The sequence below is a fragment of the Williamsia sp. D3 genome (assembly GCF_000506245.1).
GTDB lineage: Bacteria > Actinomycetota > Actinomycetes > Mycobacteriales > Mycobacteriaceae > Williamsia > Williamsia muralis.
In genome coordinates, this window is record NZ_AYTE01000018.1 from 230,686 (window position 1) to 288,025 (window position 57,340).

A 57,340-nucleotide genomic window follows, 5' to 3' on the forward strand; every position below is an offset into this window, starting at 1 on the left:
CCCGCTCCGATGATCAAGACATCTATGTGATCTGACAGGGTCATCGGTCCTCTTCGGTCGTGCCGGCGGCGATCGCGCAGGTCACCGTGTCTTTTGAGGGACGGTCGCGTTCTCGCTGTTTCCTTTGCGAAGCAGTTTCCTCGTTCACGAAGCTGTGCAACTATGAGCGTCACGGTCAAAACGAGGACAGGCTCTCCATCACATGCAACGCACCACGCATCGTACGTACTACTTCTTCGCATTGGCCATGATCCTGCTGGTCGGTGTCGGGTCGACCCAGTGGGCGCAGGCCGGGTCCGCAGAAGCGGCCGGGCCGAACAGGGTGGAGGCGACGGCGGACGGTCTCGAGCTCGATGGATCGCCATGGTGGCCGAGCGGTTTCAACGCCTACCAGCTCGCGACCGATTGGTCGGTGAACCAGGGTTGCGGCGCGATGGTCGACCTCGACTCCTACTTCTCGTCGCTCGAGCCCAACTCCCTCACGCGCTTCAACGCTTTCCAGCGTCTGGCGGTCAACAAGTTCACGGGCGAGCTCGACTTCGGGCCGATGGACGCAGTGTTCGCCGCGGCCGAAGCCCATGACCAGATGCTCGTGCCGGTCTTCACCGGTGGCGACGGTGCCTGCGAAGACGTGTTGTTCAAGGGTCGGAGCTGGTACACGTCCGGCTGGAAGACCCTGGTCCCAGCAGGGGCGCCCCTACGGTTCGATCAATGGGTGACCACAGCGGTCAACCGGTGGAAGTCGTCGCCTGCGCTGGCCGGTTGGGAACTGGTCGGCGAACCCGAGACGAGTCTGTGCGGCGATTCTGCGTGTAGTTGGCAGAACCGGACGTGCCCGTCCGACTCGGGTCAGATCCTGCGGAACTTCTTCGACCAAGCCGGCGCCAAGGTTCGGGCAGCGGATCCGTCCACCCCGATCTGGGCGGGCCTGCTCGGTGGCGGGCAATGTGGGTCGGCCGGCGGTGACTATCAGCTGCTGGGGGCTTCACCCCACGTCGACGTGCTCGAGTACCACGACTACGGCGCTGACGGCGTGCCGCTGCCCGGCGACGTGTGGAATGGCCTCGCCACCCACATCGTGCAGGCCCAGGCGGTCGGGAAGCCACTGGTGGTCGCCGAGATCGGGCAGAACGCCGGGTCGTGCGGCACCCGTGAGGATCGGGTGGACGACTTCGAGACCAAAATCGACGGCCAACGCGCCGCTGGTACTGCGGGAGCGCTGTTCTGGGCCTTCGTGCCAGATCCGCGCGAGCAGCAATGCACGTTCGACATCGGGCCAGATGACCCCGCTTTCGACCTGGTCGCCGAACTCAACACGGTCGGACCCTGACCATGTGGCACGCATAACGCGCTACCGTGCGTCGATGAATGAACGACTGCAGGCCGAACGGGTCATCCCGGCTCACGTTGACGACATCTTCGCGGTGCTCACCGACCCGCAAGGTCATGTTGCGATCGACGCGTCCGGGATGCTGATGAGTGCAACCGGTGAGCGTGTGACGGCGTCAGGGGACACGTTTGTCGTCCACATGGACCGCGAAGCCTTGGGGGATGTACCTATGGGGGAGTACGACGTCTCGGTCATCATCGAGACGTTCGAGCCCGGTCGGCAGATCTCCTGGACCATCAAGGGCCGGCTGCGACCGCAGATCGGGCATATCTACGGATATGAGTTGCACCCTGATGGCGAGAGTGGCACGCGGGTTGTGTCGTTCTACGACTGGTCGAACATCCACCCCGACTGGCGCGCCAAGGGCATCTTCCCGGTGATCTCCGCCACGGCGTTGCGCAGTACGCTCGGCATTCTCGACAGGACTGTGCGCCGCGGATACCCGCTGGCCTCGCCGAAATAGCACTTGTCGTTCTAGGGGTTCCGGCCACGCCGCCCGGCCGCGTCCCAGCCATGGAGTGCGGATTCTGCGTGCCGGGAATAGTTGATTGCCGCATGTAACTTATATAAGTTGTGTAGTGCAATCAATTATATGAGGGAGAAGTCGTCGTGTCGGTGTCGTCAGGAACAGCGAGCCAATTGATCGAGGAGCTGTACCTGATGGGTCGCGCTTTTCGCGGCGCTGTCGCGTCCACGGACGAAGGGCCGACATTGCCAGGTGGTCTCGGTGTGCTCATGGCCCTGGAGGCACGAGGGCAGTGTCGCCAGAACGAGTTGGCGTCGGATCTGTGCATCAGTCAGTCCGCGTTGAGTCGGCACGTGGCCGAGTTGGTCGCCGAGGGATACGTCGCTCGCCGTCCGGACCCCGGTGACGGGCGGGCCACGCAGTTGCTGACGACGAGTGCGGGTCGCGAGCTCCTCGGTCGAACGAGGGCTGCGCGTGCCGAGTCGTTACAGACCGCACTCGACGACTGGGACGAAGCGGACGCGCAAGCGGCCGGCAGCGCCTTTCGCAAACTCAGAGGTTCATTGACCAGACACGCGCACCGGGCCGATCGGCCGGCGCAGAAAACGATTACAGGGAAAGACGGGAAGTAGATGTCAAGTTCAACCGAGGCGGTGGCGAAGCACGATCCATACGCGATGTCCCACCGCGAAATCCTCGAGGCGATGATCGGGCTGCTCGCAGCGTTGTTCACCGCTTTGCTGAGCACAACGATCGTCGCCACCGCCCTGCCGACGATCATCGGCGATCTGAAGGGGTCGCAGACGGCCTACGCCTGGGTGATCACCACCGCCCTGCTCGCCAACGCGGCGTCGACGCCGATCTGGGGCAAGCTGGCCGACATCTTCAGCAAGAAGATGCTTGTCCAGAGCGCGATCATCATCTTCGTGGTCGGGTCGATCATCGCCGGCTTGGCGCACAATGTGCCGATTCTCCTCGCGGCCCGCGTTGTCCAGGGAATCGGAATGGGTGGTCTTACCGCGTTGGTCGTCGCAATCATCGGCAGCATCGTGTCTCCCCGTGAGCGCGGCCGGTACTCCGGATACATGGGCGCCACCATGGCCGTCTCGATGTCCGGCGGGCCCATCCTGGGCGGCGTCATCGTCGACAGCCCACTCGGCTGGCGCTGGTGCTTCTTCGTCTGCGTGCCACTGGCAGTGATCGCCCTGTTCCTGCTGCAGAAGACCCTCCGGATCAAGACCGAGCGCGCCGAGAACATCTCCATCGACTGGCTGGGGGCCACCTTGCTGACCGCAGGCGTTTCCGTGCTGTTGATCTGGGTCTCCTTCGCGGGCAAAGCCGGGTACTACGACTGGATCTCCCGAGAGTCCGCGATGTATGTCGGTGGCGGACTGCTTCTGCTGGTGGCCACCGTGCTGGTGGAATCGCGTGTCAAAGCGCCGATCATCCCGCTCAAGATCGTGACCGAGCGCACCACCGGACTCGCCATCATCGCGTCCATCGCAGTGGGACTGGGGATGTTCGGTTCGACGACGTTCCTCGGCCAGTACTTCCAGACCGCGCGCGGTTTCTCGCCGACCATCGCCGGCATGCTCTCGATTCCGCTTGTCATCGGAATGCTGATCGCGTCGGTGGGATCGGGTCAACTGATCAGCCGGTTCGGCAAGTGGAAGGTGTTCATGGTGACCGGTTCGGCCCTGCTCATCGTCGGCTTCGCTCTGCTGGGGACGATCGACCACGCGACCAACCTCTGGTGGGTGAGCATCTTCACCCTGATCGTCGGGCTCGGCACGGGCATGCTGATGCAGAACCTCGTGCTGGTGGTCCAGAACACGGTCAGCGTTCACGACATCGGGGCTGCCTCGAGCAATGTGGCGTTCTTCCGGACCTTCGGCGGCGCAATCGGCGTCTCGGTCCTCGGGTCGGTACTGGCCACTCGCGTAGCGGACCTCTCGTCGGGCGGCCTTGCTCGGCTCGGGATCACAGGCGGCGCCTCCGGCGGCAACCTCGACCTCGACTCGCTGCCGGGCCCGGTCGAATCAATCGTCCGCGCCGCCTACGGTGACGCAACAGGGCGGATCTTCCTGATCGCAGCTGCGGCAGCGGTGGTTGCGCTGATCGCGGTGTCGTTCCTGCCCAACCGGCCGCTGCGCCGGACGATCGATCTCGACTCGACACCCGACGGGACCGAACCCGAAAAGTTCGGCGACTCCGAGTCGCCCGATCGGAACGACAACACCCGGGCCACCGTCAAGGTCTGATGCACCTACCCGGTCTGGGCCGAGGGACCCCGTGCACGATGCCGTGCGCGGGGTTCCGCCGTCTGATGGTGTCGAGCCGGGGACCCCTGGGTACCCGGAGAAGATGAGCGAGACACAACCACTGACCGTGGTGGTCACCGGAGCGACGGGAAATGTGGGCACGAGCGTCATCGAAGCCCTGGGTTCCCGGCCGGAGGTGACGTCCATCCGCGCCATCGCACGCCGCCCGACCGGTCTCCGTTACCCGAAAACCGAGTTCCTCGTTGCCGATACGGGACAGGACGATCTGCGGCCTCTTTTTCGTGGCGCAGACGTTGTCGTCCATCTCGCGTGGATCTTTCAACCCACCCATGACCCCGTGTCGACATGGGAGAACAACGTCGGCGGCGCGATCCGGGTGTTCGAGGCCGCCGCGGCCGAGGATGTGCCGGCTGTTGTGTACTCATCCTCGGTCGCCGCCTACTCGCCTGGCCCGAAGGACACCCCCGTCGACGAGAGCTGGCCGACCAACGGCTGGCCGGGTGCTGCCTATCCGCGGGAGAAGGCGTATCTCGAGCGGTGGCTGGACGGCTTCGAGCACAACAACCCCGAGATGCGGGTCGTGAGGATGCGGCCTGGTTTCATCTTCAAACGCGAGGCATCCACGGCCCAACGGCGTCTCTTCGTCGGGCCGTTCCTTCCGCGGCAGCTGGTCCGCAGCGCCTTGATCCCCGTGGTTCCGAGGACGCCGGGGCTGTCGTTCCAGGCGTTGCACAGCGCGGATGTGGGCGAGGCATTTGCCGAGGCGACCGTCCGGCCGGTCCGCGGGGCATTCAATCTCGCGACCGACGAGAAGGTGGACGCCAAGTACCTGGCGAAGATGCTCGGGGCGCGTTCGATCCCTGCGCCGGCGTCGTTGCTGCGTGCGGGGGTATGGGCAGCGTGGCACGCCCATGTCATCCCCGCCTCACCTGGCCTGTTCGACACCGTCTTACGAATTCCCCTGATGGACATCACTCGCGCACGACGAGAGCTCGGCTGGTCCCCGCGCTACACCGCGAAGGATGCGTTGGAGGAGTTCATCGAAGGAGTCCGGGAGGGTTCGGGTATGGATACCGAACCGTTGGCGCCGGACGGGCCTGCCCGGAGGATCGCGGAACTCTCGCAGGGGGTCGGCAGGCGCGATCGGTGACGGACGCAGTATGCGTCCGTGATCGGTGATCACAAGCGGGAGTGGACCCCCACCGCGTAGATTGGGCCTCTGTCAGGGGGCATCATCGTGGTGATGGATTGCGGCACGATGCCGCGCGTACTGCCGAACGGTATCGGCACGTCGATCGACGCCGACCGCTTCGAGTCCCTGGCTCTATCGCGACAGGAAATCCTTCAATGACTGCACTGAAATACGTGGATCTGCACGGCGACCATGTCGCATATCGGGACGAGGGGAGCGGTTCGGAGGTTCTCCTGCTGATCCACGGGATGGCGGGGAGTTCGGAGACGTGGAATGCGGTACTTCCGTCCCTTGCCGCGAGACACCGGGTCATCGCACCGGATCTGCCCGGTCATGGGCAATCGTCGAAACCGCGCGGCGACTACTCGCTGGGTGCGTTCGCCGCGTTCCTCCGTGACCTGCTGCGGGAATTGGGGATCGATCGGGTGACGGTGGTCGGGCAGTCGCTCGGCGGTGGGGTGGCCATGCAGTTCACCTATCAACATCCGGAGTATTGCGAGCGCCTGGTCTTGATCGGCAGCGGTGGACTGGGACCCGACGTGAACTGGACCCTGCGGGTGCTCTCGGCTCCTGGGGCCGAGTTCGTGCTCCCGGTGATTGCGCCGCAACCAGTTCTTCGGGCAGGCAACAAGATTCGCTCGTGGTTCGCGTCAGCCGGCGTGCACTCGCCGCGGGCGGACGAAACGTGGCGCGCATACTCTTCGCTCGGCGATCGCGAGACGCGGCAGGCGTTCTTGAGGACTCTGCGGTCGGTGGTGGACTATCGCGGTCAGGCGGTGAGCGCCCTGAACCGGTTGTACCTGAACTCCGCCCTGCCCACGCTCCTCATCTGGGGCGATACAGACAAGATCATCCCGGTGTCGCACGGCTACGCGGCCCACGAAGCGATTCCGGGCAGTCGACTCGAGGTTCTCAACGGCGTCGGTCACTACCCTCACGCAGAAAGCCCCGATCAGGTCGTCGCCATCCTCGAAGACTTCCTCGCCGTGCCGGAGGCTCGGACGCGCACGACCAGCTGATCACCAGCTCGGTTTGAGTCTGCCCGGTACCGCAATGACGTCCAGGGCTCGGGTCAGTGCCTTGAAGTCCCTGTCCGGCAGCTCATCTCGCCATACCTGAACGCATCGCTCCGCGGATTCGCGGGCTGCGACCATGCACTCGTGACCGCGTTGTGTCAGTGTCACCAGTTGAGCGCGACGGTCGTTCGGGTCCGGGTGTTTGTCGAGATAACCACGCTCGACCAGATAGACGATCAGTTGGGCCGCGGCCTGCTTTGTGATCTGCAACGCCGTGGCGAGATCGGCTGCTGTGGAGGCATTGTCGGACAACTCCGCGAACACGAACCCATGAACGGGTCGCACATCGGGGTAGCCCCGCTCCGCCAGTCCGGCCGAGATGTCATCCACCAGTTGTGCGGACACTCGCAGCACGGCCGTTGCAGTTGCCCAGTCGGAATCGGTCACAGTCGAAGTATGACCCAGTGCGTCGAGCATAGACAGACAAGACGCTTGTCTATATGGTCAAGTGACTTGTCTATCAATTCTCAGGAGGAGAGCATGCCGGTCATCCAACCCGACGACGCCGAGGTGTTCCCGGCACACGGGAGCACCTTCCACTCGTATGTCAGTTCGCGGCGAGGGAGCAAAGAGCTCTGCGCCTGGAGGCTGACGGTTCCCGCCGGCCAGATCGGAGTGGCGCACAGACCCAGTCGGGAAGAGGTCCTTCTCGTGCTCGACGGAGAACTGACGGTCGGTTTGGACGGCGTGCAGGAGCCGGCCGGCGCCGGCACGGTCATCGTGGTTCCGGCCGGGACCGAGGTGCGGATCGATGGTGGCACCACCGAATCGACAGCATGGGTGACCACCACGCCCGGTCTGCAGGCGACCACCGCCGACGGTGCGGTGATCACACCGCCCTGGGCTCAATGAGACGTCAAATACTTGATGGTCCTTCTGATCCTGGTCCGTCGGGCCTCCCGATTGATGGTTCTATGACGTGAACCCACTATCGCGGATAGTCTGTGGCGCAGTCGTCGGGCGATCGAGAGGCACCACCTGTCATGACGTTCGACGAACCATCACCAGCCCCCTGGCACCTCACACGTCGACGGCTGCTGCAGGGAACTCTGGTGGGCGGTCTGGCAGTTGCCGTCGCGGGTGGCACCGGGACAGCCTGGGCCGCCCCACGGTCGTCGGACTGGGCGGCGCTCGCGGCATCGATCAGTGGCCAGGTGACCCTGCCCGCGCAACGCGCCGCATTCACGCAGGCCAAACAGATCTTCAACACGCGTTACGACGGATCGACTCCGGTGGCCGTCGTGGCGCCGAAAACTGTCGCCGACGTTCAGCGGTGTATGGCTTTTGCCGTGAAGCACAGGCTGCGAGTGGCCACGCGCAGCGGCGGGCATTCGTACACCGGTGCGTCAGCAGCGAGTGGGTTGTTGGTGGTGGATCTGCGCAGGCTCGACGGAGGAATCGGCTATGACGGGGGAAGTGGCCTGGCCACCGTCACGCCGGCGAGCACGCTGTACGCCGTGGCCGGCGGTCTCGCCCAGCAAGGCCGGTCGATTCCCGTCGGAACATGCGCAACGGTCGGTGTCGCCGGCCTCACGCTCGGCGGAGGGCTCGGGGTCGACTCGCGGCTACACGGCCTCACCTGTGATTCCCTCGTGGCCGCGACGATGGTGTTGCCGAACGGGGAAGCCGTCACCGTTGCGCCAGGAGAGCGGGACGACCTCTACTGGGCGCTGCGCGGCGGAGGTGGCGGGAACTTCGGGATCGTCACGTCGCTGACCTTCCGGACCACACCATCGGTTGGCAAAGATGTTGTGGCAATGAACTTTCCACCCGCGTCGGCGGCCACGGTGATATCGGGGTGGCGGCGCTGGCTTTCGGTCGCCGAACCGTCGGCGTGGGCGAACGTCAACATCGGTTCCGATCGACGGGGTGGCGCCACCTGTTCGGTGTTGCTTGTCTGCGCAACCGGCGCGGGCCGCCGCATCGCGGCCGACATCTCGGCGGCCGTCGGGGTGGTGCCGAGTGGAAGCGACTACTCGACGCTTGATCCGATGGCGACGTTCCTGCGGCTGTCGGGTGGCGCGACCGCGCCGCGACATGGATTTGTCGCCGGGTCCGACATCCTCGCCCAGGTCACCGACCCCATCGCTGCAGCGATCGTCACCGCGGTGCGGAACCGTTCCAGGGCCGGCGGCCCCGGGCTGGTGATCATCGACCCGCTCGACGGTGCGATCAGCGGGATCGCTGCCGGTGCCACAGCCTTCCCGTGGCGTACACACGCGGCGAGCCTGCAGTGGTTCACCGACGTCGCCCCCGGTGCTTCATATCTGTCGCCGACGTCGTGGGTGAAAAGTGCACACAGCACGATCGGCGCGGCGTCGGCGGGTGCCTATGTCAACTACATCGAATCCGGGGTCACACCATCGCGCTACTTCGGTGCCAATCTGCCGCGGCTGCGCTCTGTCCGTACCAAATACGACCCCGCGCGCACGATGTACTCGGGCCTCGACATCTGACGAGTTGAGCAGAGTTCGCAAATCGGACTCGGACCTACACCGCTGCTTAATGGTGTGACCGGGCTGAGCTGGAGTTGATACCGTCGAACCTGTGACTGCCCCATGCTGACCCGCCTTCTGCGTACCTACATGGGCGCCTACCGTCGCGAACTCAGTGCGGTGGTGATCCTCCAATTCGTGGCCACCGCGGCAATGCTCTACCTGCCGACCCTCAATGCCGACATCATCGACAACGGTGTGGCGCAAGGCGATACCGGCTACATCCTGCGGGTGGGGGCGGTGATGGTGGTCGTCTCACTGATTCAGATCCTGGGATCGATCGTGTCGATGTACTTCGGTGCACGCGCGTCACTCGGTGCCGGCCGCGACATCCGGCACGACCTGCTGCACCGTGTGGACGGCTTCTCCGCGCGCGAGGTCGGCGCATTCGGGGCGCCGTCGTTGATCACGCGGACGACCAACGACGTTCAGCAGGTCCAGATGCTCGGCGTGATGGCCTGCACCATCTTGGTCACCGCCCCCATCATGTGTATCGGCGGCATCGTCCTCGGGATCGGGGTCGGGGGCCAACTCGCGTGGGTTCTCGTGGTTGCGGTCCCCATACTCGGGGTGACCATGGCGGTGATCATCTATCGGATGATGCCTGGTTTCCGTGCCATGCAGGAGCGCATCGACACGGTCAACCGCGTCCTGCGCGAGCAGATCACCGGGATCCGGGTGGTTCGCGCTTTCGTGCGGGAACCCCACGAACGCAGGCGATTCGCCGCCGCGAACGACGACCTGACCGATGCCGCACTGCGGGTCGGACGACTGATGGCACTGATGTTCCCGTCGGTGATGCTGATCAGCAACGTCACCATCGTCTTCATCATCTGGTTCGGCGGTCACCTCATCGAAGACGGCGACGTCCAGATCGGCGCACTCACCGCGATGATCGCCTACGTGATGCAGATCCTGATGGCGGTCATGATGGCCTCCTTCCTCGCGATGATGGCGCCGCGAGCATCGGTGTGTGCCGAGCGCATCTACGAGGTTCTCGACACCGAGACATCGGTGGTACCGCCCACCGACCCGAAGCCGCTGCGTACCTCGGCGGGCATCGTGGAGGTGCGCTCCGCGTGCTTCAGGTACCCAGGGGCAGACGAATCGGTGTTGCGCGACATCAGCTTCCGAACCGCGCCGGGCACCACCACCGCTGTGGTCGGGTCGACCGGCTCGGGTAAGACCACATTGGTGGCGCTGCTGCCTCGTCTGATCGACGTCACCGATGGTGCCGTGCTCATCGGGGGCACCGACATACGGGAGCTCGATCCCGCCGTCTTGCGCGAATCGATTGGCCTCGTTCCCCAGAAGCCCTATCTGTTCTCGGGAACGATCGCGTCCAACCTGCGGTACGGCAAGAAGGACGCGACCGAAGCCGAGATGTGGGAGGCGTTGACCGTTGCGCAGGCCGCAGACTTCGTGCGAGACATGCCGGATCAGCTCGAGACCAAGGTTGCGCAGGGCGGAACGACGGTCTCCGGGGGGCAGCGTCAGCGGCTGGCGATCGCGCGCGCCCTCATCCGGAAGCCGAGCATCTATCTGTTCGACGACTCGTTCTCGGCGTTGGACCTGAGCACGGACGCACGCCTGAGGGCAGCGCTCAAACCTGCCACCGGCGACGCCTGTGTCATCATCGTGGCCCAGCGCATCACCACCATCGCCGACGCAGACCAGATCGTGGTACTCGATCGCGGAACCGTCGCCGGCATCGGTACACACGAGCAACTGCTCGCCGACTGTCCCACGTACATCGAGATCGCAGAATCCCAGCTCTCCGTGGAGGGACGGAGATGACCCGCCCCGGTGGCGGAGGCGGACCGTCGATGGGTGCGATGCCCGCTGAGAAGGCGCGCGATTTCGGTCCTTCGGTGAAGCGGCTGATCGCGGTGCTGTCCGCCCATCGCATCGCGTTGTGGGCCGTGCTCTTCTGCGCTGTGGCGTCGGTGGTCCTCAATGCTGTGGGCCCGTTGTTGCTCGGCCATGCAACAGATCTGATCTTCTCCGGGGTGATCGCCGACCGCCTGCCCGCAGGCGAAACGAAGGCCGAGGCCGTGGAGGCGCTACGACAAGACGGCGACGGGACATTCGCCGACATGGTCGCGGCGATGGACCTGACGCCGGGTGTCGGAATCGATTTCGACGCCGTCGGCCGGGTGCTGATACTGGTTCTGGGGCTCTACGCGGGTTCCTCGTTGCTCAGCTGGCTGATGGGGCGTCTGCTCAACGTCGTCACCCAGCGCACCGTGCAGGGGATGCGCTCGGATGTCGAGAACAAGATCCACCGCCTGCCGCTGAGCTACTTCGACGGCAATCAGCGGGGTGACCTACTGAGCCGGGTGACCAACGACCTCGACAACGTCTCGCAAAGTCTCCAGCAGACAATCGCCCAGTTGCTCAACTCGGTGTTGATGGTGCTCGCCATCCTCGTGATGATGCTGTGGATCTCACCGCTGCTGTCGCTGATCGCCATCGTCACGATCCCCGCCGCGGTGATGGTGACAACACTTGTGGCAAAACGCTCCAAACCGCACTTCTTGGCGCAGTGGTCGAGCACCGGACGCCTCAACGGTCAGGTCGAGGAAGCGTTCACCGGACACGAGGTGATCAAGGCCTCGGCATGCAGGACGACGTCGAGGCAAGGTTCGACGACCGGAACGAGAAGCTCTACGAGTCGAGCTGGCGGGCCCAGTTCATCTCCGGAATCATCATGCCGGCGATCATGTTCCTGGGAAATCTGAACTACGTGGCAGTCGCAGTGGTCGGCGGCCTGCGGGTGGCCTCGGGTTCGCTGAGCCTAGGTGATGTCCAGGCCTTCATCCAGTACTCGCGACAGTTCACCCAGCCACTGACCCAGATCGGGTCGATGTTCAATCTCATGCAAAGCGGTGTCGCGTCTGCCGAACGCATCTTCGACATCCTCGACGCGGACGAGCAGGTACCCGATCCCTCCGAACCGATCAGCCCCGGAACGAGCAAGGGCCGCATCACGTTCGACGACGTCTCCTTCCGCTACGCCCCGGATCGGCCGCTGATCGAGCAACTGTCGCTGGTGGCCGAACCCGGGCACATGGTCGCGATCGTGGGGCCGACGGGAGCGGGCAAGACCACCCTGGTGAATCTGATCATGCGGTTCTATGACGTCAATTCGGGAACGATCAGTCTCGACGGCGTGGACACATCGTTGATGACCCGGGATGACCTTCGCGAACGAACCGGGATGGTGCTGCAGGATTCGTGGCTGTTCGGCGGAACGATTCGCGACAACATCGCGTACGGCGATCCCGAAGCCGACGACGAGGCGATCATGGAGGCGGCGCGGGTCAGCCACGTCGACCATTTCGTGCGGATCTTGCCGGACGGATACGACACGGTCATCGATGAGGAGGGTGGCGGTGTCAGCGCAGGCGAAAAGCAGCTGATCACAATTGCGCGGGCGTTCCTGGCGCGGCCGACCCTGCTCATCCTCGACGAGGCGACCAGTTCGGTGGACACCAGGACCGAATTGCTGATCCAGAAGGCGATGGCCGCGTTGCGCTCCGACCGCACCAGTTTCGTGATCGCGCACCGACTTTCCACGGTCCGCGATGCCGACACCATCCTGGTGATGGAACAGGGACAGATCGTCGAACAGGGCTCGCACGACGAACTCCTCGCGGCGCAGGGGGCGTACTACCGGCTGTACAACAGTCAGTTCGTCGGGCCCATGGATGCCGACGACATCGACAGTCCGCAGATGTCCAAGAGCTGATCGACGAATCAGACAGGGGGCTCGGTGTTTCGACCTGTCCTGCGTGCGAGTGTCCGGAAGACGTCGGCCAGCGCGCCCGTCGGTATCGCGCCGTCGGTGTCGTAGCGCCAGGCGGCGAGGGTGGGGAGTCTGAGCCGGGTACCCTCCACGTCGAGCACGTCGATCGGCTCACCGACAAACGCTTTTGCCATGCGCCCGTGGGAGATCCGACGAGCGAGAACGCCCTGCCGCCGGCCACCACATGCGCCAGACCTCCGAAGTTGTGGTCGGGCAGGATGATTCGCTTGTGAACTCCGTGACGGCGGAGTAGCTCATCGATCCCTCGGTAGATGGCCGGAGCCGCGTCGTGCTCGATCGATACAAACGCGAGGTGCGCCAATTCATCGAGCCGCACGCTCGATCGGCCGTCGAATCCGTTGCCGCGCCCGACGGCAACCTTCACCACTGCGGTGTGCAGGCGCACCGTCTCGATACCTCGCGCCACGATCGGGCCGTGTAGGAGCGCGGCGTCGAGGCGTCCGGCCTGCAACGACTGCAGCAGTGGTTCGGTGGCGCCGGGATGGAAGGTGACGACGAGTTCGGGGTGGCTTCGGGCGAACTCATCGTGTACGCGGGTCCTCAGTTCGCTGGTGACGTCGGAGGCCACACCGACATCGAGAGTGGGGGAGAGATCGGCGGTGGCGAGTTCGATGAGCCGTGGGATGGCGTCGAATCGTTCGACCAGATCGCGCGCTGTGGCAACAGGGCGTGGCCCGCGGCAGTGAGATCGACGTGGTGGTGGGCCCGCACGAAAAGCGCTGTACCAAGGCTGTTTTCGAGATACTTGATCCGTTGGCTCAGCGGTGATGCCGCCATGTGCAGTCGCTGCGCGGCGCGCGCGAAGGTGCCTTCCTCGGCAACGGCGACAAAGTAGCGCAGGTGCAACATGTCCACCCGGATCAGGCTAGTCGCGGATCGGACCGTTGCGGTCATCTTGGCCCACTGAACTTGGTCATGGTCCTCCGGCCATGCGCGTCATAGTCTCCCAGAAGACGACATCGGGCACGGCGCTAGGAGTTCATGAATGTCTGTTCCTCCGATCCGGATAGCAAACTTCTCGGGCTACCTCGGAGATCGGTACACCGCGCTCGACGAAGTGATGCGCGGCGACCCGGTGGACGTCTTGATGGGCGACTATCTGGCTGAGATCACGCTCGCTGCGCTGGCCGCGCGGTATGCGCGTGATGCGAGCAAAGGCTACGTCGAGTACTTCGTGGACCAGGTTCGGCCCCACCTGCCCGCGTTGGCCGACCGGGGCCTGCGGGTGGTCACCAACGCCGGTGGATTCAACCCGGCTGCCCTCGCCGCGACGTTGCGGGCAGAGATCAACACCTTGGGGTTGTCGCTGAGGGTGGCACATGTCGAGGGGGACAACGTATTCGCCGAACTCGACGACCTGCAACGGGCCGGTCATCGTTTGGAGAACATGGACACCGGACGGGGCCTGTCCGAGTGGGGTGTCAAGCCCATTGCCGCCAACGCCTATCTGGGCGGCTGGGGTATCGCGGCAGCGCTGGATGCAGGGGCGGACATCGTGGTGTGCGGACGAGTCACCGATGCATCGTTGACCGTCGGCCCGGCGGCGTGGTGGCACCGCTGGGCACCCGACGACTGGGACCGCCTGGCCGGCGCAGTGATGGCAGGACACATCATCGAATGCGGGCCTCACGCGACAGGTGGCAATTTCTCTGGTTTCACGGCCCTGCGGCCGACGTTGACGCCGGGGTTCCCGATCGCGGAGATCGAGGCCGATGGCAGTTCGGTCATCACCAAGCACAGCACCGACGACGGTGTGGTGACAGCCGACACGGTCACCGCCCAGATCGTCTACGAGATACAGGGGCCGCAGTACCTCAACCCCGATGTGACCGTTGACCTTAGCAACGTCCGGCTGCAGCCCGAAGGCACAGACCGGATCCGGGTCACCGGTGTCACGGGTTCGCCGCCACCCGCCACCACCAAGGTCGCGGTTTTCGGGCTTGTCGGATACAGCGTGGTCAACACGGTATTCGTGACGGCGCCGGATGTGGACGAGAAAGTGTCGCTGCTACGCAGCCAGATTGACCGGGATATGCCTGACGGGGTGCAAGTCCATTGCACTCGGATCGGGACGGCGGCATCCGACCCCAACACGCAATGGGACGCAACCATCGCGGTGCGGGTGATGGCGATGTCAGCCGACGCCGAGGTGCTGGCATCGGCTGACATGTCACGTCGCCTCGGCGCCCTCTACCTGCAGGGCATCCCAGGGTACTTTCATGACGGCGCCGCCGGTCTGCACTCCACGCCCAAACCACGCGTGGACTATTGGCCTGCTCTGCTGCCGTTGGCCGCGATCGGCCACCGCGCAGTGCTCGACGACGTAACCGTGGACATCGCCCCGTCCGCCGTCACCCGGACGCCGGGCCAGCCCGAGCATCCCGAGCCGGCCGATCCGGAGTATTCGGGGGCCGCGACCACCGTTGAGCTCGGGGTGGTCGCGCACGCACGCAGTGGGGACAAGGGCGGGAACAGCAACGTCGGGATCTGGACCCCTTACCCGAAGGTCTGGCCGTGGCTACGGCGGTTCCTCTCGACCGAGGAACTGCACCGGTTGATGCCCGAGACAAGGGATCTCGACATCGTCCGCCATGAGTTCCCGGAACTGCGGGCGGTGCACTTTGTGGTGCGCGGCCTGCTGGGGACGGGCGGCTCATCCAACGTTCGGATCGATCAGGTCGGCAAGGCTGTGGGTGAATACCTGCGCGCCAAACACGTGGTGATACCCGACGCCGTCCTCGATCAAGTCCGAAAGCAGTCATGACGCTCACCGGCAGACTCACACAGGCTGTCACCCACCCTGCTTCCAACGATGAATTCGATGTCGATGCGGAGTTGTCCGACGTGCTCGCCGGTCTCGGGATGACCGCGGGCGACTCGGGTGGATCCACGTCCTTCACGGGCGCCGACCCGGTGGTCCCCAGCACGCTCCGGCTCGGTGGTGCATCGGCCATCGCGCTGGCCGCCAAGTCGATCGCCATCGCCAAACTCGGTCGATCACGCGGATTTCCAGGCCAAGACATCGCTGTCGACCTTCGCGTGACCCCTCACCGGCTGTGCCCGTTCTACGACAGACGATGGGAACTGCTCAACGGCTATCCGGCCACCGCGCCGTCGAATCCCTCGCAGGCGTTGGGTTTTCGGTTCTACCGCACGGCCGACGATCGGTGGATGATGCCGCTCAACCCATATCCGAAAATCAAGGCCGGTGCGCAGAAACTGCTTGGCGTGCCCGACGATCCCGACGCTGTTGCCCGCGCCGTCGCCGGTTGGACAGGCGCCGAGCTCGAACAAGCAGGCGCTGACGCCGGTGTGGTGATGCCCATGCTGCGGACCACCGAGGAGCTGCTCGACGAGCCGCACTACCGCGACGTCCTGGCGGATATGCCCCTGGTCGAGATCACCAAGATCGGCGACAGCCCTCCGGAACCGCTGTCTTCCGCCAACGGGAGGGGCGGGTCTGACGATCAGCCTCTATCCGGAGTCAGGGCTCTCGGTATGGGCCATGTCATCGCCGGCGCAGGCGTGGGGCGGACGTTGGCTCTGCACGGTGCGGACATCCTGAATCTGTGGCGACCGGACGAACTCGAACACGACGTCACCTACATCACGGCGAACGTGGGCTGTCGGTCGGCGACGATCGATCCATATCGGCCCGAGGGGGCCGCCAGGATCGGCGAACTGCTGAGTAGCGCAGACGTCTTCTACGCCAATCGACGGCCCGGTTACCTGGACAGCATCGGCGTCAGTCCACGCGAGGCTGCGCGGCGAAGACCCGGAATGATCTATGCCACGGCCTCTCTCAACGGCGAATCAGGGCCATGGGCCGACCGCGTGGGGTTCGACCAGACGGCCGGGTCCCTTGTGGGCATGATGACGCTGGAGGGTGGCGACGGCCCGCCGCGGCTGCCGCCGATCTTGGTGGTCAACGACTACATCGTCTCCTGGCTGATGACCGCGGGCATCGTCGAGGCGTTGCATCGCAGAGCGGTCCACGGTGGCAGCTACAAGGTGCATGTTTCCCTGACGCGGGCCGCACTGTGGATCCTGTCCATGGGGGTCTTCGACAAGGTATATGCGACAACGGCGCCCGGATCCTGTGACGAGCACATGTACCGGGATCCGGAGACTTTCACCGCGGACACCCCACTCGGTTTCTATCAAGGGGTGACCGAACAGGTCTCGATGTCGCACACCCCGGGCCGGTACAAAACTGTTCTGGTGCCTCGTGGATCGAGTCGGCCAGAATGGCCTGCCCGGACCTGAACGAACTTCCGGGGCGGATCGGCCCGGCCGAGGATGTACTAGAGTCGCGGGCGTGACCACTCGGGGGATGGTGACCGCAACTGTTGTCGCGGCGTGGATATGCATGATGATGGTCGGCGGATGTGCCAGGGGTGTTGATGGTCGAGCGGTGCCGGTCGCTGATCCCAGACCGGTCGGTTTCATCGAGTTCGCGGACGCCGGGTTCAGCATCACCGCGCCTCCGGGCTGGACGGCCCGAGACGATTCCGACGAACTCATCTACGGGGATGTCGCGCTCACGAAGAAGGGCGACGAGGCGTCGATGATTCTCATCGGAGTGCTCGACGGGTCCATCTTTGCGTCCGCTCGGGCCGACAATCGCGTTGCCGCACAAGAACTCGGTTCGAGCATGGGGGAGTTCTTCTTCCCTGATTCGGGTATTCGCGTGGACCGCGAGGGCGGAACGCTGAGCGGCGCCCAGACCACCGGGGCCTTCGAGTTCTATCGCGTCGACTTCGATGACCGGTCTCGATCAGATGCCGAAGTGTTCTCAGCCGTCGTCGAAAAGGCGGGCGAGCGATGGTGGATGACCTGGTTGAGCAACAAGAATGCTGTGGACGTGGATGAGGCCTGCGAGCTGGCTGAATCCATCACCCCGATGTGATCAGGTCACCAAAACCTCTGGCCTGGCGGACGGAATGGTGATCGTAGCCCGCGTATGCAGGGCGTTGCCGGGATCGGCGATCGATTCGGCCACCCGGAACGTGGCTTCCCAGCTCGACCTCGACAGTGTGTTCAGAACATATCCGCGTTGAGAGTTGCCGAACTTGACGTGCGGGGATGCCGCCTTCAGCTCGCGATCTCCCTCGTCACTATCAGAGCCGTCGGCTCCGGATGCGATTGACGTGCCTGCGATCTCGACGCCGACCGCGGGCGCGGGCCTTGTATAGGTGGTCTTGAGTTCGGACACCACGGACCGATGGATGTCGCCGACGATCGACACGAGATTCTCGACGCCCCGGGCTCTCACGCCGTCGAGGACGCGCTTGCGCGATGCCTCGTATCCGCTCCAGCCGTCCATGCTCACAGCACGGAATCCCCGCCGCGAGCGGGCGAGGTCTGCCATGGGTGTCTGGTGGGCCAACACGTTCCATCGCGCTGTACTGGAGCCGAGGCCGTCGAGTATCCACCGCTCCTGGACATCTCCGATAATGGTGCGAGTGGGATCTGCGGTCAGTCTGTTCAGCGGGCCGTCGGTATCCCCGTTGACCTGATCGCTTCGGTATTGGCGGGTGTCGAGCACGCTGAACTCGGCGAGGTTGCCGAACGTGAATCGGCGATAGATTCGGATGTCACCGCGCGTGGGATGAACGGTCGCCCGGACGGGTGTGTTCTCCCACCACGCCTTGAGCGCGCCCGCCCGCCGCGTCAAGAACTCCGGCAGAGGTGCCCTGTCCTCGGAAATACCTGCGGCCCAGTTGTTCTCGATCTCGTGGTCGTCGGGCGTGATGATGAACGGGGACGTGCGATGTGCCGCTTGCAGATGAGGGTCGAGTTTGTACAGAGCGTATCGATCGCGATAGTCATCGAGGCTGTGTGCCTCGGAGTGGCACGAGCTCGGCATGGCCGACGACCTGCGTCGGTTGCCGTCCGCCGGTATCGGCTTCTCGTAGATGTAGTCCCCGAGGTGAAAGACGACATCTGGTGCAGCCGACGCCATGTCCCCATAGGCGTTGAAGAATCCGTCTGCCCAGGCCTGGCACGATGCCCAGGCAAACGTCATGCCGGTCACATCGGCACTCGCCGCCGGTGCGGTCCGTGTCCTTCCCACGTCGGAGATGTGACCGCCGGACCGGAAACGGTAGTAGTACTCGGTGGATGGCTCGAGGCCACGAACATCCACGTGCACACTGTGCGCGTCGCGTGCGGTTGCGTTCACGGTGCCGCGTCGAACCACGTTTGCGAACTTGTTGTCCGAGGCCATCTCCCAGTCGACCGGCACATCGGACTCGGACATCCCGCCCCGCGGGGCCAAGGGTTCTGGAGCCAACCTGGTCCACAGGATCACCGCGTCGGCGAGTGGATCGCCAGAAGCGACGCCGAGGGTGAACACGTGATCGCCGCGAGCAGCGGGCGAGGGGAATGCGGTGGGAGAGCTGACCAAACCGGGGGTGAAGGCCAGGGCACCGGCCACGCCTGCCCAGGTCAAGAACCTGCGACGGGTGGTACCCGCCCGCAGAACTTTGTCTCGGTCGATCGACAGCTCGGGTGACGCCACAGGAGTACTCGACCAGCATCAGCTGTCTGTCCGAGGTCCCCGAGGTGACGCCGACACGAAGGGCACTTGACGTTGTGGTGGGGCGCTCGGGCTCTCGTTGTCGGGTTCGTCTGTATGCAAGGCCTGCCGACGTTCTCAGGTGGCCGTTCAGACTCTGCCGTTCAGACCTTGGGTGACCAGCCGATCTTCGGGCCCAGGTGGGTGGCCATGTCGGTGATGATCTGTAGATAGTCGGTCTCGTCGAACGAGAAGGGCAACGCGAACGCCACCTCGCCGGCTCTCTGGAAGCCGGCGTGGGCGAACAACCGTTCCGCTATCTCGTCCGAAGTTCCGACGATGTCAGGGGCGAACAACATTCGGCGCGGGCCCTGAGGCGAGAGAGTCCGGTCGAACCGGGCATCGGCGTAGTCGCGGTATCTGCGTCGCTGCTCCGGGGTCGCCGAATCGGTCGGAATGACAACCAATCCCTGTGACACCCGGGCTTTTTCGGGGTTCGGGTGATGCGCGCGGTAGGCATCGATGTGCTCACCCTGAATCGAGGCGAAGTCGGTGGAGGATGTGCCCTCGGTGGTCACCACCGAGCTGGTCAGGTAATTCAATCCTTGCTGTCCGGCCCAGATCGCCGACGACATCATTCCGCCGTACCACAGGCGGTCGATCAGCCCCGGGGAATGTGGCTGGACGATTCTCGAGTACTGCTCGATGCCGACTGTGCCTTCGAAGTCACTCACCGGTACTCCGCGGATGTTGTCCATCAGCCGGATCACCCGGTCTTTGCTGAAGTTCTCCTGCGCATGGGTTTCGGGATAGAGCTTGTGTTTGAAGTCCTCGTACCGCATCGGGGTTCCCACCGAGACCCCAGGATTCAACCGACCCCCGGACAGCAGATCCACCGTCGCCAGGTCTTCGGCGAGTCGCAAGGGATTCTCGAGTCCGAGTGGGATCACCGCCGTACCGAGTTCGATCCGGCGCGTGCGCTGGCTTGCCGCAGCCAGTACCGCGACAGGGGAGGAGATGCCGAACTGCAGGTGCCGGTGTCGAAGCCACACGCTGTCGAAGCCGAGTTCTTCTGCGAGTTCGATGATTCGCAGCAATTCCTCGTGGCCGGTTCCTGGATCGGCCGGATCGAATCGCCCGATGGTCAGGAAACCCATCTTGTGGAGTGGTTCGCCCTCACGTGGCACTGTCTGCCACCTTCTGGCCGCCTGGGGTGATCGCCGGGGGCGCAATGCCATGCAAGATCAGATCGGTGGTCTGATCGACCCACTCATCGTCGAGGTCGTCGCCTGGTCGCATGATCAACCGGATGATCGTTGTCCCGCCGACGACTTCGAGTAATCGGTCAGGATCCGCGCCCGCTCGGACCTCACCTCGAGCCACCGCTTGCGCGAGGCGCGTACGCATGGCGGCGAACACGCCGTCTTCGAACCGCCGCATGACGAGTTCGTTGAGTTGCGGGTCGGCCCCGATCTCGGCAAGAAGCCCTGGCAGAGCGGCCCGTGCCACCGGGTCGGTGAACATCCTCCGTGAACCGTCGATCATCGCCCGGATGTCCGTGGCGAGATCCCCGGATTCCGGGATGAGGGTTGTCCACGTCGCGGGAAACGCGGCCTCATGGACCAGGTGTGCCTTGCCCGACCAACGCCGGTACAGGGCGGTCTTGGTGGTACCGGCTCTCTCGGCAACCGCGGCAAGGGTCAGGGCGGGGTAACCGATGGTGACGAGCAGTTCTGCGGTGGCGGCCAGAATCGATTCGTCGATACGGGGGTCACGCGGTCGTCCGGCGCCGGCGGTCTTGTCTTCCACTGTCTCGTCTGCTTTCATTACGCAACCGACCGTACCGTAATCTGCGTCACACTTCTGGTGGGGCGTACGAGTTTCCGGAGGGGCACCTTGGCCGCTGAACAACCACTTGCAGACATGAAACTCCAACGCTCGAGTCGTGATGTCACCACTCTTCCAGATCGGCTGGCGTCCTGGCTGTGCACCGTGGTTCCCGGTGGCGCGAAGCCGCAGATCACGGTGGAGAGCGGGATCGATTCGAATGGGATGTCGTCGGAGACCATCGTGTTGAACGCGGTGTGGACCGACGGCGCCGAGCAGAAGAAGCAGCGGTGGGTGGCCCGGGTGACGCCGGCGGACGAGGACATCCCGGTGTTCCCCAGCTATCGCCTTGACCACCAGTTCGAGGTCATGCGTCTGGTGGGTGAATTGACGGACGTTCCCGTGCCCAAGGTGCATTGGATGGAGGCGACGGGGGACGTACTCGGAACGCCCTTCTTCCTGATGGATCACGTGGAAGGTGTGGTGCCTCCGGATGTGATGCCCTATACGTTCGGCGACAACTGGTTTCATGACGCCCCGGTCGAACGCCAACGGCACCTGCAGGATGCGACCGTCGCGGTTCTGGCGAAATTGCACTCGATTCCTCAGCCCGTGGAGACCTTCGCGTTCCTCGGCGACGGGTTGGTGGGCGATACCGCGTTGCGGCGCAACGTCAACTGGTGCAAGTCCTGGTACGAGTTCGCTGTCCCTGGCATCGGGCGCTCGTCGTTGCTCGATCGCGCATTCGTCTGGCTCGAAGAGAACTGGCCGGCACAAGCCGATGCGGCCGAACCGGTCTTGCTGTGGGGCGACGCCCGGTTGGGGAACACGGTGTACCGAGACTTCGAGCCCGTGGCCGTACTGGATTGGGAGATGACAGCACTCGGCCCACGTGAGCTCGACTTGGCATGGATGATATTTGCACACAAGGTGTTTCAGCACATAACAACGTCTCTCGGATTGCCGGGAATGCCGACGACGTTGCGCGAGGAAGATGTGTTGAGCACGTACACAGAGCTCACCGGGGTCGAGGTGGGTGACTTGACCTGGTTCTACACGTATTCCGCAGTCATCTGGGGATGTGTGTTCATGAGAACGGGAGCTCGGCAGGTCCACTTCGGGGAGATCGAGATGCCGGAAGAAGTCGACGGTTTGTTCCATCATCGGCAACTGCTCGCCGACCTCATCGGCGACGACACGGAGGATGCACGGTGATCGGGCCGCTGGACGAGTACCCCATCCATCAGGCGCCGCTGCCGATCGGGTTGGTGGACGCGAGTGATCGCAACTTCTACGACCGGTGCTATCTGAACGCGCACAACAGGACCGGCGACATCTTCGTGATCACCGGGGCCGGGTACTACCCAAACCTCGGCACCAAGGATGCCTTTGTCCTCGTGCGGCGCGGTGACGTACAGACCGCGGTCCATCTCGGTGATGCCATCGACTCCGACCGGCTCAACCAGCGCGTCGGCAACTATCGGCTCGAGGTCGTGGAGCCACTTCGGAAATTGCGTCTGATCTTGGAGGAGACCGAGGGCATCGCGATGGACATGACCTGGGAAGGGTCATTTGATGTCCTGCAGGAGCAGCCCCACATCATGCGCACCGGCAGTCGGATCACGTTGCAGGCTCAGCGTTTTGCTCAGGTCGGCACGTGGAGCGGAACTCTGACCATCGACGGAGAGGACATTGCTGTGGACCCGGAGAAATGGGTCGGGACCCGTGACCGCTCATGGGGCATACGTCCGGTCGGAGAAGCCGAACCCGCCGGTAAACCGGCCGACCCGCCCTTCGATGGAATGTGGTGGCTGTACGTGCCGATGCGTTTCGACGACTTCGCCATTGTTCTCATCATCCAGGAGAACCCGGACGGTTACCGGATCCTCAACGACTGCACGCGGGTGTGGCAGGACGGCCGAGTCGAGCAACTGGGCTGGCCGCAGGTCGATATCCGGTACGAGTCGGGAACCCGAACTCCCACCGGCGCAACCATCATGTGCACCACCCCAGATGGACAGCAGTTACGGCTCGAGATCGAATCACGGCTGGCGGTACCGATCCACCTCGGCGGTGGATACGGCGGTGACCCCGACTGGACCCACGGGATGTGGAAAGGGGAGAAGTTCACCGAACGCCGCACCTACGACGTCACCGACGAAAGCGTCGCGGGACGAATCATGTTCGGGGTGATCGATCACGTCGGGCGGGCGGTATGTCACGGCCCCGGGGCTGACGGCTCGGAGGGTTTCGGCTTGTTCGAGCACGGAGCTCTCGGCCGACACGACCGGTCGGGCTTTGCCGACTGGTTTTCCGTGGCTCCGTGACCGTTCGCCGTGGGGTTTGTCGGCCTCACCGGGAGGGTGGGCCGCCATCGTTGATCCGCCGGCCGATGGCGGCGAGTTGTCGTAGCTGGGCGCGAGTGAGCGGGTCGATGACCAGTCTGCGGACATTCTCGGCGTAACCTGGTGCTGTCTGCACCACCTTTTCCCACCCGGCGTCGGTGAGGACGGCGTTGGTGAACCGACCGTCTTCGGGGCAGGCGAAGCGGTACACCCACTCGCGTTGTTCAAGCCGTTTGACGACATGGGACAGGCGGGAAAGGGATCCGTTCGCCAACTCGGCCAGGGCGCTCATCCGGAGTGTTCGTTCGGGGGCTTCTGACAGCGCAGCCAGGACCTCGTACTCGAAATGGGTCAACTGGGCATCACGTAAGAGCTGGGCGTCGAGTGCATGCGGAAGTCTGGACAGCAGAACCGCCACCTGCAGCCAAGCCTCCATCTCCTGCTCATCGAGCCATCGTGTCGGCGGTCGGCCAGTCATGAAACGAGTGTAAACCCGCATTGCGTACTTGATGCTTCAGTTGACGCTTCAATTATCACCCCTCTAAGGTTCACTTGGAACATCAAGTGATTCACGAGTCGATCGAGGGTGATATGAACTATTCCATCGTGCGGAGTGTCGGAATTCTGCTGGCGCGCATCGGTATTGGGTCGGTGTTCTTGGCGCACGGGCTCCAGAAACTGAACACCTATGGGTACGCCGGCACCAAGGCCAGCTTCCAGGGTATGGATGTGCCCGTAGCGTCGGTGTCCGCATTTGTGGTCACGTGGCTCGAGATCCTCGGCGGAATCGCCCTCATCGTCGGTGTGCTCACCCCGATCGTCGGTGTCCTTTTCGCGCTCGACATGCTCGGCGCCTACTTCTTCGCGCACATCGACATGGGCCTCTGGGTGGCCGACGGCGGATACGAACTGGTGCTGTCGCTGGGGATGGGATCGCTGCTCCTGGCAGTGGTCGGCGCGGGTGGTCTCAGCGTGGATGCCCTGCTGGCGCCGCGTGTTCGATGGCTGGCTGCAGGGTCGTCACAGCCACGCAACCCCGTGGCCGCGTCGAACTGATCGCGGCACCCACCCAGACGGGTGGTGAGATGTCCGGTTTGCGTTCACGTGGCACGGGGTACTGACGGAGGATGCGTCGTGCCGGCTCAGGCCGCGCGTCCCCTCGTCGGGGCCAACAGTTAGGACCTTCCACGTAATGGATGACCGCACATCTGAGCTCGGGGGCGATCGATCCGACGGTGGCAGTGCGGACAGCGGGGGAGACCAACGCACCCCGCTCATGGCGCCGCCTCGTCTGCGCACCGAAGATGATCGAGCCGCGACAAGACTCGAGCTGTTCTTCGACCTTGCGTACGTCTTGGTCATCCACCAGCTCGCGCTGGCGCTGAAAGACGATCTCGGCTGGCACGGTGTCGGTGTCTTCGCCGGCCTGTTCGCGGTCACATGGTGGTCGTGGGTCACCACCACCTTGTATGCGAACAGATTCGACACGAACGACGTCCTCTACCGAGTGCTGAAGCTCGCTGCCACGTTTGCAGTCGCGGTCATGGCGGCGAGCGCGTCCGCGGCCGTCGGTGGCGACGGCACGGTGGCTTTCGCGGTCGGGTACATCGCCACGCGCGTAATCCTCGCCGGCCTCTACCTGCGGGCATGGCGACACATCAGCGAAGTCCGCGTCACGATCAACCTGTACTTCGCCGCGACGGTGGTCAGCGCACTGATCTGGACGGTCTCGCTGCTGACCCCGTCGCCGATCACGTACTGGCTCTGGGCGTTGGGGATAGCGATCGAAGCGATGGCGCCGTTCGCAGCCACGCGGTGGGGTCCTGATGTCCCACTGCACCTCGAACATCTGCCGGAACGCTTCGGTTTGTTCGTGATCCTGGTTCTCGGTGAATCGATCTCGGCCATCGTGCTCGGAATGCACGAGACCCATTGGGCGTGGTCGTCGCTCAGTGTTGCTGCTCTCGGCTTCACCATCGCCGCTGCCGTGTGGTGGATGTACTTCGACATCGGTGGCGCAGAGGCGAAGACTCTGCTGCAGGACGACGAGAGTGCGGTCGGCAGCGGTCGCGCCGACGGGTACATCTACGGGCATCTGCCGCTCACCCTCGGTGCTGCACTTCTCGGGGTCGGCATCGAACAGTACGTCTTGCACCCGGTAGGTGAATTGACGGCGACCGGGCGGTGGGTGCTGTGCGGTGGCCTGGCGCTGTTCATCAGCGGTGTCTGCTGCATCGTCGGCTGGAGTTCGAGCAACTGGAAAACCATCTTCCCGTGGCCGGCACTGGCCATCCCTGCCGTCATCATCGTCGGGTTCGTCGACAACGCCCTTCCCTTCGCGTCGGCCATCGTCCTGGCCGTCGGCGCGATCGTCGCGGTGGTCACCGGGATCGTCCGGCGGCGCAGGAGCAACATGGACACAACCGAGACATGACGGCTGCGATGCGGCTTCTCCCATGAGGTGATGCTGTTGTGAGTAGCCTTGTTCCGGTGGGGATTCTGACGCCGGTGGCGATTAAAATAGGTGCGGTCTCGTGGATGCCGAAATTGCTGCCACAGATCGAGAAGTGGGACACCCGGTTGCAACGGGTCAGCAATGGGCGGCTCAGTGCGCTCGACATCGCCGGCCTACCCAACATCACGTTGACCGTGCCGGGCCGGAAGTCGGGAGTCCCACGATCCACGCCGCTTCTGTGCGTGCCCCAGGATGGCGGCTGGTTGATCGCCGGCTCGTACTTCGGGGACAAACGAATGCCGGTCTGGGTTCTGAACCTCCGTGCCTGTGAAAAGGCAGAGATCATCTACCGACGCAAGACTGTCGAGGTCTCGTGGCGCGAGGTGACCGGAGCTGAACGCGAGCAGGCCTGGCAGAGGATGCTCGCGGTGTGGCCGAACTTCGCCGTCTATGAAAAGCGCACAGAGCGGACGATTCCCGTCTTCTTCCTCTCGCCGATCGCCTCCGGCTCGTAGGGCGGGGCACAGGAAGTCGACCGGTGGACATCGACGAGGTCGCCGACGAGCTGTACGGGCTCGACCCGGCCGAGTTCGTGGAAGCGCGCAAGGCTCGTGTCACACAGGCGCGCAAAGAGGGTGATCGCGAACTCGCAACCGCGATAGGCAAGATGCGCAAGCCGACTCTGGTCGCCTGGGTGGTGAACAACTTCGCTCGGGAAGAACCCGAGCAAGTGGAAGAACTACTCGAACTGGGCGAGGCTCTCCGTGACGCACAACGCCACCTATCGGGCGACGACCTACGGGCACTGACCACTCAACGACAGCGCGTGATCCGGGCGATGGCGCGCCGCGCGGGTGAGTTGGCGGCGGCACGTGGGCAGCAGGTGAGTGAGACGGCGGCCCGTGAGGTCGGGCAGTCGCTGCACGCCGCACTGGCCGACCCGGAGATCGCCGATATGGTACGGGCCGGGCGCCTTGTCACCGCAGCGAGCTACAGCGGTATGGGTCCTGCGGGCATGACGGTGGTGGGCGGTAGATCGAAGCCGACGACGTCGGGGAAGCCGGACACCACGAAGCTGAGAGCCGACGCACAAGCCGAGGTGGATGCAGCCGAACGTGCTGAGCTCGAAGCTCGAGAAGCCGTCGACACCGCCCAGGCCGACGCGCGAGAAGCCGCCGACCGGGTTGCCGAATTGGATTCGCGAATAGAGGACCTGCGCAACCAGCTGTCACAAGCGGAGCAGGAAAAGCAGTTCGCGCACAAGTCCGAACGTACCGCCGCGTCGAATGTGACTGCGGCAGAACACAAGGCCGAACACGCACAAGCGCGACTCGAGGCCGCACGCAAGAAGCTCGCCGACATCTGATCGGTTGTCAGCGCACCGACTTTCCGGTCGCTGGACGTGCATCTGAAGCCATTCGCTGAGCGATCAGCGACGAGCCCACACCGTGGATGATCAGGCTGCCGATGATCGTGAGGGTCATCGCGTAAAGGGTCTCTCCGGCGAAGTCGTCGTCGAGAGCGTTGAAGGCGAGAAGTCCGAACACGATCGACGCTGTCCCGCGGGGGCCGATTGCCCCGACGAGCAACCGGTCCGACCGCGAGAGGTCGGACCCGGTGAGTGCGAAGAAGACGGGCACGATTCGTACGAGGGTCAACGCGAGCAGCACGTACAGGACGATCGACCACTCGACCCCGAGCGACAGCAACAGCACCGACGTGCTCCCGAAGACGAACCACATCACCAGGCCGGCCAGAATGCCCACCTCGTCGAGCAGGCCCAGTTGTTCGTCGCCCAGTTCTTGCTGGTTTCGGGCCGCCCGGTAGGCGATGCCGCTGATGAATGCGGCCACAAAACCATTGCCGCCCAGGATGACCGAGCATCCATAGGCGAGCAGTGGGATCATCACGATCCCGATCCTGAGTGACTGAGCTGTGGTGAGGTGGTGGCGCACAGCCGAATTGGTCAGCCAGGCGCTGATCAGACCTACGGCGGCGCCCGCCAGGATGGCGAACGCTGCCGCAGGAAACGCCGACTCGAGCGCTTCGATGGGCGTGGCGGCGTGCTCGTGGTCGCCGGCGAGCGTGAGAGCGAAGACGAAGACCGGTGCGACGATGCCGTCGTTGTACCCGCTCTCCACATTGATCACGTGGCGAACGCGCGCCGGAAGGCGTTTGTCGCGCAAGATCGATGATGCCGGCGAGAAGTCTGTGGGTACCACCACGCACGCCACGATGAGTACCACGGCAACCGATAGATCTGGCAGGAGAAGGACTCCGAGCACGGTGGCGAGAATGAGCGAGAGAGGCAGGGCAACACAGAGCAATCGTGCGGTGATAGCACGCTCACCTCCGAAGTAACCGCCTTTGACCTCGGTGGCATCGACGAACAGGAGCAGGGCAAGGATGAGTTCCACGGCTCGTTCGGCGATCACGGTGTTGAGTGTGTTGCCGATCTCGTTGCGAGTGCTGAAACCGATGGCGATGCCGGCGATGACCATCAGCAGGGGACCGGGTATCCGCCACCGTTCGAGCCGGCCGGCCAGAAGCGACCAGCCGATGATGACCGCCATCGCGATGAGAATCGACGGCGTCATCAGGCGTTCCCATCAGGCTTTGGCACCTGAAAAGCGTAAATGCCTCAGCCCGGCGATGGGCGGGTCGCAACTTATTGATGTGCAGGTGCAGCTTGCGGCAGGTGTGGCCGGAGTTCACGCATGATCGCCTGCCGCGACTTCGCACCCACGATGCGCGCCCGCTCTTGGCCGCTGTGGAACAACACGAGCGTTGGCATGCTCATGACCCGGTAACGCGCTGTCGTGGCCGGGTTTTCGTCTACATCGATCGCCACAACGTCCACGACGTCCGCTTCGTCGACGGCGATCTGGTCGAGTACCGGCGCGATCATCCGGCAGGGTGGGCACCAGTGGGCGGTGAACTCGACGAGCACAGGGCGGCCACCACTCAAGACGTCGCTGTCGAACGAAGAGTCCGATACGTGGACGAGGGGCATGATCAGTCCTCCAAAGGTGCAGACAGTTGACGCAGGGCTATGGTCACAGCCGGTTGACCTCGGCGACGAGGCGGTGGCGCGGATCGGCGTGGTCACCACATTCGCAGCGCAGGACTGCGGTGATCCGGCCACCGCAGCCGCTGTGTCGGTAGACGACGTCGGGGAGTGCGCCGGACCCGAGGTGACGCTCGCCCCAATCGGACAGTGCGGACAGGACGGGCAACAAATCGAGCCCTGCGTCCGTCAACACGTACTCATCGCGAGATCGCCGCCGCGGTACCGAGTAGGGCCGAGTTGCGAGGATGCCGGCTTCGGTCAACCGGCGAAGTCGATCGGAGACGACCTGCCGGGGTGCGGTGGTGGCGCGCTGGATCTCGTCGAAACGTCGCAGCCCGAGGGAGACCTCACGGACGATGAGCAGAGCCCAACGATCACCTACGGTTCCGAGGACGACTGCGACGCTGTCGATCATGGTTCAAAGTCTAGACTACGAACCCAGCTTGGGCGAACTTCCGGCCCTGACTCGATCAGGGCCGGAAGTGGGGTATGGAAGACGCTCAGTTGCCGGCGAGTTTCGCGGAGTTCTGCGTGCAGTACGCGGGAACGGCGATGTTGATCAATGTTCGAGCCTTGTCTTCGCTGATGCCGGCATCCTCGGCCACCTTCTTTGTGGTGTCGGCGATGCTCGACCCGTTGGACAGTTCGGTGCAGGCCAGTTTGCCGGTCTCGATCTGTTTGGTGCGATCACCGAACGTCACGTCCTGAGTCTTCAGAGCTTCGATGTAGCCGTCGTCCCGTAGATCCCCCGTGGCGTCCGAGACGTCCCCGGCCACCTGCTTCGCACTGTCCGTAGCTCGATCGGTGGCTTCCTGCACATCGTCGCTGCTGCATGCGCCGGCGAACAACATGCAACCGATGAATGCCACCAGTGCCGCGAACTTCTTCATGTCTGCCTCTTTTTTCCTTTGTGGGTGGTGCAAGAACGATAGAGGATCGGGGGAGGTACCAGTCCCCAACGGCTCGCGGACGCACGCGCGGCCGCGCGATGGGAGACCCACCGCGCGGCACCCCACGTCACTTCTGCTGGTCGGCAACCTTGTTTGTCGCGTCCTTAGCGTGATCCTGTACGCCCTGGGCCGCAGAGGTGCCTTCCTGCTTGACGGTGTCAGCAGCGTCGGTGGCTGTCTCCTTGACCGCTGCGGCCGCGTCTTGCGCCGGGCCCTGCAGATTCTGCGCAGCCTGCTTGGCCACCTCGGTGACCTCGTCTGTGAGGGGCTGAGCCTTCTCTTGGAGGGCCACTGCCGCCTGCTGCTCCTTCTCGCTGGCGGGAATGAGCGCAGACACCAGCAGGCCCGCGCCGAAGGCGATCAGCCCGGCGGCCAACGGGTTGCCCTGGGTCTGGGCCTTTGCCGCACCGGGTGCCGAATGCACGGCATCCTGCACGGTGCCGGTCGCGGACTGAACCGCACCCGTGACCGAGGATGCTGCCGAACTGGTTGAGTCCGATGCATTCTGGGCGGTGTCCTGAGCCGAGCCCATGACTCGTTCGCGAACGCCGCTGAGCCGGCCGGTCACACGACCGACCTTCCGCTTGGCCATCGTGGCCGGATTCGCCTCGTATGCAAGGGTATCCACGTCTGAGCTGAGCGTCGCGCGGGTGCGCTCGATCTCGGCACGAATCTGATCGGGGTCTGAGCTGCTGGTCATGATCTCTCCTGAGGATGGGGCGTCAGTGCGCCGGGAATGTTCTTGACTGTGTCGGTGGTTTGCGGGAGTCCCTTGGCCTTGCGCAGTGCCGTCCGACCGAGGACGGCCAGGACGCCGGCGATGATGGCCCAGATCAACATGACGACGAGAGCCGACCATGCGTGCCCGATCGCGTTGCCGAGCCCCCACCACAGGGCGATGGAAAGGAACAGGAGCACGAAGTAGCCGGCCACCGCAGCGCCCGCCAGCATTCCTGAACCCTTGCCCACCCGGCTGGCGGTCTGAGTGGCTTCGGCTTTCGCGAGTGCGAGTTCCTGTCGGACGAGAATGGACAAGTCTTCGCTCACATTCGAGAGCAGCTCGCCTATCGACGGCGGGTTGGTCTCGGCTCCCTCTCCGGCGTGTGCGCCGTACGGGGCGCTCATGGGTTCACGCCCGGGGCCGGCGGCTGCTGGTAACCCGGCTGTGCCTGGTAACCGGGCTGCGTCTGATAACCGGGTGCAACTGTGTACGGCGGAGGCTCGGGTACGTAACCGGGCTGCGCGGGCGGAGCTGCATGCTGCCCGCTGCCATAGCCGGCGACCGGGGGAGCAGCCTGGATCGGCGGGATGGGCGCGGTTTGCGTGTTGTCGGGCAGGTTCGCCGCACTGGGCGTTCCACCCGAACTGGCGCCGCTGTCACTGCTGTTGGCTGCGGTCAGTCCTCGGCCGAGCCTCCCGGCCACCAGTCCGGCACCTGCAGCCAAAGCCAGGAACATGCCGGGCTTGCGCCGGGCAAATCGGGTCACCTCGTCCAGGATCTGTCCGGGCTCCCGGTCGTCGAGCCACGATGCGACCGTCTGCGCGTGCTGGGCGGCCTGACGCGTGAGATCGGTTGCCATACCCTGATTTTCGGACCTGTCGGCCATCGATCCGAACTCGTCGGAAAGTGCCCGTAGACCACCGGCAACACGCTTCTGCTGCTCTGAGGCCTGCGTTGTCAGTTCGCCCTTGGTCTGGTGCAGCAGGTCTTTTGCCTGGGTCTTGGCCTCGCCGGCAACCTGCGACGCCTGATCGCCTGCAACCGAAGCAACGTGCTTACCGGCATCTGTGGCGCCGCTGGCAACATCGCCTGCTTGCTGCTTGGCGACGTCTGCGGTTGACGTCTCACCAGAAGTCGGCGATGGCCCAGAGCTCGGCGTCATCTGATCGTGGATGGGAATACCACTTGAAGATGTCATTGTATGTCTCGCGTTCTCTCTAGTAAGTAGCTGCAGAGATAGGCCGTCGGCTCCAACCTAAGGATCGATGTACCCATATTTGCGAGCGTCAATCATCTATCCGAAATGCAATATCGACGGAATCGCTGTGTCGCGCCAACTCTTCGAGGTGAAACCGTGGCCGGAGTTCTGTCGTCTGAGGTAGGTGTCCAACGTCGACACCCATGCCAGTCCGTGCTCGATCGCGAACAGGATCTAACGCTTTGACCATCCGCCACGATAGAAGGTGAATGAGGCTTCTCCGCGAGACCGAGCGTGGACAGCCCCGCCTGCCACAGCCATCTCGCAAACACCGTTGGGCTGTTGTTTTTCGCCTGTTGCGCTGGTGGTACACCCAGCCCTACGACTACGAATGGGCGCACACCTACGGTGAGTCGCGGACGTGGCTGTTGGTCACCCGTGTTTGCGCGATGATCTGCTGCCTCGTGTACGCGTTGTTCGGGGTACTCGTCATCTTGATCAACCCCTGCAGGTGCCTGTTGCCCAACGGTCTCGTGGTGGCGGCAGCGATGGGCTTCGCGGTCTGTTCGGCCGCCTGGTGGTTTCGTCCGTGGCCCCGCGAGAAGACCTCGGCATGGTTTGTCGCTTACGTCGACGCGGCCATCACCACCTATTTGTTCGTCGGGGAGCCACTCGTGGCCCTTGCCCTACTGAATCTGTTTGTTGTCCCGGGGATGTACGTGACCTTTGTTCACGGACCCCGATTGATGTCTGCGCAGCTGGCCTACCTGTTTGTCGTCATAGTTGCCACGTACACGTACTCGGTGATGTCGCCCGGCACGTCCGTCCTGGTGGCCTCTACGCTCGCACTCACCGCAATGTGCGCCGGACTCTCGACGAACATCCTCGCGCAGATCGCGCTCACATTCCTGCGTCGCGATGCGAAGGAGTCGTTCACGGACGCACTCACCGGCGTGTTGAACAGGCGTGGTCTGGCCGAGGCGTTGCAGCAGTCCCATGCTGTTTATCCGCCGTGGTCACCACTCACCGCGTTTGTCGTCGACATCGACAAGTTCAAATCGATCAACGACGCGCACGGCCACATCACCGGGGATGCCGTTCTGATCCGCACAGCGAACTGCCTTGCCGATTTGTGCCGGGGAGCCGACGCTCTCGCGAGAATCGGAGGCGACGAGTTCGCGATCTTCGCGCACCTCGATGCCAAGCAGGCCCAGGCCTTTGCCGAACGGATCAGGCAGAGTCTGGCGGGGGGAGAAGGCACCGATTTCGTCTCCGTCAGCATCGGGACGGTCACGACGTTTGTCCCCTCGTGGCCCCCGGAGGACGGCGACATTGTCGATGTGATGGTCGGTAATGCCGACGCGGCGATGTACCGGGCCAAGAACGCAGGCGGCGGCCGGATCGTCGGTACGAGCATGTGACTCGCTGGTGATCGCCCGGCGGGTAGGTCGCTTGGAATATACAGAACCGGGAGTTGCTGGGCGATCTGTTGACCTACCCTCATTACCGACGAGTAACGCGCGCCGACAGCCGAGTGCGAACGATGAGCGTGGAGGTCGAGGTCTGATGGCATACATGGTGAGCGGTGGAACCGGCTTTCTTGGTCGGAACGTATTGCCGAAACTTCTCGAACGAGATCCCGACTCTCAGGTCTATGTGCTGGTGCGCAAAGCTTCCGTCGAGCGAATGGAGCGGCTGGCAGCCACGTGGGTGGGCGGCGATCGAGTGGTTCCGATCGTCGGGGACCTCACTGCGCCGGGACTGGGCCTCGAGAAGCCGCCGCCGGCAGCAGATCACGTCCTGCATCTCGGTGCGGTGTACGACATGACCGCAAGCGCCGAGGAGTCGAAGGCGGCCAACGTCGACGGCACCCGATCGATGATCGACCTGGCTCACGAACTCGACGCCACGTTCCACCACGTGTCCTCGGTGGCGGTGGCGGGTGACCACGCCGGCGTCTTCACCGAGGACGATTTCGATCTGGGGCAAGGCCTTCCCTCGCCTTACCACGAGACGAAGTTCATCGCCGAGCAGTTGGTTCGTCAATCACCGGGACTGAAGTGGCGGGTGTATCGGCCTGCAATCGTCGTCGGTAACTCAGAGACCGGCGAGATGGACAAGATCGACGGCCCTTACTACTTCTTCACCGCACTGAGAATGCTCAGCCGACTGCCGTCGTTTCTGCCCACCGCGGTACCTGACATCGGTACCACCAACATGGTGCCTGTCGACTACGTGGCCGCGGCGCTCGTGGAGCTCATGTTGCAGCCCGGCCTCGACGGGCGGGCCTTCCATCTGGTCAACCCGAAGCCCCAGTCGGTCCGCGAGGTCTACGGAGCACTGGCGCGTGCCGCAGGTGCGCCGATGGCAGTGGGCTCCGTACCGGCGCTGATCGCACGTCCGCTTCTCGGGCTCGGCGATCTACCGGGCGTGAAGATCGCGCGCGATCTCGTGCTCGACCAGATCGGAATACCACCCGTGGTCATCGAACATCTCACGTTCCCCTCCCTGTTCGCCTCGGCGACCACAAGAGCGGCACTGGCCGACAGTGGTCTGGCAGTACCGAAGTTCGGATCGTATGCCGACAAGCTCTGGCGGTACTGGTACGACCATCTGGATCCCGATCTGGCCCGAAGGCCCAGTCCCGCAGGAGAACTCGCAGACCGGGTTGTGATGATCACGGGTGCATCGTCGGGAATCGGTCTGGCCTCTGCGCACAAGATCGCCCAGCGTGGAGCGACGGTCCTGCTCATCGCTCGCGGCGCAGAGGACCTACAGGCGGCCGTGGAAGACATTCGGGCAGAGGGGGGTTCGGCGTTCGGCTACCCGTGCGACATCACCGATCACGAATCGGTGGAGACCATGGTCAAGACGGCCCTCGACGAACACGACCACGTCGACTACCTCGTCAACAATGCCGGTCGTTCCATCCGGCGGAGCATCGCGCAGTCGACGGACCGGATGCATGACTTCGAAAGAACCATGGCGGTCAACTACTTCGGGGCCGTTCGGTTGGTCCTCGCGCTGCTGCCATCGATGCGCGAGCGTCGTTTCGGCCACATCGTGAACATCTCGTCCATCGGGGTGCAGAGCAAGGTGCCGCGGTTCTCGGCGTACGTCGCGAGCAAAGCCGCGCTCGATGCGTTCAGCGACGTGATCGCGTCGGAAACCCTGGACGACGGGATCACGTTCACCTCGATCCGGATGCCGTTGGTGCGGACTCCGATGATCGCGCCCACGACGATCTATCAATCGCTTCCTGTGGCCTCACCCGACGACGCGGCGAAGATGGTGGTCCGCGCGCTCGAGAAACGTCCCGACAGGATCGACACTCCAGTCGGTACCGCAGCCGAGTTCACCGGGTTGTTCGCGCCCCGCTTCAAACACCTTTTGTTGCATCAGGCCTACCGCCTGTTCCCGGACTCCGCCGCGGCCAAGGGTGCGCCGGCGGACGACGGAGCCACTTCGCCGGAGCCGTCGGCGGATCGTCAGACGCGGTCGAGCCTGCCGGCCACCCCGCCGATCCCCAAGTCCGCGAAGCGGATTGCCCGCCTCGTCCCCGGAATCTACTGGTGACCGGTCACCCGTCCATCCCTGTCATCCGAATGGTGATGTTGATCCGGCCCTGAGCCAGACCACAACCGGATGGTGCGGTCCCCGGGTATATCTTCGTGACCCCGTGGTAGGCCAGCCGCGAAGGCCCGCCGAAGACGAACAGATCGCCGGATTCGAGGTCGATATCGGTGTACGGGCGATTGCGGCTCTCGGTGTTCCCGAATCGGAATCGGCATGTGTCACCGATCGACAGGGAGACAACAGGCGCTCTGGAGAGCTCGTCCTTGTCCTGATGCATCCCCATGCGAGCAGAGTGGTCGTAGTAATTGACGAGGGCGACGTCCGGCTCATAGGCCTCCCCGGACGGCGTGTGCTCGACAGCGTCTGCGACTGCCTTGCGGCCGAGTCGGGCCATCCAGTCCGGGAAGTCGAGGACTCGCGCACCGTTGACATCGGTGGCCGTCCGGCTGTACCGATACGGCTGCCAATGCCACCCGAGACACACCATTTGCACCGACATCTCACGACCGCGCACCCGCGCCGCGCGGATGGGTACCGGTCCGGTCGCCCACTCGTTGAACTGCGCCACGAGCCACCGCTGCTGCTTGAGCGTCAACCAGGCCGGGATGTGGACCGCGCCGGGTGCGAGCTCCCGGCGAGGCCGGTGGGGGAATCCCTCATCGAGCAGGAGCTGATTCAATTGGTGGGCTCCTTTCAGGTCATCGCCGGCGCCGGCCGGCCGGTACAAAACGGTTGTCCCGCCCCGAGGCGGATTCTGACGATGAGCAGTTGACCGAGGTTCGGTTCGAACTGTGAACGCGTGTTCAGTAGCGTATTGGCATTCGGCAATTGTGCCGACCGATGGTTGAGGAAGACGGGGAAGTCGTGCACGTCGAGGAGAAGTCTCCACGAGCGGTGACGCCGCGGTGGAGTTTGCGCCGTGAACTTGTCATCACCGCCAGGCTCAACGCCGACAACGTCTGGGTCGCAAGCCTGCCGCCGGTGCTCTTCACGTTGACCGCTGCCCTGCGATTCGACCTCGATACGATCGATCTGGCCGTCGCGATGGTCGCGAGTGTGCTGTGGTCGATGCTCTTCATCTATGTCTTCGACACCGCCAATCAAGCGGGCGGCTCTGAAGAAGACCATGCGAACAAGCCCTACCGCCCGATTCCGTCAGGCCTGGTCACGCCGGCCGGGATGTGGCGCAGGAACTACGTCGGCTCGGCCATCTTTGTCGGCCTGTCGGCAACGCTCGGTCTCACCACCTTTGTTGCCGCCCTCGTCTGGATCGTGACGGTGCAGACCACGCACCGTTTCCTCAAGCCCCGGTTCTACATCTTGTGGAAGCCGATCACGACGTGGGTAGGTGTGATCGCACAGCTCGGGGGTTCGTGGGCGATAGCGCATTCGCTGGACGCCACAGCCTGGTTCTGGATCGTCGCGCTGGCCACGATGTTCATCATCCCTCTCTCGATTGAAGATGTCCGGGACATGGGCGGCGACCGGATCATCGGACGGGTGACCCAGCCGCTGCTCTTCGGCGCCACCGCTGTGCGCACCTGGTTCGTGGTGATGATGGTGATCTGGCCGGCGGTCGGTTATCTGGTGCTGTTCCGCACCAGCGGTGGATCCGATGTCGCAGTCGCGATCGCCTCAGGGCTGATGGCGTTGTTGTGTTGGCCGACGGCCGTACTCACCGCGATCCGCAACACTCAGGCGCGGAATCGTCTGGCCTACAAGTTGTACAGCCTCGTCCACGTGGCGCTCACGATGTGCGCTGTGATCGTCCTGGCCTGAGCCCGCTTCGGCGGGATCGGCAAGAGGCCATGATGGTCGATTTACGGCACCGGTGGGATCGGTACTGGCATCATCAGACCTCGTGACGAAGACAGCATCACTCGTACGCATCGCAGTGGCATACTCCATCGCCATCCTGGTGGCCGTCCTCTGGTTGGGATGGGGCCCGAAGACGGCGTGGCTGTGGCTGGACACGTTAGTTGCCGACGTTCTGGCGACCGTGGTCATCTTCGGGTTCAGCCGGTTCTATCGCAACTCCAGTTTTTACGACGCCTACTGGAGTGTCGTTCCGCCGCTCCTGATGATCTATTGGTGGGTCGGCGGCGACCTCGGTATCGATGAGCTGCATTGCTGGTTGGTCGCGATCGTGGTGACGCTCTGGGCAGTACGGCTGACGGCGAACTGGATCCGCGGTTTTCCCGGCCTGCACCACGAGGACTGGCGGTACGGGATGCTGCGCGGTCAGGCAGGCCGATTCGAGTTCGTCACCGATCTTCTTGCCATCCACGTGATCCCCACCTTGCAGGTCTTCGCGGGGATGCTCCCGGTCTACATCGCCGTCACCCGTCCGGGTGACGACATCATCTGGCTCACCGCGATCGCGTTCTTCGCGGGACTGGCCGCCGTAGGGCTCGAGCTCGTCGCGGATGCTCAGCTACATCGATTCGTTCGGGACGGAAGACCCGGAGAGGTGATGGACCGGGGTCTGTGGGGCTGGTCGAGACACCCGAACTACTTCGGGGAGTTCGGTTTCTGGTTTGCCTTGGCGCTGTTCGGGGTCGCTGTGTCGCCATCTGACGCGTGGTGGTTGTTCCTGGGCGCAGCGCCATGCTCGGGATGTTCTTGGGTGCCAGTATCCCGATGATGGAGAAGCGCAGCCTGGAACGCCGCGCGGGATACCAGGACGTGATCGACCGCGTACCGAGGTTTGTCCCATGGCGTCCGCGACGGGTGACCGTGTGACACGCAAGCGAGTTGTCGTGGCCGGCCTCGGCGACAGTGGGGTGCTGACAGCAATTCACTTGGCGGGCCACGTCGATGTCGTGGGCATCTCGGTCAAACCTGGTCTGGTCAGCGGGCAGGAATTGGGAACGCGGTTGAGCCGACCGGACGACTGGTCTCGTGACTACTGGGTCTCCTTCGACCGCTTTCGGGGCCTCGATGGCGTTCGCACGGTCCACGGCACGATCACCGACGTCGACCTGGTGGCACGAACCCTGGCCGTGAGGAGTGCGGACGACTCGACGTCGATCGAATCCTATGACGCCCTGGTCATCTCGACAGGAGTCAGCAACGGATTCTGGCGCACACCCACGATGCAGTCGTCCGATGAGGTCAGGGCCGGTCTACTCGGAGCGCATGAACGGCTCGCTGCGGCACCATCTGTGATGGTGATCGGAGGCGGCGCGGCAGCTGTCAGCAGCGCGGCCAACGTGGCAGGCACGTGGCCGGACAAGAAGGTCAGCCTGTGGTACCCCGGCGAGAGAGCTCTTCCCCAACACCACATCCGAACCTGGCGCCGTGTTCGTGGCCGTTTGATGGACCTCGGAGTTCAGCTCCACCCGGGCCATCGTGCCGCCTTGGACGACGGGTTCGTCGGCGATGAGATCACAACAGGATCCGTCACGTGGACCACCGGGCAGGCTGCGGTGTCTGCCGATGCTGTGTTGTGGGCGGTCGGCCGCGTACGTCCGAACACCGGCTGGCTGCCCGAAAACGTGCTCGACGCAGAGGGATTCGTTCGCGTGAACGATCAGCTGCAAGTACCGGGGCACCCGGGTGTTTTCGCTCTGGGGGATGTGGCTGCGAGCGATCCCTTGCGTGGGTCGGCTCGGAACAGGGCCGACCGCCTCGTCGCTCGCAACGTTCGTGCGGAATTGGCCGGGCGTTCATTACGGGCTTACCGTCCGCGCAATCGGAGGTGGGGGTCAGTCCTAGGCGTCCAACCGGACGGCCTCGAGGTGTTCACACCCTCGGGCCGCCCGTTTCGCTTTCCGGCCTGGTCGATCGACCGGGTGCTGCAACCGTGGATAGTCAGGCGGGGAATCTACGGGGGAGTGAGGAATCGTGACTCCGAGAGTTCCGGAGTCAAGTCATGAATGGCCATGTTGCATACAGCAAATCGGCCCCGTTGCCGTGAGGCGACGGGCCGATCCGGTCGAACATTGCGCTGCCGGTACGAAGCCAGTTCAGCGACTGATCAGGGCAGGCCGTTCAAGAAGAACTGGAGGACATCGATGGCCCAAGGGTTGGTGTTGAGGAAGTTGTCGATGGCAGCGTCGAGCGACGTGTAGGTACTCATAGGACACATCTAAGCAAGAGTCCCCGGGACGCGCGACCGCTGCCCCGTCGACACGCCGGTGGGTCGGCGCGGCGTCCGCATGTTTCCCGCGTGTCCCTGGCGAAAACCATTCACCGAGAACGCACCAGCTCCAAGATGGTGATCTCTGGCGCCGCGCCGACACGGGTCGGAGGACCCCACGCTCCGGCACCCCGTGTTGTGTACAAAGTGGTCTCGCCCACTCGGTCCAGGCCTTCTACAGATGGCTGTTGCAGCGGCACGAGGTAGCGGATCGGCCACATCTGACCTCCGTGGGTGTGACCGGAGAGCTGGAGATCGACACCCATGTCGGAGGCGTCGAACGCCTGGCGCGGTTCGTGGGCCAGGAGCAAACCGAAGCGTTCGCGGTGCAGCCCGTCGAGTGCTCGGCCGAGGTCGGGCTCGTAGGGCTTCGGAGACGAGTAGTCGTGGATGCCGATGATGTCGATGCTTGCGCCCCCTCGTTCGACCACGGCGTGCTCGTTGCGAAGCGTCTGGATGCCGAGCCTGTCCCACACGTCGAGCCACCGGCCTCCGTCGTCGGCATAGAACTCGTGGTTGCCGCTGACGCCGTACACCCCGAGTGGCGCCGACAGCCGTTCGAGTGGTTGCAGGTCGCCGGCCACCTTCTCGACCGTTCCGTCGACGAGATCGCCCGCGATGGCAACGAGGTCGGGGCGTTCGGCATTCACTGTTTTCACCACGCGTGCGGTGAACTCGCCGCCGCGAGTGGGCCCCACGTGGAGATCGGAGATCAGAGCCACCCGCAATCCGTCGAACTCGTCGGGAAGCGCCGCGAGCGGCACGGTGACACGGACGACCTCAGGTCGTGCCGCTTCGACCACTCCGTAGCTCGTCGTAGCAACGGCAGCTATCACCACCCCCACGGTGGCAGTCCGGATCGCGCGGCGACGGGACGAATCGAACGAGTCGCTCCGCGAGCCCCGAAGACGCCGAACCATCCGCGCGAGAAGGGATGCCAAGGCAGTGACCGCAAGTCCGAGTACGAGGTAAAAGACTGTTCCCAGCCACACCCATCCGGCGAATCCGGGGATGCGAGCCCACGACGGGTCGAGCAGCTCCCCGCTGCCGACACCGATGATCGCCAGTACCCACAGCAGTCCGAGGAGGATGTCGACGATGATCGACCACGGGCGGGCAACGCCGGTGGCTCGGACAAGTCGCCGGTGGAGCCAGTAAGACACCAGCGCGAGCAGTAGTGCGAAAACAAGAAACCGCGTCATGAATGCTCGGCGAGACAATCAGAGCGGGAGGCGGTGATCGGGGACGTCATCGTTCGAATTGTCGCAGACGGCTGACTGCATCCGAGACGCCCGAGGCGGTCAGCCCCGTCCGGCTGCAGCCCGCAACGGGGTGGGCGGGGCGTTGTCCACGAGATCATGTGTGACCCGATATGCCGCCCGCATCCGATCCATGTCCTCATCGCGCGCGAGATATGCACTGCGGGTCAGCCGCTCAGGGTCCCCGGCCACGGCCAGCCGGACACGCGCGGCGACAGCCAGGAGCGGACCGACGCGACCCACGATGTGCTTGAGTCGACCGTCGGGAATGTGCAATTCGTCGGCCGCATCGTCGCCGATGAACACCCTCTGCAGCGATCGCATCAGTGTGGAGGCCGCCGCGTGGCGGATCCGTTGCGGTCCAGGCAACGCATTGGCGAGTTCGGGGATCAGATAGTCGTCGGTGAGTGCCACGACGAAGTCGCGGTCGTCTTCACCGGGCCCGGGTGAGGTCAACCGGTACAGTTCCTCGATCCGGATCTGATCGGATTCACTGACCGGGTTGAGCTGCTCGTCCATGCCGACGACATGTCCGACGTATCTCCACAGATGGTAGATGTCTGCGAGTTCGCGGTCTGTGAACCGAACGCCCAACTTGTGCATCGCGTCGATGGCGATGTGGCCGAACTCGGCCAGCGTGAACGCCATATAGGGCTGGGGGATGGGTACTCCCCATGCTGCCTCTTCCCACACCTCCAGATCCCGAAGGGCGCGGCGCACGTGCGCATGGATCATCCGAACCCGCACGGTGTACGCGAAGCCGTCGCCGCCACGACGCATCCCCCCGGGTGTGATCACATTGCGCAGCCACTCGCCGACCTCAACCGATCGAATGGCCGGCTGGGATACGTACCGGCCTGTCAGTGCCAGCGGCTTCCCGGCGATGGTGTTGCCTGCACCCCGCACCAGCGAGGCCGCCCCCAGCACGATTCCCAGCGCGGCGGTGTGGCGAATCAGTGCATCGGCGGCGCGGTCGAGCCGCTCATGGTCTACCCAGTCGGGTTCGGTGTCCAGAAACTTGAAGAGATCCTGCAAAGATTGCGGAGCGTCTGACACCGCCTGAATACCGTCGGCGAGCGCAGTCCACACGGCTTCGGTTGCCGAGGAGGCCGACGTCTCGGAGAAGTCGTCGTTCACGACGGCATCCGCCAGGTCGTCGCCCAGCCACATGGCCTCGAGCCATACCCGACCGGCGTCGCCGAATCGGGCGACCGCTACATCGGTATTCACCAGGTCATTCGGTGGCGCTGTAGTCATGATCTCAGTCAAACACGAGGAATCCTCACTTACTATTCAGTTTTGTGACCACCCAGAAGGCCCGTACGACCCCACCACATCGACGCGTGACACCGCGACAGAAACGCGGAGTCGAGATGCGTGAGGCGCTGTTGGAGGGAACCGTGGAGCTTCTCCGGTGCGAACCCTCGCGGCGACCGACAACCCAGCAACTGGCCCAGTTTGCACACGTCAGCATCGGTACGGTGTATCGCTACTTCGCTGACATGGACGCCATCATCGACGACCTGCGGACCACCGCGGTTCACGAGATCACCACCGAACTGGCAACCGGCGTCGGCAGCGCCATGGACAAGGACCCGATGGACGCCATGGTGATCGTGGTGGAAACCCTCACTTCTGCATTCGAGAAACACGCCCCTGTGCTCCGCGCTTCTTTTGCCTCGGATGAGGCGGAGTTCGGTGACGCCTGGCGCGAGGTCGAGGGCCCTTTGGTACCGCTGGCCCGCGTTCTCCCCGCCCGTCTGCGTCCCGACCTGGAGGGCGCGGCGCTCGACGACCTCGTCTCCCTCACGATGGGCGCGACCGCAAGCCTTTGTCTGCGCATTGCTCTACTACGACCTGAACATTCTGACCGACAGAATCTGATCTCGACCGGCGCGCGAATGTTGCTCGCCGCGTTCGATCGCACCTGAACACGTAATCTGAGAGGTATTCCTCGCGGTCAGGCCCGGTCATCTGATGGTCATGGGGCGGGCTGATGGTTCGTACCACCGTTTTTCGGGAACTGACTTCAACACGACGCCTAATGCCCCCGAGCTCATCGTCGATCAGTCCACTAGTGTCGAATCAGACATTCGTTATTTCGGGAAAGGGAGTTCATGCCGCAGGGCTCGCTTCGTCACCGATTGGGTGTGGATCGGCCTTCGCCTCTGCTCAAACAACTTCCGTTCGTCGCGCTCTTCTCGGTGGCGGTAGTCCTCAGTGGGACCATCCCGACGCTGGTCGTCAGTGATGCGCGGGTGCTGGTGAGCGCAGTGGTGGTCACCGTGATCGCAACCGTTCTCGCGGTTTTCTTCTCCCGTGACGAATCGTTGTATCGGTATGGCTTCATCGTTCCCACGCTCGATCTCTTCGCGTGTGGCGCGCTTCGCTTCGCCACCGGAGAGAGCAGGTCGATCTTTGCGTCCCTGCTGATACTCCCGGTGATCTGGTTTGCCAGTTCAGAAGGCCGCCGGTTCATCTTCTATTCGTTCCTCGGTGTGTGTGCGGCCCTTCTTGTGCCATTTGCACTGGGCACGAGTGTGTCCGACAATCCCAACGAGTTGTGGCGCGGATTGTTCAGCGCGTGTGCATTCACATTCGCAGCGACCGTGGTGAACGAATTGTCGCGGCTGTCGAGAAAGAAACTGTCTGTCATCCAACGCCGAGAGCGTGCGACGACCAGTGAACTCGACCAGGCTTCGCGGGTTCAGCGGGCACTGTTGCCGAAGAGTGGAACACCGCTGCCGAGCTATCAGGTTGCCGGCGCATGCATTCCGTCAACCGCGATCGGCGGCGATTTCTTCGACTGGTATCCCATCCGCGGAGGTCTGGGTTTCACCCTCGGAGACGTGATGGGCAAGGGTGTCGGTGCGGGCATCATCGCGGCGACAGCTCGCGCTGTGGTGCGAAGCGCCCGCAACGATGAGGACCCGGTTGTCGCTTTCACGCGGACCGCAGACTGCCTCGCAACCGATTTGGGAGACACAGAATCGTTCGCGACGCTTTTCCACGCCAGGATTCGCGCCGAGGACGGCCGGATGCTCTACGCCGACGCCGGGCACGGACTGACAGTGGTCGCTCGCGCCGACGGATCGTGGGAGCGACTCGGATCGAAAGACCTACCGCTGGGGCTCGGACTCGACGACGACTGGACGATGCAGGAACTGTTCCTCCAAACGGGGGACATGGTGGTGTGCTTCAGCGACGGTGTTCTGGACCTGTACGACGGATCGATGGCCGCTGTCGACCACGTCGCAGCCATCGCCGTGGCAGCATCATCCGCCAGCGAGATCGTGGACGCGATCTCTGGCATGGCATCCCGGACGAACAATCCTGATGACGTCACCGTGGTGGCACTTGCCAGGCTTGCAGTGGCGACGGCCTGACGCGCGGCTACCCGGATCGCTGTCGAGACGGTCAGCGATCAGAGCGTGCGTGCTCCCTGCAAGACGGGGTCGGCGACAGGGGAGTCACAGGCCGAGTGCCTTGTGGATCGTCGGCCACGAACGATGCAGATCGTCGTTCCAATAGCCCCAGGAATGCAGGCCTTCTCGGTAGTCGAACTCGATGTCTACGCCCGCTGCCTCGGCCTTGGTCTCGAAGGTGCGGGTGCAGGCCAACGCTGCGGCCTCGAGAGCTCCGCCGACGGGTGAGGCAAGCCCCGCCACGCCCATCGACCAGTCCGGCACACCGCTTCCGACCGCGACGTACAGCGGTTTGCCGCGCAGGGCACCGATATTCGCGCCTGGATCGTGCGCAAGCCACGCCTCGTTGTAGGCCGGACCCCACATGTTGGCCGGATCCCCGCCGCGAGTCATCACGCTTGCGGTGGTGGCATTCTGGGCGGTCTGGTCTCCGAGGTCGAGGCAGCCGCTGAAAAGCGCAGCGCCGCTGTAGAGATCAGGGTTTCGCACGGCCAGCATCAATGCGCCGGTGGCACCCATCGACAACCCTTCGATGGCATTGCGGCCGTTGCCCTCGAACGTCGAGTCGATGAGCGGGGGGAGTTCGCGGGTGAGGAACGTTTCCCACTTGTTCCTGCCCAACGCGGGATCGTCCTGTTTCCAATCGGTGTAGTAACTGCCGGTGCCACCGATGGGAAGCACGACGTTGACATTCTTGTCTGCCATGAATTCGACGATGTCCGTGTACTGAGTCCATCCGCTCTGGCTGTAGCCCGAATAGACACCGGCGTCGATGCCGTCGAGCATGTAGAGCGCCGGGCGTGGGGTAGCGACTCTTGGCCGCGCCGGCAACAACACATCAACACGAACGGTCCGGCGCATCATCGGCGAGTAGACGGTGAGCTTTGCTCGCTGAGGCGTCACCATCACCAACATCTCGATGCGTGCAGGCGCCGCAAGGCCGTCAGTCATAGGAGCCGCCATCGCCGCAGGCGCTGCCGCAAGCTCACTTATGACACAGAAGATCACAATGGCCACAATGGCCGAAAACCGCCGTCTCACTTACTGATTCCCCCGCGCCGTCGATTCTGGGCTCCCGACCCCGCGACAGTAAACCACGACCCCAGGTCGACTGCCTGATGGTCGCGACAACCGATCAACCGCACGGCGCAGCGATAAGCGTCGGACAACGGATGTGTTCACATGAGCTGCATGGTGCAGAGCGGTTGCCTACGCTGGTTGAGCACGCCACTTCGGCTACCTCGACTCCAAGGTGAAACCAATGACGAATCGGCCAAACCCTCTGACGGTGTTTCTCGCCGACTCTCCTTCAGCCGAGGAGCCGGCGCGCGCTGTCGCACGCATTGCGCTCGGATCGGCCTTGGTGTTCGCGGGTATCGGGCACCTGACGTTTGCGCGACAGGACTTTCAGGCACAGGTTCCGGACTTCGTGCCATTCGGCCCGGACGTGACCGTTCTCGCTTCAGGTGTGGTCGAGATCGCGCTGGGAACTTCGACCGTCTTCCTCAAACGCCGCCGAGCCGCTATCGGTCTCGTGTTGGCCGCGTTCTTCGTCGCGGTGTTTCCGGGCAACCTGGCGCAGCTGATCAACCACCGTGATGCGTTCGGGCTCAACACCGACCAGGCCCGGGCCACCCGACTGCTCTTCCAGCCGGTGTTGATCGCATGGGCGCTCTGGTCGACCGGGGCGTGGTCGGCGCTTCGCCGGCAGCGGGCGGGTCACCCCTCGTAGCTCGCCCACGTCCGACGGTGGACCGTCGATCCGTCAGCGATCGCTGTCACCCGCCCGCTGAAGCCCGGCTATGGAGCTGACGGTGCCGAAGACGCTCCACTCGTAACCGGGGGTGTGGTCGTCGCCGAAGGAGTGTCCAACGCAGGTACCTCGGTGTTCACCTGTGACTGTTCTGCAGTGGGCGTGGTGGTTGCGGGGGTGTCGGTGGGCGTGACGGTCCCAGTCGCTGCCGGTTCCGTTCCGGACGGCGGCCCGCTGGGCGCGGACTCCGTCGCCGATGGGTCGGCGCTCGGATCAAGGCTTTCGGGCGCGGTTGCTATCTCCGGGATGTCGGACGGAAGCACCGAGGGGGTTTGCGCCGCGAGCAATGCGGCATCGGTGACCTTCGCCGATCCGTCCGGCACCGGTGTTCCCGAGGCGGTGACCACCTGTGTCTTGGCGGTGACAGGCGGGGTGCTGCGTAGCGCCTGCGTCACTTCTTCTCGCCCATCGCGGAGTCCGCGGCCCCAGTTCTCCCAGGTGTGCCCGCCGTAATTGGGAAGGACGACCACGTTGGCGCCGCTTTGTCTGGCCTGCATCTGCATCAAGATGGTCGATACTGCCGACAACATCTCCAAGGCGATGGCGCTGATCTGATCCTGCGGGGCCAGATGGGCGAGTTCACCGGGTGTCAGCAAGCCGTTACCCGAGGAGATGATCAGGACCTGCCCGTTGTCCTTCAACTTGCTGACGTTCTTCGAGGGGTCGTTCTCGGTCCACTGCGCGCTGCCGGGGGGACCCCACATGTTGAGGATGCCGTTTGTGTAGTTGGAGACCAACGTCTGAGACGCGAAGACGCCGAGAGCGCCCAGCGGGTTGTCGGTTTGGTAGTACCCCGACATCGCCTGCACGACTTTGAACTGCTCGGGGTGACGTTCGGCCAGGGTGACCGCGGGGCCGGCCGACATCGACAAGCCGATGATGGCGTTGTTGGACGGGCTCACGCCAAAGTTCTGTGCGAGATATGCGGGCAATTCGTCGGTCAGGAACGTCTCCTGTTTGATGGTGCTGTTCTGGTCGCCCGCGCCGCCGTTCCAGTCGGTGTAGAACGAGGATGCGCCGCCCACGGGCATCACCAGCGTGGTGTCGGTGGTGTGGTCGTAGACGTCCGCGGCCCTCACATCGGTTGTCCACGCCGAACGATCCTCGCGGGCTCGCATGCCGTCGAGGAGATACACGCCTTGGTCACTGCCCTGCGACGCGCGGATCTGGACCGTGACCCACTTGTTCTGCGACGGGGACCAGACCTGGCAGTTCTGTACGAAGCTGCCGGATGAGTCCCACGAACAACCCTCTCGCAGCACCTCCGGATGGCCGGTCAGCGCGGATGCGGACGTGAATGTGAACAGGAACGAACTCGCGGCCGTCAACCCGATACTGAGAACGGCCACAACAGCACTCATGACCAGGATCCGGGGCCTGCGCCGACCACTGGACCTGCCGAGCTGCTTGTCGGTCGAGTCGATTCTCCAGGCTGGAACGAGATTGCCGCTGGGGATTGCAGGTGAGGGCATGCGGGGACTGGCTCCTTGATCTCGGTCCCCGACGACTAAGGCACTGTAGGAGATGTCGTCTTCGGGCGGTGCCGCGTTACCCGTCGAACGAAAATCTCTTCTGGCGCCTCCAGTGCCGTCGCTCGACACCGGAGATTGGCCCACTATAGGGCCACGCACGCGACGTAGGTCGTCGATCTGCAAATTCCTGCGCTGGATTGTTCGATGGCATGGATGAGACACCGGGAGGCCCGGTGCTCGCGGCGGCGTATCCGTCGCTTCTCTGGACGGCTGCGTGCAGTCGGGCGGCGTCGAACCGGCTGCTTCGTCACGCGATTTCCAGCGTGACTGAACCAGGCTGCCTTTTCGTATTCACGCCGCGAACGCTCGACGAAGACACCTACTCAGTGCAGAAGACGCTCCCCGGACGGCGAGCCGGTAACCCCCGAAGCCGTGACCCCAGCTGCTTGATTCGCCGGCGCCTGCATTCCCGGCAATTGCCGAGGCATTGCGAATGAAGATCAATGATCGCGAAACTGGATTCGTGGACGGGTGTCACCCTTGCTGGTCGATCGGCGAGACGAGTAAACGTGAGCTTCGGTGGCTCACACGGACTCTCGTGGACATGATCGACCCAACGGTCATCCCAGTGGTCGAGATGCCGTCAGCGTCGTTGTGTTGAACCCTGGCTCATCGGCTGTATTTCTGCGGCAGAGTCACGAGCTAGACGAGCTGGATCCCCAACCAGGTTGCTAGCACAGCTCATTACCAGAACCATGCTTCCGGGCCCGCGAACACGCGCGAAGAGGTTCGGTAAATCACAGTTCGACCAGCATGACCGAATTGGCGATCTGGTAACGGACTTTCTGTGTTTAAATTGCGCATCAGACGATTAGTGGGGAATTGCATTTGGTGAACGGCGAGACGGACTGAAAGCGGCCATTGCGGGCGAACCAGTCCTGACGTCGAACAACCGGGTTTTGGGGTATGCAGTGCCACGGAAGGGATCCGTGAGTGTGAAGACGCGGGAAGATTGCGGGCGAGGTGGCTGTGCTGATGCACCACACCCAGCTCAGAGCTGAAGTCGAGGACCGGGGTATGTCGGATACTCGCACCTGGAAGGACCCCAAACGTCACCTGTGGCCGCTGTGTCTACTCGTGCCTGCCGGGCCGTTCATCGCGTGCCTGCTGGCGAACAGTGTGTCGGGGTTGCTCTGGGGTTTCGGTGGTTACCTGCTCCTCGTGGTCGTCCCTCTCCTCGACCTGATCCGAGGGCCCGACCGTGCCGGACCGCCGGATGATGCGGTGCGGACGTTGTCGGCGGACCGGTACTACCGGTGGTGCACCTACATCTTCGTCCCGCTCCAGTACGCGGGCCTGTTCTTCGGCTTCTGGTGCCTTGCCTTCGCGGACATGACCAGGGGTGAGCGGGTAGGTCTTTCGATCACTTTGGGCATGAGTGCCGCGATCGGAATCAACGCCGCTCACGAATTGGGCCACAAGCGCGAGAAATTGGAACAGGGCCTGGCCAAGATCGCGTTGGCGCAGTCGGTGTACGGGCACTTCTACGTCGAACACAACGTCGGCCACCACGTAAAGGTCGCAACCCCTGCAGATCCGGCGAGCGCGCGATTCGGCGAGTCCTTGTTCGCGTTCTATCCCCGCGCGCTCTATGGAGGACTTGTCTCGGGTATCGAGCTCGAAACCGCTCGTCTACATCGTCAGGGCCACCGATTCTGGAACTGGCGCAACACAATTCTGCAGTCCTGGTCGGTGAGTGTCGCGATCGTCGTCGTCATCGTCGCAGCCTTCGGGTGGGCGATGCTGCCATATTTCGCGCTGCAGGCGGTCATCGGCATGCTTGTACTCGAAGCGGTGAACTACATCGAGCACTACGGATTGCTGCGAATGCCTACTCCGGACGGAAGATTGGGAAAGGTGCGTCCTGAGCACAGTTGGAATGGTGACCACCTCGTCAGCAACGTCGTCTTGCTCAACCTGCAACGGCACTCCGATCACCACGCGCGCGCCGGACGGCGGTACCAGGCCCTTCGTAGTTGCAGCGAGGCCCCTCAATTTCCTGCGGGCTACGCCATGATGGTGGTCCTGGCGTTCGTCCCGCCGCTGTGGCGCAAGGTGATGGATCCCCGCGTGCTCGGCCACTACAACGGCGACCTCTCCAAGGTGAACGTTCACCCGCCGAAGGCCGACAAAATCGAGCAGCGCTACGGCGTCGCGTTAGCCGGGAGCTCTGCCAGATGAGCGCAGTCAAGGCGGTGGGCAGAACTGTCCGCTCAGGTCGGCGATTCGGTCACCGTGGGGATGCACGTCATCAGCCTGCGGCCGAAGCAACGCACGTACGATTCGCGGGCGAGGACGAAATCGCGCGGTGGGACGAACTGATCCTGCTGAGCCCAGACGAGGGCACCGTCTATCGCGGTCGCGCAAACATTGACGGTATGGCCTTACAGGGTGCCAGGCCCGTCTATCTCATTGTGGGCAGTTACGCAGTGACGGCGTTCCAGGTGGACGTGCCGCTTGTGGGAGCGCTCTGGGTGCTTTTCGGACCGCCTGTCCTCGACGTCCACGATCTGATCCGGTCCGGCCGCGCAGTGGCTGCGTTCGGGGCAGAGAACGGGATCACCGCGGTTCGGGTGCGTTCCCAACTGAAGGCGAATGCAGACGACGTCAAACTCCTTCGTGCCCAGGGTTTTACGCGGGTGCCGACGTGGTTGGACGACAGCACGGTCATCGTGGATCTGCGCGGCTCCGAACTTGACGTGCAGGCTCGCTTCAAGAAGCGAGCGCGAAAGTCGATCCGTCGTGCAGCGCAGGAAGGTGTGACGGTCGAACGGGTCCCGGCCACCGACGAGAACTGCCGCATCCTGTACGAGATGCTCGACGCCACCAGCGGTGGCCGGTTCAGGATCCCCGGCCTCGAGACGTCGACTGCGCTGTTCCAGCAGTACGAAGCGTCCGGCGACGGTCAGCTGTTCCTGGCTCGGCACCAGGGCGAGGTGGTGGTCGGCGCGTTCGTCTCGAAATTGGGCAAGAATGCGCTCTACCTGGGGGCGGGCTCGATTCGCAAGCGCCCTGGCGACCCGTTCCTGTGTGGACTGGGAGGTAGCCGCGCGGCGTACGCGCTGCAGTGGGAGATCATGCAGTGGGCGCGGGAGCAGGGATGCGAGCGATACGACCTCGACGGGACACCGTCGACGTCGACCATTTCCGATCCATCTCATCCCCGCCACGGGGTAGGCCAGTTCAAGACCGCGTTCAGTGAAGAAATCACCGACTACCTCGGCGCCTACCAGATAGCTGTTCGCCCCCGGCGGGCATGGACGCTGCGGCAACTCGAGATACTCACGTCACTGATCGACGAATCGCCACGGCTGAATCGGCTACGCGGTCGTCCGGTGCGTCCGAATCCGGACTACGTGTGGCTCGAGCATGGACCTGTCTGGAGCAGGTTACGTCGCCTGGGATGAGCCGTCGGGGAAGTCGCCCGCCGAAGTGGACGCAGGATCGGACTGCGTCAGAAACCTGACCGTTTCCCCGCCGTTCAACTCGAGTGTCGCTGCGCAACTCTTTCGAGAATTTCGTGTGACGGTTTGCCGCAGGGGTGCAGCTGGACCTGTGGGCCCATCGAGGATTGAGGGCATACTGGCTCCCGTGTCTGCGCCCGTTCCCGCACCGGTTGTTCTCGTTCACGGGATTCGTGTCAGCGGGGCATCGTTGCACCGAATCGCTGCCGCGATCCCCGACCGCGAAGTGGTGTTCCCGGATCTGCCCGGCCATGGCAGACGGGTGGGGGAGACGTTCACGCTTGCAGGTGCCGTTGACACGGTGGTCAAGGCCATCGAGGAGCTCGGGTCACCCGCCATCGTTGCAGGCATGTCGATGGGCGGTTACGTCTCGATGGCCGTCGCGGGCAGGCGTCCAGATCTGGTCAGTGGGTTGGTGGCGATGTGCGCGACCGCACAACCCAGTCCGTTCTATGCAGCCCCGTTTCGAGCGTTCGGGGCCACGACCGCGTACCTACCCGAGCAGGCAGCGGTCATCAGCAGGTGGCTCACCCGAGCATCGGTCGGGCGCCGAGTCGCTGACGACATGGAAGTCGGTGGCCTCGCATTGGCATCGATCAAAGATGTTGTCGCCGAGGTCTCCCGCTTCGATGCCCTCGGCGAACTCGCGCGGTATCCAGGTCCGATCGAGTTCATCAATGGCGGCTGGGACCAGTTTCGTGTCAATGAACGTCGGTTTGAAGCGATTTCGCCCCGTGCTCATCTGACCGTGATACCTCGCGCCAGTCATTTGTTCCCGCTCATCCAGCCGGATGTCACGGGCAGAGCGATCGCCACGTTTGCACGAGCGATCGACGCAGGCGCCCTCAAGTCCATTTCAACGCCGGACGAGTTCCGGCGGACATCTGGTGGCGGCTGACGTGGCAGTTGTCAGGCGACTGTCGGAAAGCGTTGCGACACCGAATCTCTCACACGGAGGCTAGCACTTGGGGGAGAGGTCGGCCCAGCGCTGTCCCCAGGGCGTGGCTTGTTCGAGTTGTCCTGCGAGACGCAGGAGCATGGCTTCACCACCGAGCTGAGTGGTGAACTGCACACCCATCGGAATGCCCTCCGGGGTCCAGTGGAGTGGCAACGACAGCGCGGGACGCCCGGTCAGGTTCGCCAACTGTGTGTAGGGCACCCAACTGAGGTTGTCCTGGATCATGTTGTCCACCAACGGGGCATGCCGCAGAAGGCCGGCTGTACGAGTTCTCAGCAGAGCGGACGCCGCCATGCGGGCGGGGCGGGGAGTATCGAACGCGCCGATGCGTGGCGGAGGCTCTGCCAGAGTCGGCGTCATCAGCAGGTCATACTTCTCGAAATACGCTGACAGTTGTCGTACATGTTCGTGTCGGCGCATGACCGCATCGACGTACTCGACACCGCCATGGGCTCGCCCCAGTGCGGCCATCACCCGCGTGTCGATCTCGAAATCAGAGTCGTCGCAACCTGATCGGCGTTTGGCGTCGTCCATTTCCCACGCCAGGTACACGAACCAGGTCAGCAAGAAGTCGCGGGCCAACGCCAGGTCGTCGAACGGCTGCTGGTCCAGGATCTCCACGTCATGTCCGAGGTCGGCAAGAGCCTTCGCGGTGCCGGCGACTGCCACCGCCGCTTCTGTATGGGGATCGGGATTGATGCCCGACGTGGAGCAGACACCGATACGTAGCCGTCCGGGATCGGCACCCACCTGTGAGCGGTAGGTGTCAGGCGGGACGGAAGGCAGGAACGGGCCGCTCGGCTCGCCCCCGGCGAGCACATCGAGCATCGCCGCGGTATCCCGTACCGAGCGAGAGACAACCCCTTGCGCGGCGGCGCCGTGCATCGCCTCACCGATGGCTGGACCCATGGGGAGGAGCCCGCGGCCCGGCTTGAGACCGACTAGTCCGCAGCAGGCGGCCGGGATCCGGATGGAGCCACCGCCGTCGTTGGCGCCGGCGACCGGAACAATTCCGGCAGCAACAGCCGCGGCGGATCCGCCCGACGAACCTCCAGGTGTCCGAGTCAGATCCCACGGGTTGCGCGCGGGCCCGAACAGTTCGGGCTCGGTGATCCCCTTGGCGCCGAACTCGGGGGTGTTCGTCTTGCCGAATATCACCAATCCGGCATCGAGCCATCGCTGAACCACCGTGGAATGCTCACCCGCGAGGACATTGACGAGTGATCGCGAACCGCTGCTACTGGGCAGGCCGCCGTAGTCCTGAGCCAGGTCTTTGATCAGGAACGGGACGCCGCTGAATGGGCCCACCCGTTCGCCGGCAACGTGATCTTTGGCCTGTGAGTTCATGAAGCGGACGATTGCGTTGATCTGAGGATTCACCTCATGTGCCCGCTGCTGCGCGATATCGAGGAGCTCGCCGGCCGTCACGTCACCGTCTTTGACGAGTTGAGCGAGTCCGAGTGCATCGAAGTTCTGGTACTCGTCAAAGCGCATACAGCGAACGATAGTTCCCCGCCGTCAAAGCCGGTCGGGTGGGCAGGAAAGCGATTTTCAGGAGTGATCCAGCGACTTCTCAGGGGGCCAACGGTCGGTGATCATCCTGGTCATCTCGTCCACCCAGGTGTCGTCGAGGGCTGCGTCGCTTCGGATGAGAATGCGAAAGATCGCAGTGCCCGCGACCACCTCGGCGAGCATGGGCAGATGGTCGTCGTCGCGGCGCTCTTGTCCGAACCGAGATTCGAATGCCGTGAGATTGCCGCCCAATCGCGCGATCATCATGGCGTGCAGCTCAGGATCGGCAACGGTGTCCGCGATCAGGCCCGGCAGCGCCAACCGCACCTCCGGTCTGTCGAAGATGACTCGGACCGTCTCGACCAGACCCCGGATCTCGGCGCGGATGTCGCCGGAACCATTCGGCACGGGTATTGATTCGGCGTACAACACGGCTTCGTGAACGAGCTGCGCCTTGCCCGACCACCGGCGGTAGATGGCAGCAGTGGTGGTTCCGGCACGCGCAGCGATCGCCGAGAGTGACAACGCGGAGTAGCCGGTCTGGAGGATCAGCTCGCGTGTGGCAGCGATGATCGCGGCATCGATCCTGCCGTCACGCGGCCGCCCAGGTGTGGACTGCACAGCGCTCTTGTTTTCACTGCGGCTTTCTGCTGTCATGGCTTCACCATAGTTCCAATACGGTACGCATCGTATTTGAGGAGAGCTAGTGCATCTGAGCCCGCTCGACGAGTTTCCCATTCACCAAACGCCCGCGCCTCTGACCTGGCCGGCTACGTCCGATCGAAACTTCTACGACCGGTCGTACTTCAACGTGCTCGACCGGGAGGGCCGTTTCATGGCCCTGACCGGTATCGGCTATTACCCACGCCTCGGCGTCAAGGACGCCTACTTCGTCGTTCGTCGCGGCGACACCCAGACCGCGGTGCACCTCAGCGACGCCATCGACGACGATCGCCTTCACCAGAACGTCAACGGTTACCGCCTCGATGTCATCGAGCCGCTACAGCAGGTGCATCTGACATTGGCGCAGACCGAGGGTATTTCCGCCGACCTCACCTGGCGCGGGCTGTTTCCCGCCGCGTTGGAGGAGCCGCACCAGATGCTCACCGATAGGCGGGTGACCTTGCAGGCGTCTCGCTTTGCGCAGGTCGGTTCGTGGCAGGGCTGGATCGATGTCGATGGCGAACGACTGGAAGTCAGTCACGACAGCAGTGTGGCGAGCCGTGACCGCTCGTGGGGCATCCGACCTGTCGGCGAGGCCGAGCCGTCCGGTCGGCCAGACGCTTCGTTCCGTGGGATGTGGTGGCTGTACCTGCCGTTGGCGTTCGACGACTACCAGCTGTTCCTGATCCTGCAGGAAGATCCCGATGGCCACCGCAGCCTGTACGACTGCACACGCAGGTGGCGAGACGGCCGCGTCGAGCAGCTCGACGGAGTTCGGGTGAGCGTCGACTACCAGCCCGGCACAAGAATTCCTCGGAGCGCCCATGTGGAGTTCATGAACCGCGCCGGAGACAAGATCGAGTTGGACGTCGAGTCAAAGCTGTTTGCTCCCATCGCTTTCGGGTCGGGCTACGGTGGCGACTCCTCGTGGGCCCACGGCAGCTGGAGGGGTGCACCATTCGCTGAACGCGTCGACTTCGACCTGACGGATCCAGAGGTGATGGCCCGGGCGCCGTTCAGTCTCATCGACCATGTCGGCAAGGCCGTGTGTACCGAAGCTGATGGATCGGTTTGCGAGGGCGCGGGTCTGTTCGAGCACGGCGTCATCGGGCCGCACCACCCGTCGGGGTTCTCCGACTGGACCGACGCGGCGAGCTAGGCGCCAGGTATGAAGATCATGACAGCGCTGTTCGGGCCAACCGATGCACTCGAACGGGCGCAAGTGCTAAAGGAAGCCGGCGCATCAGGCGTGTTCACCTTCGAAGGACCGTTCGACGTCTTCACCCCGCTGGTGCTGGCATCGTCGGTGAAGAATCTCGACGTCATGTCGAATGTTGCGATTGCATTCCCTCGCAATCCGATTCAGCTCGCCCATCAGGCCAATGACCTACAGCTGATCAGCGAAGGGCGCTTCATCCTGGGTCTGGGCACGCAGGTTCGCGCGCAGATCGAGAAGCGTTACGGAGTCGAGTTCGATCATCCGGTTGCACGGATGAAGGAATTGGTGGGGGCGCTGCGAGCCATTTTTGCCACGTGGAACGAGGGTGAACGACTCGACTTCCGCGGCGAGTACTACCGGCACACCTTGATGACGCCGACCTTTGTACCCGGCCCAAACCCGTTCGGTCCGCCGCCGATCTATCTCGGCGCGCTCGGACCCCGGTTGACCAGGGCAACTGCAGAAGTGGCCGATGGTTTGTTGGTGATGCCTTTCGGGTCGAAGCGGTTCCTCCACGAGTCGACACTGCCTGCAGTACGCGAGGGATTGGCTGCTGCAGGCCGCAGCAAGAGCGAATTCGAGGTGGTACCCGAGATCATCGTGTCGGTGGATACCGGGCGCGACGACGATCATGCCTCCACTCGGATGTTGCTGGCGTTCTACGGTTCCACACCGGCGTACCGGCCGGTTCTCGACGCCCACGGATGGGGCGATCTGCAGCCAGAACTTAATGCGATGTCCAAGCAGGGCCGCTGGCAAGAGATGGCCACGCTGATCGACGACGAGATACTGCACACCATCGCCGCGTGTGGCAGCCCATCCGAGGTGGCTGCGCACATCCGCGACCGGGTCGACGGTGTCTCCGACCGGATCTGCCTCTACCAACCGGGCCCCATCGAGGTCGACGCGCTCGCGGAGATCGTGGACGAATTGGGAGGATCGTCATGACGTTGACCGCGGTCGAGTTCGACGAGGTCTTTGACGGTCGTTACGGCGGGAAAGCGGCCGGTCTCGCGCAGTTGCGCCGGTTGGGACTTGCTGTGCCGGTAGGATTTGTCATCGCTGACGCTTCCGAGCAGATCGCCGTCGATGATGTGGCCGAGCGCTTTTCGCAGATGGCATCGACAGGTGCGACTCCGGTGGCTGTGAGGTCCTCGGCAGTCGGCGAAGACGGCGACGACCAATCCTTTGCAGGACAGTACGACACCGTGCTGGGTGTCGACTCCGTCGATGCCTTTGCTGCGGCTGTTCACACGTGTGCGGCGTCGGTTCATTCCGGACGCGCGTCTTCCTACAGTGGACAGACTACGGCCACAATGCATCTGATCGTGCAGCACATGGTCGATGCGCGAGCCGCAGGCGTTGTGTTCACCGCAGATCCGGCCACCGGCCGACGCGACCTCATGGTGATCGATGCCATCGCCGGGCTCGGCGAGGCGCTTGTCGACGGGTCGGCGTCCCCAGACCACATCGTTTTGGATTCCAAGGGCAACCCCGCCGTTCGTGAGGTTGGTGAGACGCCGGTCCTGTCGTCCGACGAAATCTCGAACATCCGGGCGGGCGCCCTGCGCGCTGTCGAACATTGGGCCAAACCGATGGATCTCGAGTGGGCCATCGACCGATCGGGGAAGCTCTGGTGGCTTCAGGCTCGTCCTATCACCACTCTGCCCGGCGATCTGGGCGAGATGGATTCGCCACTCGCGGGTGCAGACCATGTGTACACCCGCTGCAACATCGGCGAGATGATGCCCGGGGCGTTTTGCCCGTTGACTGCTTCGGTCTCCGGTTTTGCCATCGACTACGCGATGCAGATGACGCAGGTGGTGGCGCGAGCGCAGCCGAAGTACGAGAAGCCGTGGCTGCAGGTCGGCTATTTTCAGGGCCACATGTTCTTGAACCTGACCGAGGGCACCGGTCTGAGCTCGGGGATACTGGGCAATTCGCTCGAACAATTCTCCACCT

53 protein-coding genes and 3 pseudogenes (2 of these 56 running past the window's edge) are annotated in these 57,340 nt (G+C 63.8%); 33 read left to right on the forward strand and 23 right to left on the reverse strand.

What is annotated here, in order from left to right; genetic code table 11:
- On the reverse strand, positions 1-44 hold the 5' end (the start) of the coding sequence (locus tag W823_RS42845; RefSeq protein ID WP_023958153.1) for an NAD(P)/FAD-dependent oxidoreductase. Its footprint begins 1,444 nt before the window's first position; only the first 44 of its 1,488 coding nucleotides appear in the window; the start codon lies at positions 42-44; the stop codon falls past the left edge of the window.
- 158 nt (positions 45-202) lie between these two features.
- Between W823_RS42845 and W823_RS42850 the strand changes: the two genes are divergently transcribed.
- From W823_RS42850 to W823_RS42875, 6 genes are all read left to right on the forward strand, one after another.
- Positions 203-1,330 (forward strand): mannan endo-1,4-beta-mannosidase, encoded by a 1,128-nt coding sequence (locus tag W823_RS42850; RefSeq protein WP_023958155.1) that lies wholly within the window; start codon positions 203-205, stop codon positions 1,328-1,330.
- Positions 1,331-1,364: 34 nt separating this feature from the next.
- Positions 1,365-1,853: a polyketide cyclase gene (locus W823_RS42855; protein WP_023958157.1), complete on the forward strand. Its 489-nt coding sequence runs from the start codon at positions 1,365-1,367 to the stop codon at positions 1,851-1,853.
- Between the two features lie 152 nt (positions 1,854-2,005).
- Entirely contained in the window at positions 2,006-2,488 is a 483-nt protein-coding gene (locus W823_RS42860; RefSeq protein WP_235189520.1) for a MarR family winged helix-turn-helix transcriptional regulator, read from the forward strand.
- A gap of 45 nt (positions 2,489-2,533) precedes the next feature.
- Complete coding sequence (locus W823_RS42865; protein ID WP_152538058.1) at positions 2,534-4,117, forward strand: MDR family MFS transporter; 1,584 nt, start codon at positions 2,534-2,536, stop codon at positions 4,115-4,117.
- Positions 4,118-4,220: 103 nt separating this feature from the next.
- Positions 4,221-5,288: an NAD-dependent epimerase/dehydratase family protein gene (locus W823_RS42870; RefSeq protein ID WP_023958163.1), complete on the forward strand. Its 1,068-nt coding sequence runs from the start codon at positions 4,221-4,223 to the stop codon at positions 5,286-5,288.
- 197 nt (positions 5,289-5,485) lie between these two features.
- Entirely contained in the window at positions 5,486-6,349 is an 864-nt protein-coding gene (locus tag W823_RS42875; protein ID WP_023958167.1) for an alpha/beta fold hydrolase, read from the forward strand.
- On the opposite strand, the gene W823_RS42880 is transcribed toward W823_RS42875, so the two are convergent.
- On the reverse strand, positions 6,350-6,793 hold the full coding sequence (locus W823_RS42880) for a MarR family winged helix-turn-helix transcriptional regulator (protein ID WP_031332289.1): 444 nt from the start codon (positions 6,791-6,793) through the stop codon (positions 6,350-6,352).
- Positions 6,794-6,886: 93 nt separating this feature from the next.
- Here W823_RS42880 and W823_RS42885 point away from each other — a divergent pair, with 93 nt between their 5' ends.
- From W823_RS42885 to W823_RS42900, 4 genes and pseudogenes are all read left to right on the forward strand, one after another.
- Positions 6,887-7,258: a cupin domain-containing protein gene (locus W823_RS42885; RefSeq protein ID WP_023958171.1), complete on the forward strand. Its 372-nt coding sequence runs from the start codon at positions 6,887-6,889 to the stop codon at positions 7,256-7,258.
- A gap of 131 nt (positions 7,259-7,389) precedes the next feature.
- Positions 7,390-8,862, forward strand: a complete 1,473-nt coding sequence (locus W823_RS42890) for an FAD-binding oxidoreductase (protein WP_023958173.1) — start codon at positions 7,390-7,392, stop codon at positions 8,860-8,862.
- A 102-nt stretch (positions 8,863-8,964) separates the two neighbouring features.
- Positions 8,965-10,698 (forward strand): ABC transporter ATP-binding protein, encoded by a 1,734-nt coding sequence (locus tag W823_RS42895; protein WP_023958175.1) that lies wholly within the window; start codon positions 8,965-8,967, stop codon positions 10,696-10,698.
- Positions 10,695-12,652: pseudogene (locus W823_RS42900) on the forward strand (ABC transporter ATP-binding protein). The gene W823_RS42895 and the pseudogene W823_RS42900 overlap by 4 nt, the downstream one beginning before the upstream one ends.
- Before the next feature lie 8 nt (positions 12,653-12,660).
- On the opposite strand, the gene W823_RS58410 reads toward W823_RS42900, so the two are convergent.
- The 3 genes and pseudogenes from W823_RS58410 to W823_RS57245 form a co-directional block, all read right to left on the reverse strand.
- Positions 12,661-12,843: a hypothetical protein gene (locus W823_RS58410; protein WP_023958177.1), complete on the reverse strand. Its 183-nt coding sequence runs from the start codon at positions 12,841-12,843 to the stop codon at positions 12,661-12,663.
- A 77-nt stretch (positions 12,844-12,920) separates the two neighbouring features.
- Positions 12,921-13,298, reverse strand: a pseudogene (locus tag W823_RS59600) (LysR substrate-binding domain-containing protein); the annotation flags it as partial.
- Positions 13,271-13,579: a LysR family transcriptional regulator gene (locus W823_RS57245; protein ID WP_235189528.1), complete on the reverse strand. Its 309-nt coding sequence runs from the start codon at positions 13,577-13,579 to the stop codon at positions 13,271-13,273. The gene W823_RS57245 and the pseudogene W823_RS59600, both read right to left, overlap by 28 nt.
- Before the next feature lie 136 nt (positions 13,580-13,715).
- Here W823_RS57245 and W823_RS42915 point away from each other — a divergent pair, with 136 nt between their 5' ends.
- The 3 genes from W823_RS42915 to W823_RS56575 are packed head-to-tail and all read left to right on the forward strand — an operon-like array spanning position 13,716 to position 17,639.
- Entirely contained in the window at positions 13,716-15,494 is a 1,779-nt protein-coding gene (locus W823_RS42915) for an acyclic terpene utilization AtuA family protein (RefSeq protein ID WP_023958182.1), read from the forward strand.
- Positions 15,491-16,996 carry a CoA transferase gene (locus W823_RS42920; RefSeq protein ID WP_023958184.1) on the forward strand — a complete coding sequence of 502 codons (1,506 nt, stop codon included), beginning with the start codon at positions 15,491-15,493 and terminating at the stop codon, positions 16,994-16,996. Before W823_RS42915 ends, W823_RS42920 begins: the two co-directional genes overlap by 4 nt.
- A 52-nt stretch (positions 16,997-17,048) precedes the next feature.
- Positions 17,049-17,639, forward strand: coding sequence for an APA family fibronectin-binding glycoprotein (locus tag W823_RS56575; RefSeq protein ID WP_152538053.1), 591 nt, complete (start codon positions 17,049-17,051; stop codon positions 17,637-17,639).
- Here the strand turns inward: W823_RS56575 and W823_RS42930 are convergent, their stop codons facing one another.
- From W823_RS42930 to W823_RS42940, 3 genes are all read right to left on the reverse strand, one after another.
- On the reverse strand, positions 17,640-19,253 hold the full coding sequence (locus tag W823_RS42930; RefSeq protein ID WP_023958188.1) for an alkaline phosphatase: 1,614 nt from the start codon (positions 19,251-19,253) through the stop codon (positions 17,640-17,642).
- A 161-nt stretch (positions 19,254-19,414) separates the two neighbouring features.
- Complete coding sequence (locus W823_RS42935) at positions 19,415-20,437, reverse strand: LLM class flavin-dependent oxidoreductase (protein WP_023958190.1); 1,023 nt, start codon at positions 20,435-20,437, stop codon at positions 19,415-19,417.
- Complete coding sequence (locus tag W823_RS42940) at positions 20,427-21,077, reverse strand: TetR/AcrR family transcriptional regulator (RefSeq protein WP_023958192.1); 651 nt, start codon at positions 21,075-21,077, stop codon at positions 20,427-20,429. The genes W823_RS42935 and W823_RS42940 overlap by 11 nt, the downstream gene beginning before the upstream one ends.
- A gap of 96 nt (positions 21,078-21,173) precedes the next feature.
- Here W823_RS42940 and W823_RS42945 point away from each other — a divergent pair, with 96 nt between their 5' ends.
- Both W823_RS42945 and W823_RS42950 read left to right on the forward strand, forming a co-directional pair.
- Positions 21,174-22,292, forward strand: coding sequence for a phosphotransferase family protein (locus W823_RS42945; RefSeq protein ID WP_031332294.1), 1,119 nt, complete (start codon positions 21,174-21,176; stop codon positions 22,290-22,292).
- Positions 22,289-23,404, forward strand: a complete 1,116-nt coding sequence (locus W823_RS42950) for a hypothetical protein (protein WP_023958196.1) — start codon at positions 22,289-22,291, stop codon at positions 23,402-23,404. Before W823_RS42945 ends, W823_RS42950 begins: the two co-directional genes overlap by 4 nt.
- A gap of 25 nt (positions 23,405-23,429) precedes the next feature.
- Here the strand turns inward: W823_RS42950 and W823_RS42955 are convergent, their stop codons facing one another.
- Positions 23,430-23,900, reverse strand: a complete 471-nt coding sequence (locus tag W823_RS42955) for a MarR family winged helix-turn-helix transcriptional regulator (RefSeq protein WP_031332297.1) — start codon at positions 23,898-23,900, stop codon at positions 23,430-23,432.
- Positions 23,901-24,013: 113 nt separating this feature from the next.
- Here W823_RS42955 and W823_RS42960 point away from each other — a divergent pair, with 113 nt between their 5' ends.
- The 4 genes from W823_RS42960 to W823_RS42975 all read left to right on the forward strand — a co-directional run bounded on the left by W823_RS42960 (position 24,014) and on the right by W823_RS42975 (position 27,243).
- Positions 24,014-24,478, forward strand: coding sequence for a DoxX family protein (locus W823_RS42960; RefSeq protein ID WP_031332298.1), 465 nt, complete (start codon positions 24,014-24,016; stop codon positions 24,476-24,478).
- A 136-nt stretch (positions 24,479-24,614) separates the two neighbouring features.
- Positions 24,615-25,856, forward strand: coding sequence for a low temperature requirement protein A (locus W823_RS42965; protein WP_023958202.1), 1,242 nt, complete (start codon positions 24,615-24,617; stop codon positions 25,854-25,856).
- Positions 25,857-25,912: 56 nt separating this feature from the next.
- Complete coding sequence (locus W823_RS42970) at positions 25,913-26,392, forward strand: nitroreductase family deazaflavin-dependent oxidoreductase (RefSeq protein ID WP_031332299.1); 480 nt, start codon at positions 25,913-25,915, stop codon at positions 26,390-26,392.
- A gap of 23 nt (positions 26,393-26,415) precedes the next feature.
- The gene (locus tag W823_RS42975) at positions 26,416-27,243 is read left to right on the forward strand and encodes a hypothetical protein (RefSeq protein ID WP_023958206.1); all 828 of its coding nucleotides are present in this window, start codon (positions 26,416-26,418) and stop codon (positions 27,241-27,243) included.
- A gap of 7 nt (positions 27,244-27,250) precedes the next feature.
- Here the strand turns inward: W823_RS42975 and W823_RS42980 are convergent, their stop codons facing one another.
- The 7 genes from W823_RS42980 to W823_RS56580 all read right to left on the reverse strand — a co-directional run bounded on the left by W823_RS42980 (position 27,251) and on the right by W823_RS56580 (position 31,816).
- The gene (locus W823_RS42980) at positions 27,251-28,474 is read right to left on the reverse strand and encodes a sodium:proton antiporter (protein ID WP_023958208.1); all 1,224 of its coding nucleotides are present in this window, start codon (positions 28,472-28,474) and stop codon (positions 27,251-27,253) included.
- A gap of 71 nt (positions 28,475-28,545) precedes the next feature.
- The gene (trxA, locus tag W823_RS42985; RefSeq protein ID WP_023958210.1) at positions 28,546-28,890 is read right to left on the reverse strand and encodes a thioredoxin; all 345 of its coding nucleotides are present in this window, start codon (positions 28,888-28,890) and stop codon (positions 28,546-28,548) included.
- A gap of 43 nt (positions 28,891-28,933) precedes the next feature.
- On the reverse strand, positions 28,934-29,362 hold the full coding sequence (locus W823_RS42990; RefSeq protein WP_023958211.1) for a helix-turn-helix domain-containing protein: 429 nt from the start codon (positions 29,360-29,362) through the stop codon (positions 28,934-28,936).
- 85 nt (positions 29,363-29,447) lie between these two features.
- Positions 29,448-29,837, reverse strand: coding sequence for a DUF732 domain-containing protein (locus W823_RS42995; RefSeq protein WP_023958213.1), 390 nt, complete (start codon positions 29,835-29,837; stop codon positions 29,448-29,450).
- 127 nt (positions 29,838-29,964) lie between these two features.
- Entirely contained in the window at positions 29,965-30,597 is a 633-nt protein-coding gene (locus tag W823_RS43000; protein ID WP_023958215.1) for a DUF3618 domain-containing protein, read from the reverse strand.
- Positions 30,594-31,022 (reverse strand): phage holin family protein, encoded by a 429-nt coding sequence (locus tag W823_RS43005; RefSeq protein ID WP_023958217.1) that lies wholly within the window; start codon positions 31,020-31,022, stop codon positions 30,594-30,596. The genes W823_RS43000 and W823_RS43005 overlap by 4 nt, the downstream gene beginning before the upstream one ends.
- A complete protein-coding gene (locus tag W823_RS56580) occupies positions 31,019-31,816 on the reverse strand; it encodes a hypothetical protein (protein ID WP_235189521.1) in 798 nt (265 codons plus the stop codon). Before W823_RS56580 ends, W823_RS43005 begins: the two co-directional genes overlap by 4 nt.
- 269 nt (positions 31,817-32,085) lie before the next feature.
- Here W823_RS56580 and W823_RS43015 point away from each other — a divergent pair, with 269 nt between their 5' ends.
- The gene (locus tag W823_RS43015; RefSeq protein ID WP_081729742.1) at positions 32,086-33,237 is read left to right on the forward strand and encodes a GGDEF domain-containing protein; all 1,152 of its coding nucleotides are present in this window, start codon (positions 32,086-32,088) and stop codon (positions 33,235-33,237) included.
- Between the two features lie 142 nt (positions 33,238-33,379).
- The gene (locus W823_RS43020) at positions 33,380-35,392 is read left to right on the forward strand and encodes an SDR family oxidoreductase (RefSeq protein ID WP_152538060.1); all 2,013 of its coding nucleotides are present in this window, start codon (positions 33,380-33,382) and stop codon (positions 35,390-35,392) included.
- Between the two features lie 4 nt (positions 35,393-35,396).
- On the opposite strand, the gene W823_RS43025 is transcribed toward W823_RS43020, so the two are convergent.
- Positions 35,397-36,071: an alpha-ketoglutarate-dependent dioxygenase AlkB gene (locus tag W823_RS43025; protein ID WP_031332303.1), complete on the reverse strand. Its 675-nt coding sequence runs from the start codon at positions 36,069-36,071 to the stop codon at positions 35,397-35,399.
- A gap of 161 nt (positions 36,072-36,232) precedes the next feature.
- On the opposite strand from W823_RS43025, the gene W823_RS43030 reads away from it, so the two are divergent.
- From W823_RS43030 to W823_RS43040, 3 genes and pseudogenes are all read left to right on the forward strand, one after another.
- Complete coding sequence (locus tag W823_RS43030; RefSeq protein WP_023958226.1) at positions 36,233-37,171, forward strand: UbiA family prenyltransferase; 939 nt, start codon at positions 36,233-36,235, stop codon at positions 37,169-37,171.
- Positions 37,172-37,253: 82 nt separating this feature from the next.
- Positions 37,254-38,134, forward strand: a pseudogene (locus W823_RS43035) (DUF1295 domain-containing protein).
- On the forward strand, positions 38,131-39,270 hold the full coding sequence (locus W823_RS43040; protein WP_031332305.1) for an FAD-dependent oxidoreductase: 1,140 nt from the start codon (positions 38,131-38,133) through the stop codon (positions 39,268-39,270). The pseudogene W823_RS43035 and the gene W823_RS43040 overlap by 4 nt, the downstream one beginning before the upstream one ends.
- Positions 39,271-39,583: 313 nt before the next feature.
- Here W823_RS43040 and W823_RS43045 read toward each other — a convergent pair whose 3' ends face one another.
- The gene (locus W823_RS43045; protein WP_023958232.1) at positions 39,584-40,735 is read right to left on the reverse strand and encodes a metallophosphoesterase; all 1,152 of its coding nucleotides are present in this window, start codon (positions 40,733-40,735) and stop codon (positions 39,584-39,586) included.
- A 99-nt stretch (positions 40,736-40,834) separates the two neighbouring features.
- Positions 40,835-42,049 carry an oxygenase MpaB family protein gene (locus tag W823_RS43050; RefSeq protein WP_038253156.1) on the reverse strand — a complete coding sequence of 405 codons (1,215 nt, stop codon included), beginning with the start codon at positions 42,047-42,049 and terminating at the stop codon, positions 40,835-40,837.
- Positions 42,050-42,165: 116 nt separating this feature from the next.
- Here W823_RS43050 and W823_RS43055 point away from each other — a divergent pair, with 116 nt between their 5' ends.
- Positions 42,166-42,723 (forward strand): TetR/AcrR family transcriptional regulator, encoded by a 558-nt coding sequence (locus tag W823_RS43055; protein ID WP_031332307.1) that lies wholly within the window; start codon positions 42,166-42,168, stop codon positions 42,721-42,723.
- Between the two features lie 219 nt (positions 42,724-42,942).
- Positions 42,943-44,178, forward strand: a complete 1,236-nt coding sequence (locus tag W823_RS43060; RefSeq protein WP_051406502.1) for a PP2C family protein-serine/threonine phosphatase — start codon at positions 42,943-42,945, stop codon at positions 44,176-44,178.
- Between the two features lie 84 nt (positions 44,179-44,262).
- Here the strand turns inward: W823_RS43060 and W823_RS43065 are convergent, their stop codons facing one another.
- On the reverse strand, positions 44,263-45,168 hold the full coding sequence (locus W823_RS43065) for an alpha/beta hydrolase family protein (RefSeq protein WP_023958240.1): 906 nt from the start codon (positions 45,166-45,168) through the stop codon (positions 44,263-44,265).
- 310 nt (positions 45,169-45,478) lie between these two features.
- Here W823_RS43065 and W823_RS43070 point away from each other — a divergent pair, with 310 nt between their 5' ends.
- Positions 45,479-45,949, forward strand: coding sequence for a DoxX family membrane protein (locus W823_RS43070; protein ID WP_023958242.1), 471 nt, complete (start codon positions 45,479-45,481; stop codon positions 45,947-45,949).
- A gap of 68 nt (positions 45,950-46,017) precedes the next feature.
- Here W823_RS43070 and W823_RS43075 read toward each other — a convergent pair whose 3' ends face one another.
- Positions 46,018-47,391, reverse strand: a complete 1,374-nt coding sequence (locus tag W823_RS43075) for an alpha/beta hydrolase family protein (RefSeq protein WP_235189529.1) — start codon at positions 47,389-47,391, stop codon at positions 46,018-46,020.
- 1,188 nt (positions 47,392-48,579) lie between these two features.
- On the opposite strand from W823_RS43075, the gene W823_RS43080 reads away from it, so the two are divergent.
- From W823_RS43080 to W823_RS43090, 3 genes are all read left to right on the forward strand, one after another.
- Positions 48,580-49,743 carry an alkane 1-monooxygenase gene (locus tag W823_RS43080; RefSeq protein ID WP_031332313.1) on the forward strand — a complete coding sequence of 388 codons (1,164 nt, stop codon included), beginning with the start codon at positions 48,580-48,582 and terminating at the stop codon, positions 49,741-49,743.
- Entirely contained in the window at positions 49,740-50,969 is a 1,230-nt protein-coding gene (locus tag W823_RS43085; protein ID WP_081729745.1) for a peptidoglycan bridge formation glycyltransferase FemA/FemB family protein, read from the forward strand. The genes W823_RS43080 and W823_RS43085 overlap by 4 nt, the downstream gene beginning before the upstream one ends.
- A gap of 184 nt (positions 50,970-51,153) precedes the next feature.
- On the forward strand, positions 51,154-51,924 hold the full coding sequence (locus W823_RS43090; protein WP_023958251.1) for an alpha/beta fold hydrolase: 771 nt from the start codon (positions 51,154-51,156) through the stop codon (positions 51,922-51,924).
- Between the two features lie 60 nt (positions 51,925-51,984).
- Here W823_RS43090 and W823_RS43095 read toward each other — a convergent pair whose 3' ends face one another.
- Together W823_RS43095 and W823_RS43100 are read right to left on the reverse strand one after the other, a co-directional pair.
- Positions 51,985-53,478 carry an amidase gene (locus tag W823_RS43095; protein WP_023958253.1) on the reverse strand — a complete coding sequence of 498 codons (1,494 nt, stop codon included), beginning with the start codon at positions 53,476-53,478 and terminating at the stop codon, positions 51,985-51,987.
- A 57-nt stretch (positions 53,479-53,535) separates the two neighbouring features.
- Positions 53,536-54,153 carry a TetR-like C-terminal domain-containing protein gene (locus W823_RS43100; RefSeq protein ID WP_023958255.1) on the reverse strand — a complete coding sequence of 206 codons (618 nt, stop codon included), beginning with the start codon at positions 54,151-54,153 and terminating at the stop codon, positions 53,536-53,538.
- A 49-nt stretch (positions 54,154-54,202) separates the two neighbouring features.
- On the opposite strand from W823_RS43100, the gene W823_RS43105 reads away from it, so the two are divergent.
- The 3 genes in view from W823_RS43105 to W823_RS0129140 are tightly spaced (at most 9 nt apart) and all read left to right on the forward strand, a layout consistent with a single transcriptional unit that may run on beyond the window.
- The gene (locus tag W823_RS43105) at positions 54,203-55,318 is read left to right on the forward strand and encodes a hypothetical protein (protein ID WP_023958257.1); all 1,116 of its coding nucleotides are present in this window, start codon (positions 54,203-54,205) and stop codon (positions 55,316-55,318) included.
- 9 nt (positions 55,319-55,327) lie between these two features.
- A complete protein-coding gene (locus tag W823_RS43110) occupies positions 55,328-56,326 on the forward strand; it encodes a TIGR03617 family F420-dependent LLM class oxidoreductase (RefSeq protein ID WP_023958259.1) in 999 nt (332 codons plus the stop codon).
- Positions 56,323-57,340, forward strand: the 5' portion of a protein-coding gene (locus tag W823_RS0129140) for a PEP/pyruvate-binding domain-containing protein (protein WP_031332319.1). It continues 1,361 nt past the right edge of the window; the window shows 1,018 of its 2,379 coding nt (coding positions 1-1,018); its start codon is at positions 56,323-56,325; its stop codon lies beyond the right edge, outside the window. The genes W823_RS43110 and W823_RS0129140 overlap by 4 nt, the downstream gene beginning before the upstream one ends.

Coding starts and splice junctions, on each gene's coding strand:
- W823_RS42850 (WP_023958155.1), top strand. CDS start 203: ATGCAACGCACCACGCATCGTACGTACTACTTCTTCGCATTGGCCATG.
- W823_RS42855 (WP_023958157.1), top strand. CDS start 1,365: ATGAATGAACGACTGCAGGCCGAACGGGTCATCCCGGCTCACGTTGAC.
- W823_RS42865 (WP_152538058.1), top strand. CDS start 2,534: ATGTCCCACCGCGAAATCCTCGAGGCGATGATCGGGCTGCTCGCAGCG.
- W823_RS42870 (WP_023958163.1), top strand. CDS start 4,221: ATGAGCGAGACACAACCACTGACCGTGGTGGTCACCGGAGCGACGGGA.
- W823_RS42875 (WP_023958167.1), top strand. CDS start 5,486: ATGACTGCACTGAAATACGTGGATCTGCACGGCGACCATGTCGCATAT.
- W823_RS42885 (WP_023958171.1), top strand. CDS start 6,887: ATGCCGGTCATCCAACCCGACGACGCCGAGGTGTTCCCGGCACACGGG.
- W823_RS42890 (WP_023958173.1), top strand. CDS start 7,390: ATGACGTTCGACGAACCATCACCAGCCCCCTGGCACCTCACACGTCGA.
- W823_RS42895 (WP_023958175.1), top strand. CDS start 8,965: ATGCTGACCCGCCTTCTGCGTACCTACATGGGCGCCTACCGTCGCGAA.
- W823_RS58410 (WP_023958177.1), bottom strand. CDS start 12,843: ATGGCAAAAGCGTTTGTCGGTGAGCCGATCGACGTGCTCGACGTGGAG.
- W823_RS57245 (WP_235189528.1), bottom strand. CDS start 13,579: ATGTTGCACCTGCGCTACTTTGTCGCCGTTGCCGAGGAAGGCACCTTC.
- W823_RS42915 (WP_023958182.1), top strand. CDS start 13,716: ATGTCTGTTCCTCCGATCCGGATAGCAAACTTCTCGGGCTACCTCGGA.
- W823_RS42920 (WP_023958184.1), top strand. CDS start 15,491: ATGACGCTCACCGGCAGACTCACACAGGCTGTCACCCACCCTGCTTCC.
- W823_RS42940 (WP_023958192.1), bottom strand. CDS start 21,077: ATGAAAGCAGACGAGACAGTGGAAGACAAGACCGCCGGCGCCGGACGA.
- W823_RS42945 (WP_031332294.1), top strand. CDS start 21,174: ATGAAACTCCAACGCTCGAGTCGTGATGTCACCACTCTTCCAGATCGG.
- W823_RS42955 (WP_031332297.1), bottom strand. CDS start 23,900: ATGACTGGCCGACCGCCGACACGATGGCTCGATGAGCAGGAGATGGAG.
- W823_RS42960 (WP_031332298.1), top strand. CDS start 24,014: ATGAACTATTCCATCGTGCGGAGTGTCGGAATTCTGCTGGCGCGCATC.
- W823_RS42965 (WP_023958202.1), top strand. CDS start 24,615: ATGGATGACCGCACATCTGAGCTCGGGGGCGATCGATCCGACGGTGGC.
- W823_RS42980 (WP_023958208.1), bottom strand. CDS start 28,474: ATGACGCCGTCGATTCTCATCGCGATGGCGGTCATCATCGGCTGGTCG.
- trxA (WP_023958210.1), bottom strand. CDS start 28,890: ATGCCCCTCGTCCACGTATCGGACTCTTCGTTCGACAGCGACGTCTTG.
- W823_RS42990 (WP_023958211.1), bottom strand. CDS start 29,362: ATGATCGACAGCGTCGCAGTCGTCCTCGGAACCGTAGGTGATCGTTGG.
- W823_RS42995 (WP_023958213.1), bottom strand. CDS start 29,837: ATGAAGAAGTTCGCGGCACTGGTGGCATTCATCGGTTGCATGTTGTTC.
- W823_RS43000 (WP_023958215.1), bottom strand. CDS start 30,597: ATGACCAGCAGCTCAGACCCCGATCAGATTCGTGCCGAGATCGAGCGC.
- W823_RS43005 (WP_023958217.1), bottom strand. CDS start 31,022: ATGAGCGCCCCGTACGGCGCACACGCCGGAGAGGGAGCCGAGACCAAC.
- W823_RS56580 (WP_235189521.1), bottom strand. CDS start 31,816: ATGACATCTTCAAGTGGTATTCCCATCCACGATCAGATGACGCCGAGC.
- W823_RS43015 (WP_081729742.1), top strand. CDS start 32,086: ATGAGGCTTCTCCGCGAGACCGAGCGTGGACAGCCCCGCCTGCCACAG.
- W823_RS43030 (WP_023958226.1), top strand. CDS start 36,233: ATGGTTGAGGAAGACGGGGAAGTCGTGCACGTCGAGGAGAAGTCTCCA.
- W823_RS43045 (WP_023958232.1), bottom strand. CDS start 40,735: ATGACGCGGTTTCTTGTTTTCGCACTACTGCTCGCGCTGGTGTCTTAC.
- W823_RS43050 (WP_038253156.1), bottom strand. CDS start 42,049: ATGACTACAGCGCCACCGAATGACCTGGTGAATACCGATGTAGCGGTC.
- W823_RS43055 (WP_031332307.1), top strand. CDS start 42,166: ATGCGTGAGGCGCTGTTGGAGGGAACCGTGGAGCTTCTCCGGTGCGAA.
- W823_RS43065 (WP_023958240.1), bottom strand. CDS start 45,168: ATGACTGACGGCCTTGCGGCGCCTGCACGCATCGAGATGTTGGTGATG.
- W823_RS43070 (WP_023958242.1), top strand. CDS start 45,479: ATGACGAATCGGCCAAACCCTCTGACGGTGTTTCTCGCCGACTCTCCT.
- W823_RS43075 (WP_235189529.1), bottom strand. CDS start 47,391: ATGAGTGCTGTTGTGGCCGTTCTCAGTATCGGGTTGACGGCCGCGAGT.
- W823_RS43080 (WP_031332313.1), top strand. CDS start 48,580: ATGTCGGATACTCGCACCTGGAAGGACCCCAAACGTCACCTGTGGCCG.
- W823_RS43085 (WP_081729745.1), top strand. CDS start 49,740: ATGAGCGCAGTCAAGGCGGTGGGCAGAACTGTCCGCTCAGGTCGGCGA.
- W823_RS43095 (WP_023958253.1), bottom strand. CDS start 53,478: ATGCGCTTTGACGAGTACCAGAACTTCGATGCACTCGGACTCGCTCAA.
- W823_RS43100 (WP_023958255.1), bottom strand. CDS start 54,153: ATGACAGCAGAAAGCCGCAGTGAAAACAAGAGCGCTGTGCAGTCCACA.
- W823_RS43110 (WP_023958259.1), top strand. CDS start 55,328: ATGAAGATCATGACAGCGCTGTTCGGGCCAACCGATGCACTCGAACGG.